The 50,318-nt window shown below is 63.2% G+C and carries 46 protein-coding genes (1 of these 46 cut by a window edge); 29 read left to right on the top strand and 17 right to left on the bottom strand.

From position 1 onward, the window contains the following. Positions 1-76, top strand: partial view of a hypothetical protein gene (locus ACIPZF_RS12885; protein WP_400799597.1) — the final stretch only. It extends 233 nt beyond the left edge of the window; 76 of the gene's 309 nt are visible here — the last part of the coding sequence; the start codon falls outside the window, past its left edge; it ends in the stop codon at positions 74-76. 11 nt (positions 77-87) lie between these two features. After that, entirely contained in the window at positions 88-561 is a 474-nt protein-coding gene (gene greB / locus ACIPZF_RS12890; RefSeq protein ID WP_400799599.1) for a transcription elongation factor GreB, read from the top strand. 20 nt (positions 562-581) lie between these two features. On the opposite strand, the gene ACIPZF_RS12895 is transcribed toward greB, so the two are convergent. Then, on the bottom strand, positions 582-3,089 hold the full coding sequence (locus tag ACIPZF_RS12895) for an ABC transporter permease (RefSeq protein ID WP_400799601.1): 2,508 nt from the start codon (positions 3,087-3,089) through the stop codon (positions 582-584). Further along, the gene (locus ACIPZF_RS12900; protein WP_400799603.1) at positions 3,090-3,773 is read right to left on the bottom strand and encodes an ABC transporter ATP-binding protein; all 684 of its coding nucleotides are present in this window, start codon (positions 3,771-3,773) and stop codon (positions 3,090-3,092) included. Between the two features lie 10 nt (positions 3,774-3,783). Between ACIPZF_RS12900 and ACIPZF_RS12905 the strand changes: the two genes are divergently transcribed. From ACIPZF_RS12905 to ACIPZF_RS12915, 3 genes are all read left to right on the top strand, one after another. Beyond that, positions 3,784-4,389, top strand: a complete 606-nt coding sequence (locus tag ACIPZF_RS12905; protein ID WP_400799606.1) for an arylesterase — start codon at positions 3,784-3,786, stop codon at positions 4,387-4,389. Between the two features lie 58 nt (positions 4,390-4,447). Beyond that, positions 4,448-4,729 carry a hypothetical protein gene (locus ACIPZF_RS12910; protein WP_400799608.1) on the top strand — a complete coding sequence of 94 codons (282 nt, stop codon included), beginning with the start codon at positions 4,448-4,450 and terminating at the stop codon, positions 4,727-4,729. A gap of 131 nt (positions 4,730-4,860) precedes the next feature. Further along, on the top strand, positions 4,861-5,838 hold the full coding sequence (locus tag ACIPZF_RS12915; RefSeq protein WP_400799611.1) for a L,D-transpeptidase family protein: 978 nt from the start codon (positions 4,861-4,863) through the stop codon (positions 5,836-5,838). A gap of 135 nt (positions 5,839-5,973) precedes the next feature. Here the strand turns inward: ACIPZF_RS12915 and oprI are convergent, their stop codons facing one another. Next, the gene (gene oprI, locus ACIPZF_RS12920) at positions 5,974-6,225 is read right to left on the bottom strand and encodes an outer membrane lipoprotei OprI (protein ID WP_003259780.1); all 252 of its coding nucleotides are present in this window, start codon (positions 6,223-6,225) and stop codon (positions 5,974-5,976) included. A 508-nt stretch (positions 6,226-6,733) separates the two neighbouring features. Here oprI and ACIPZF_RS12925 point away from each other — a divergent pair. Continuing rightward, a complete protein-coding gene (locus ACIPZF_RS12925; protein ID WP_008095521.1) occupies positions 6,734-7,015 on the top strand; it encodes a GNAT family N-acetyltransferase in 282 nt (93 codons plus the stop codon). Between the two features lie 68 nt (positions 7,016-7,083). Here the strand turns inward: ACIPZF_RS12925 and ACIPZF_RS12930 are convergent, their stop codons facing one another. Then, complete coding sequence (locus ACIPZF_RS12930; RefSeq protein WP_400799614.1) at positions 7,084-8,160, bottom strand: 3-deoxy-7-phosphoheptulonate synthase; 1,077 nt, start codon at positions 8,158-8,160, stop codon at positions 7,084-7,086. Positions 8,161-8,473: 313 nt separating this feature from the next. Here ACIPZF_RS12930 and ACIPZF_RS12935 point away from each other — a divergent pair, with 313 nt between their 5' ends. From ACIPZF_RS12935 to cysB, 3 genes are all read left to right on the top strand, one after another. Further along, positions 8,474-9,421, top strand: a complete 948-nt coding sequence (locus ACIPZF_RS12935; RefSeq protein ID WP_400799617.1) for a putative 2-dehydropantoate 2-reductase — start codon at positions 8,474-8,476, stop codon at positions 9,419-9,421. Between the two features lie 104 nt (positions 9,422-9,525). Further along, on the top strand, positions 9,526-10,023 hold the full coding sequence (locus tag ACIPZF_RS12940) for a universal stress protein (RefSeq protein ID WP_400799620.1): 498 nt from the start codon (positions 9,526-9,528) through the stop codon (positions 10,021-10,023). A 129-nt stretch (positions 10,024-10,152) separates the two neighbouring features. Beyond that, complete coding sequence (cysB, locus tag ACIPZF_RS12945; RefSeq protein ID WP_400799623.1) at positions 10,153-11,127, top strand: HTH-type transcriptional regulator CysB; 975 nt, start codon at positions 10,153-10,155, stop codon at positions 11,125-11,127. 54 nt (positions 11,128-11,181) lie between these two features. Here cysB and ACIPZF_RS12950 read toward each other — a convergent pair whose 3' ends face one another. The 5 genes from ACIPZF_RS12950 to ACIPZF_RS12970 form a co-directional block, all read right to left on the bottom strand. Continuing rightward, positions 11,182-11,916, bottom strand: a complete 735-nt coding sequence (locus tag ACIPZF_RS12950) for a phosphoadenylyl-sulfate reductase (RefSeq protein WP_400799626.1) — start codon at positions 11,914-11,916, stop codon at positions 11,182-11,184. Positions 11,917-11,997: 81 nt separating this feature from the next. Next, entirely contained in the window at positions 11,998-13,341 is a 1,344-nt protein-coding gene (gene pabB, locus ACIPZF_RS12955) for an aminodeoxychorismate synthase component I (protein ID WP_400799629.1), read from the bottom strand. Positions 13,342-13,553: 212 nt separating this feature from the next. After that, positions 13,554-14,534 (bottom strand): alpha-L-glutamate ligase-like protein, encoded by a 981-nt coding sequence (locus ACIPZF_RS12960; protein WP_400799631.1) that lies wholly within the window; start codon positions 14,532-14,534, stop codon positions 13,554-13,556. Further along, positions 14,534-16,069 (bottom strand): inactive transglutaminase family protein, encoded by a 1,536-nt coding sequence (locus ACIPZF_RS12965; protein ID WP_400799634.1) that lies wholly within the window; start codon positions 16,067-16,069, stop codon positions 14,534-14,536. The genes ACIPZF_RS12960 and ACIPZF_RS12965 overlap by 1 nt, the downstream gene beginning before the upstream one ends. Before the next feature lie 5 nt (positions 16,070-16,074). Further along, positions 16,075-16,611: an ATP-dependent zinc protease gene (locus tag ACIPZF_RS12970; protein WP_400799636.1), complete on the bottom strand. Its 537-nt coding sequence runs from the start codon at positions 16,609-16,611 to the stop codon at positions 16,075-16,077. Positions 16,612-16,904: 293 nt separating this feature from the next. On the opposite strand from ACIPZF_RS12970, the gene ACIPZF_RS12975 reads away from it, so the two are divergent. The 6 genes from ACIPZF_RS12975 to prpD all read left to right on the top strand — a co-directional run bounded on the left by ACIPZF_RS12975 (position 16,905) and on the right by prpD (position 25,364). Next, complete coding sequence (locus tag ACIPZF_RS12975; RefSeq protein ID WP_400799639.1) at positions 16,905-17,621, top strand: GntR family transcriptional regulator; 717 nt, start codon at positions 16,905-16,907, stop codon at positions 17,619-17,621. After that, entirely contained in the window at positions 17,618-18,508 is an 891-nt protein-coding gene (gene prpB / locus ACIPZF_RS12980) for a methylisocitrate lyase (protein ID WP_400799642.1), read from the top strand. The genes ACIPZF_RS12975 and prpB overlap by 4 nt, the downstream gene beginning before the upstream one ends. Positions 18,509-18,663: 155 nt before the next feature. Next, positions 18,664-19,791 carry a 2-methylcitrate synthase gene (prpC, locus tag ACIPZF_RS12985; protein ID WP_400799644.1) on the top strand — a complete coding sequence of 376 codons (1,128 nt, stop codon included), beginning with the start codon at positions 18,664-18,666 and terminating at the stop codon, positions 19,789-19,791. A 156-nt stretch (positions 19,792-19,947) separates the two neighbouring features. Further along, positions 19,948-22,536: a Fe/S-dependent 2-methylisocitrate dehydratase AcnD gene (acnD, locus tag ACIPZF_RS12990; RefSeq protein ID WP_400799647.1), complete on the top strand. Its 2,589-nt coding sequence runs from the start codon at positions 19,948-19,950 to the stop codon at positions 22,534-22,536. A gap of 11 nt (positions 22,537-22,547) precedes the next feature. After that, a complete protein-coding gene (prpF, locus tag ACIPZF_RS12995; RefSeq protein ID WP_400799649.1) occupies positions 22,548-23,738 on the top strand; it encodes a 2-methylaconitate cis-trans isomerase PrpF in 1,191 nt (396 codons plus the stop codon). Between the two features lie 141 nt (positions 23,739-23,879). Then, positions 23,880-25,364, top strand: coding sequence for a 2-methylcitrate dehydratase (gene prpD, locus ACIPZF_RS13000; RefSeq protein WP_400799651.1), 1,485 nt, complete (start codon positions 23,880-23,882; stop codon positions 25,362-25,364). Positions 25,365-25,423: 59 nt separating this feature from the next. On the opposite strand, the gene fabB is transcribed toward prpD, so the two are convergent. The 5 genes from fabB to ACIPZF_RS13025 all read right to left on the bottom strand — a co-directional run bounded on the left by fabB (position 25,424) and on the right by ACIPZF_RS13025 (position 32,335). Then, a complete protein-coding gene (gene fabB / locus ACIPZF_RS13005; protein WP_400799653.1) occupies positions 25,424-26,641 on the bottom strand; it encodes a beta-ketoacyl-ACP synthase I in 1,218 nt (405 codons plus the stop codon). 11 nt (positions 26,642-26,652) lie between these two features. Beyond that, positions 26,653-27,168: a 3-hydroxyacyl-[acyl-carrier-protein] dehydratase FabA gene (fabA, locus tag ACIPZF_RS13010; RefSeq protein WP_012315334.1), complete on the bottom strand. Its 516-nt coding sequence runs from the start codon at positions 27,166-27,168 to the stop codon at positions 26,653-26,655. Between the two features lie 201 nt (positions 27,169-27,369). Next, entirely contained in the window at positions 27,370-29,301 is a 1,932-nt protein-coding gene (locus ACIPZF_RS13015; protein WP_400799655.1) for an ATP-binding protein, read from the bottom strand. After that, entirely contained in the window at positions 29,298-30,188 is an 891-nt protein-coding gene (locus tag ACIPZF_RS13020) for an ABC transporter substrate-binding protein (RefSeq protein ID WP_400799657.1), read from the bottom strand. Before ACIPZF_RS13020 ends, ACIPZF_RS13015 begins: the two co-directional genes overlap by 4 nt. Further along, complete coding sequence (locus ACIPZF_RS13025; RefSeq protein ID WP_400799659.1) at positions 30,188-32,335, bottom strand: TonB-dependent receptor plug domain-containing protein; 2,148 nt, start codon at positions 32,333-32,335, stop codon at positions 30,188-30,190. The genes ACIPZF_RS13020 and ACIPZF_RS13025 overlap by 1 nt, the downstream gene beginning before the upstream one ends. Positions 32,336-32,450: 115 nt before the next feature. On the opposite strand from ACIPZF_RS13025, the gene ACIPZF_RS13030 reads away from it, so the two are divergent. The 14 genes from ACIPZF_RS13030 (at position 32,451) to ACIPZF_RS13095 (ending at position 46,614) form a co-directional block, all read left to right on the top strand. Continuing rightward, positions 32,451-33,476 (top strand): NAD(P)H-dependent glycerol-3-phosphate dehydrogenase, encoded by a 1,026-nt coding sequence (locus tag ACIPZF_RS13030; RefSeq protein ID WP_400799662.1) that lies wholly within the window; start codon positions 32,451-32,453, stop codon positions 33,474-33,476. A gap of 24 nt (positions 33,477-33,500) precedes the next feature. Continuing rightward, positions 33,501-33,848 (top strand): DUF4389 domain-containing protein, encoded by a 348-nt coding sequence (locus ACIPZF_RS13035; protein ID WP_400799664.1) that lies wholly within the window; start codon positions 33,501-33,503, stop codon positions 33,846-33,848. Continuing rightward, complete coding sequence (gene sixA / locus ACIPZF_RS13040; protein WP_400799667.1) at positions 33,845-34,303, top strand: phosphohistidine phosphatase SixA; 459 nt, start codon at positions 33,845-33,847, stop codon at positions 34,301-34,303. The genes ACIPZF_RS13035 and sixA overlap by 4 nt, the downstream gene beginning before the upstream one ends. A gap of 100 nt (positions 34,304-34,403) precedes the next feature. Further along, positions 34,404-34,790, top strand: coding sequence for a hypothetical protein (locus tag ACIPZF_RS13045; RefSeq protein ID WP_400799669.1), 387 nt, complete (start codon positions 34,404-34,406; stop codon positions 34,788-34,790). A gap of 92 nt (positions 34,791-34,882) precedes the next feature. Continuing rightward, positions 34,883-35,671, top strand: coding sequence for an alpha/beta fold hydrolase (locus tag ACIPZF_RS13050; RefSeq protein ID WP_400799670.1), 789 nt, complete (start codon positions 34,883-34,885; stop codon positions 35,669-35,671). Further along, a complete protein-coding gene (locus ACIPZF_RS13055; protein ID WP_400799672.1) occupies positions 35,668-36,522 on the top strand; it encodes an alpha/beta hydrolase in 855 nt (284 codons plus the stop codon). Before ACIPZF_RS13050 ends, ACIPZF_RS13055 begins: the two co-directional genes overlap by 4 nt. A gap of 108 nt (positions 36,523-36,630) precedes the next feature. Beyond that, a complete protein-coding gene (locus ACIPZF_RS13060; RefSeq protein WP_400799674.1) occupies positions 36,631-37,425 on the top strand; it encodes a DUF4892 domain-containing protein in 795 nt (264 codons plus the stop codon). A gap of 12 nt (positions 37,426-37,437) precedes the next feature. Further along, positions 37,438-38,484: an AI-2E family transporter gene (locus ACIPZF_RS13065; protein WP_400799676.1), complete on the top strand. Its 1,047-nt coding sequence runs from the start codon at positions 37,438-37,440 to the stop codon at positions 38,482-38,484. 212 nt (positions 38,485-38,696) lie between these two features. Continuing rightward, entirely contained in the window at positions 38,697-38,786 is a 90-nt protein-coding gene (gene kdpF / locus ACIPZF_RS13070; RefSeq protein ID WP_033696222.1) for a K(+)-transporting ATPase subunit F, read from the top strand. 9 nt (positions 38,787-38,795) lie between these two features. Then, positions 38,796-40,490 (top strand): potassium-transporting ATPase subunit KdpA, encoded by a 1,695-nt coding sequence (kdpA, locus tag ACIPZF_RS13075; RefSeq protein ID WP_400799678.1) that lies wholly within the window; start codon positions 38,796-38,798, stop codon positions 40,488-40,490. A 9-nt stretch (positions 40,491-40,499) separates the two neighbouring features. Further along, complete coding sequence (kdpB, locus tag ACIPZF_RS13080) at positions 40,500-42,554, top strand: potassium-transporting ATPase subunit KdpB (RefSeq protein WP_400799681.1); 2,055 nt, start codon at positions 40,500-40,502, stop codon at positions 42,552-42,554. 10 nt (positions 42,555-42,564) lie between these two features. Beyond that, entirely contained in the window at positions 42,565-43,110 is a 546-nt protein-coding gene (gene kdpC / locus ACIPZF_RS13085; protein ID WP_400799684.1) for a potassium-transporting ATPase subunit KdpC, read from the top strand. Positions 43,111-43,267: 157 nt separating this feature from the next. Then, positions 43,268-45,922, top strand: a complete 2,655-nt coding sequence (locus tag ACIPZF_RS13090) for a DUF4118 domain-containing protein (protein WP_400799686.1) — start codon at positions 43,268-43,270, stop codon at positions 45,920-45,922. Then, entirely contained in the window at positions 45,919-46,614 is a 696-nt protein-coding gene (locus ACIPZF_RS13095; RefSeq protein WP_400799689.1) for a response regulator, read from the top strand. The genes ACIPZF_RS13090 and ACIPZF_RS13095 overlap by 4 nt, the downstream gene beginning before the upstream one ends. Positions 46,615-46,618: 4 nt before the next feature. Here ACIPZF_RS13095 and ACIPZF_RS13100 read toward each other — a convergent pair whose 3' ends face one another. From ACIPZF_RS13100 to ACIPZF_RS13110, 3 genes are all read right to left on the bottom strand, one after another. Then, on the bottom strand, positions 46,619-47,221 hold the full coding sequence (locus ACIPZF_RS13100) for a DUF6708 domain-containing protein (RefSeq protein ID WP_400799692.1): 603 nt from the start codon (positions 47,219-47,221) through the stop codon (positions 46,619-46,621). Positions 47,222-47,523: 302 nt separating this feature from the next. Continuing rightward, positions 47,524-48,291, bottom strand: a complete 768-nt coding sequence (locus ACIPZF_RS13105; RefSeq protein ID WP_400799695.1) for a DUF6708 domain-containing protein — start codon at positions 48,289-48,291, stop codon at positions 47,524-47,526. Further along, positions 48,288-50,318, bottom strand: a 2,031-nt coding sequence (locus ACIPZF_RS13110) for a T6SS effector BTH_I2691 family protein (RefSeq protein ID WP_400799698.1), incomplete at its 5' end; no start/stop codon positions are given. The genes ACIPZF_RS13110 and ACIPZF_RS13105, both read right to left, overlap by 4 nt.

Here is a 50,318-nt window from a genome sequence, read left to right on the forward strand (position 1 = left end):
CGCCCTGCACGATGCTGCCGAAGTGATTGGCCACCTCACCCGAATCGCGCGCCAGGGGCTGATTACCCGTCGCTGAGGAGCGCGCCGTTGAGCACCAACATCATCACGACTGAAGGCCATGACGCGCTCAAGAAAGAGCTCGACCATCTGTGGCGGGTGTATCGCCCGGAAATTACCCAGAAGGTAACGTGGGCTGCTTCGCTGGGGGATCGCAGTGAGAATGCCGACTATCAGTACAACAAGAAGCTGCTGCGCGAGATCGACCGCCGGGTCCGCTACCTGCGCAAGCGCCTCGAAGATGTAAAGGTGGTGGCCTATTCGCCGCAGCAGGAGGGCAAAGTGTTCTTCGGTGCCTGGGTCGAGATCGAGAATGATGACGGCGAAACCCTGAAGTTTCGCATCGTCGGCTACGACGAGATCTACGGGCGCAACGACTATATCTCGATCGATTCGCCCATGGCGCGGGCCCTGCTCAAGAAGGAGGAGGGTGATGAAGTGATGGTGCAAACACCAACAGGCGCGGCGACCTGGTACGTGAACAGCATCACTTATCCGCAGTAAGCGGTGCTGCCCATTGCGCGTTAACCCTCCCGCAGCACTGCCAACGGGCTGGCATTGAGCGCCCGCCGCGTTCCCAGCACACCGGCCCCGCCGACCAGTAGCGCGCCCACCAGTGGCAGCATCAGCAGCCAGGGGTGCGGACTCCACTGCAGGTCGAACGCGTAGCGATACAGCACCAGGGTTATCAGTTCACAGCCCAGTGCGGCCAGGGCGCCACTGGCCGCGCCCAGCAGGCCGAACTCGATACGCCGCGCTTTCACCAACAGCGGTCGCGCAGCGCCGAGCGCACGCAGCAAGGCACCTTGACGGATGCGCTCATCCAGCGTTGCCTGCAGGCCTGCGAACAACACCGCCAGCCCTGCTGCCAGGACAAACAACAGGACGTACTCGACCGCCAGGGTGACCTGGGCGAGGATGCTGCGCAGCTGTTCCAGCAAGGCATCCACCTGCAGAATGGTCACCGCCGGGAACGCCCGCGACAGGGCTACGACATCCAGGTCGTGACCCGGCGCCAGGTAGAAGCTGGTCAGGTAGGTGGTTGGCAAACCCTGAAGCGTGCCAGGTTGGAAAATCATGTAGAAGTTCGGCTGAAAGCTGTCCCAGTGCACGCTGCGCAGGCTGCTGACCCGCGCCTGGCGTTGCTCGCCGCCGATGTCGAAGGTGAGCAGGTCGCCCAGTTGTACCTTCAGGCTGGTGGCCAGTTCGGCCTCGACTGAAACGCCGGGTATTTCATCGCCGGTCGGTAGCGTCTGCCACCAGCTCCCTGCTGTCAGGGCATTGCCTGATGGCAATTCGGCGGCCCAGGTCAGGCTGAGGTCGCGTTGTACCGCACGTTCGCCTGCGGAGTCCTTGCTGACGAGCTGTTGCACGGGTTGCTCGTTGATTTGGATCAGCCGGCCGGGCGTCACCGGATACAGGGGGGCCGAGGCTGCGTTCACTTCGCGCAGGCGCTGTGCGAACGGTTCGCGATCGTCGGGCAGAATATTCAGGGCAAAATGGTTCGGCGCGTCCTTGGGCAACTGGGCCTGCCAATTGTCCAGCAGTTCCGCGCGCAGCAAGGCGACCAGCGCCATGGCCAGCAGGATCAGGCCAAAGGCCAGGGCTTGGCCGGCGGCCGCCATGGGGTGACGAAGCAGCTGGCCAAGGCCGAGACGCCAGGTGAGCGGTGCGCCTGCCAGTAATCGCCGCAGGCTGCGTAATCCAAGGAGCAGCAGGCCACCCAGTACCAGCGCGGCGATCAGCCCGCCGCCGAGCAAGGCGAAGGTCAGTAGCAGGTCCAGGCTCAGCCGCCACATGATCAGGCCCAGTGCGAGCAGGGCGGCGCCGTACACCAGCCAGCTGCTTGGCGGCACTGGCAGCAAGTCGCGACGCAGCACGCGCAACGGCGGTACCTGACCGAGTGCGGCGAGCGGGGGGAGGGCGAAACCAGCCAGGGCGACCAGGCCCGTGGCAATGCCGGCCACTGCCGGCCAGATTCCGCCCGGGGGCACCACGCTGGGCAGCAGGCCATGCAGCAGGCGGAACAGGCCCAGTTGCGCCAGCCAGCCGAGCAAGGCGCCTGCCACCGCGGCAACCAGGCCAAGCATGGCCAGTTGCAGGCAGTACAGGCCCAGGGCCTGGTGACGCGACAGGCCCAGGCAGCGTAGCAGGGCACTGGCGTCCAGGCGGCGTGCGGCATAGCGGCTGGCCGACATGGCGACGGCGACGCCTGCCAGCAGCACCGCCACCAGGCTGGCCATGTTCAGATAACGCTCGGCCTTGCCCAGCGCGCCGCCAATCTGCCGATTGCCATCGCGGGTGTCGAGCAAGCGCTGATTGGCTGCAAGATTCTTTTCCAACCCTTCACGGTACTGCGCCAGTGCTTGTGCCTCACCGCGCCACAGGTCGCGATAGCTGACGCGGCTGCCAGGCTGGATGACACCGGTGGCCTCCAGGTCGGCCAGGTTCATCATCACCCGTGGGGTCAGGCTGTAGAAGTTGTTGGCCCGGTCTGGCTCGTATGTCAGCACGCGGCTCATGCGCAGGGTCTTCATGCCTACGTCGATGCTGTCACCGATGCTCAGGCCGAGCGCTGCCAACAGGCGTGGCTCGACCCAGGCCTCGCCCGGCGCGGGGCCGCCACCCGATGTCTCCTCGGCATACGGCGCCGCCGCACTGCGCACCTGGCCGCGTAGCGGATAGGCGCTGTCGGCGGCCTTGATGCTCGATAGCTGAATACCTGCATCGCCACCGACCACGCTGGTGAATTCGACGACCTGGGCGTGGCGCAACCCTAGCTCCTTGCCCGCACTGATCTGTTCGTCGCGCGCGGGCGCACTGCCGCGCAGTACCAGGTCGGCGCCGAGGAACTCAGTGGCGCGCAGTTGCATGGCGCCATTGAGACGTGCGCCGAAGTAGCCGATTGCGGTGCTGGCAGCGACGGCCACCAGCAGGGCGAAGAACAGCACGCGCACTTCACTGGCGCGGATGTCGCGCAGCAGCTGGCGCAAGGCCAGGCCGCACAGGCGAGAAAGCGGCATGCGGGTCATCTAGGCCTCCACCGGCGCCACCAGGTGGCCGGCCTCCAGGCGTATCAGGCGCCGGCAACGGCGGGCCAGGCGCTCGTCATGGGTGACCAGCACCAGTGTGGTGCCGCGCTCCTTGTTCAGCTCGAACAAAAGGTCGCTGATGCGTTCGCCTGTGTGGCTGTCGAGGTTGCCGGTAGGTTCGTCGGCAAACAGCACCGCTGGTTGGGCGGCGAACGCCCGGGCGATCGCCACCCGTTGCTGTTCGCCTCCGGACAACTGGCGCGGCGTGTGGCTCAGGCGTTTGCCAAGGCCAACCCGCTCGAGCAAGGTATGGGCCTGTTCGCGCGCATCGCGGCGGCCATCCAGCTCCAGTGGCAGCATCACGTTTTCCAGGGCGTTCAAGCTGTCGAGCAACTGGAACGACTGGAACACGAAGCCGACGTGCTCGGCACGCACCCTGGCGCGCTGGTCCTCGTCCAACGGGCCCAGGTCGTGCCCGGCGAGAATCACCTTGCCTGCGCTGGGCCGGTCAAGGCCGGCCAGCAGCCCTAGCAGCGTCGATTTGCCCGAACCGGAGGCGCCGACGATGGCCAGGCTGTCGCCCTGGGCGAGATCGAGGGAGAGTGCGTGCAGGATGGTCAGGTCACCTTCCGCACTGGGGACCACTTTGCTAAGGTGCTGCGCAACGAGAATGCTGGGGCCCATGGAGAATCCAATGCGAGTGTGGTGGTTGAGTGCCGGTCTGGCCCTGTATTGCCTGGCCCAGAGCGCGGCGGCGGGAACACTGCTGGTCGTTGGCGATAGTATCAGCGCCGGTTTTGGCCTGGATAGCCGCCAAGGGTGGGTCTCTCTGTTGCAGACCCGGCTCAAGGACGAAGGTTTCGATGACAGGGTGGTCAATGCGTCGATCAGCGGCGACACCAGCGCAGGTGGCCAGGCGCGGCTGCCGGCGCTGCTTGCGGCGCATAAGCCTAGCCTGGTGGTGCTGGAGCTGGGCGGCAATGATGGGCTGCGTGGACAGCCGCCAGAGCAATTGCAACAAAATCTTGCTTCGATGATCGAGCGATCACGCCAGTCGGGGGCCAAGGTGCTGCTGCTGGGGATGCGTCTGCCACCGAATTATGGTGTGCGCTATACCAGCGCGTTCGCCAAGGTGTATGAACAGTTGGCCGTGGACAAGCAAGTGGCACTGGTGCCGTTTTTCCTGGAAGGCGTCGGAGGTGTTCCGGAGATGATGCAGGCCGATGGCATCCATCCGGCGCAGGGCGCCCAGCAGCGGTTGCTGGAAAATGCCTGGCCGGCGATAAAACCCTTGCTTTGATGCTTTAAACGGGGCCGGCTTTCGGCTAATGTTGCGCCCCCCGTTTCGAGAGCCCCCGATGCCGCGCCCTGCCTGGTCCCTGTATGCCTACCAATTGATCGAGCCCGATGAGCAGCTCGACCTGTTCGCGTGCCAGGAAATCCGCGTCCACCTGGTGGCCCGTCAACTGGAGTTGGGCGTCCCGGTCGACCGTACGCTGTGCGGTGGCCTGTTGCCGGCGCAGCCTCGCTGGTCCGGTGTGCAACGCGCTATCTATCGTGATGGCCGCCTGTGCGACCTTTGTCGGGCGATTCTCGATGCCCAACGTCGCGGCATCCGCCCGGTCTGGCCTGAGCTGTGACCGGGCCTTGGGCCTAGGAACTCCAGGCGCCTTTCATCATCTGAAACGTATGTAGGCCGCCGATCCCTCCCGCTTGGCTTGGGGCGGGTGTACAATCGTTGCTCTTGCCCACCTTTCGAAGGATTTACCGGATGTTGCCGCGCTTTCCCGCCGTCACCCGTTGCCTGACCCTGGCCGGCCTGCTGGTCGCTGGCCCCGCCGTCGCCCTCGAGCTGCCGTTGCCGCCGCCCGGTGAAGATGTCGTTGGCCAGGTGCAGGTGATCAAGGCCAAGTACGAGGACACCTTTGCCGACATCGGCACCGCCAATGACCTCGGGTACCTGGAAATGATCGCTGCCAATCCGGGTGTCGACCCTTGGCTACCGGGCGCCGGTACCGAGATCATCCTGCCGACCCGCTACGTGCTGCCACCCGGGCCGCGTGAAGGCATCGTCATCAACCTTGCCGAGTACCGCTTGTACTACTTCCCGAAAGGGCAGAACGTGGTGCACACCTTCCCGCTGGGCATCGGTCGTGAAGGCTGGGGCTCGCCCATCGCCAACACCAAGATCACCGCCAAGACGCCGAACCCGACCTGGACGCCGCCGGCCTCCATCCGTGCCGAACACGCCGCCGATGGCGACATCCTGCCCACCGTGGTGCCGGCTGGTCCGGACAATCCGCTGGGGCCGTTCAAGTTCACCCTGGGTGTGCCGGGTTACCTGATTCACGGGTCGAACAAGAAGTTCGGCATTGGCATGCGCACCAGCCATGGTTGCTTCCGCATGCTCAACAACAATGTGCTGGAGCTGTCGAAGATGGTCCCGGTGGGTACGCCGGTGCGCATCATCAATGAGCCGTACAAGTTCGGTATCAGTGCTGGCAAGGTATATCTCGAAGCGCATACGCCCCTGGATGACAATGGCAACCCGTCGGTTGTCGACAAGCACACCGCGGTCATCAACGCGCTGCTCAAGCGTGAGGACCTGGCCAACAACCTGCGCATGAACTGGGATATGGTGCGTGACGTGGTTGCCGCCGAGGATGGCATGCCAGTGGAGATTGCCGTACCGGTCGACAATCAGGGTAGTGCCCCCATGGTATCGAGCATCCCGCCAGAATTGCAGTAAGCCTTCTGTTGTTTCGAAGCCTGCTCCAGGTCAGCACCTGGCGCAGGCTTCTTCATTTGCGCCAAATGCTTTTGTCGCGGCAACAAAAAAGCCGACCCACAAGTGGATCGGCTTCTCAACAATCCGTGAGGATTATTACTTGCGGCTGGCTTTGTCCAGCATACGCAGAGCGCGCTCGTTGGCTTCGTCAGCGGTCTGCTGAGCCTTCTGAGCGGCTGCCAGTGCGTCGTCAGCCTTACGGTAGGCTTCGTCAGCACGAGCTTGAGCGCGAGCTGCTGCGTCTTCAGTCGCAGTCAGACGAGCTTCGGTTTCTTTGGATACGCTGCTGCAACCGGTAGCCAGAACTGCGGCCAGAGCCAGAGCAGAGAATTTCAGAACGTTGTTCATCGTGTTCCCCTTCAAGGACTTTCTATTAAAGAGCCATCTCTCAGGAAAAGAGAAACTGGCCGGCGTACATAGTACCCATTACTTGTAGTAAGTAAACTGACTGAGCGCAAGAACTGCAAAAAAATTGTCGCGATCAGGGGCGTCCGACAAGATCTGTAGGGGAATTGTGAAAAACCTCAGTGAGTGCTCGCAAGCGATTGTAGTACGGATACTTTTTGTTGAACTAACGGTGACTTTAACTGTCATTCAGCGTCTTAAGCCGAAGAACATCCGGCTGTTGTTGCGGGGCAGGCAGGGAACGAAATTCACGCTGAGTCCCGCTTTTTTTAACCGCTACCACCTTGAGCAATCCTGCCTGGCGCGCCTACTATTTGTGATGCCTGGCCCGGCAGAACCATTGCAATCGGCCCGCGGTCCAAGGGGCAAGAGGTGGCGTAGAGGTTCCTCCGCCGGATAAACCACCATCGGTTAAGGTAAAGGTCTGCCCAAAGGCCTGCGAGGAGTAGTGATGAGTGAAGCGCTGACCATCCACCATGACCAGGCCGGTCATCAGTTCGAGACCAACGTGGACGGTCATCGTGCCTACCTGACGTACATGGACTTGGGCAAGCAGACGCTGGACATCTATCGCACCTTCGTGCCAAACGCTCTGCGTGGCCGCGGGATCGCCGCAGCGCTGACCGAAAAGGCCTTGGAGTATGCCGACCAGATGGGCTACACAGTGATTCCTTCCTGCTCTTATGTGGAGCGTTACATGGAGCGCCAGCAGCGTCATTCGAGCAAGGCTTGAATACGTTTGGGGGCTGAACATAACAAAACGCCGGGCATTGCCCGGCGTTTTTTTGTGCAGCGCGAAGTTTAGCCGCGCTGACGCTTGGGCAGTACGTCCTTGAGCTTGGCGTGCATGCTGCGCAGGGTCTTCTCGGTAGCGGCCCAGTCGATGCAGGCGTCAGTGACCGAAACGCCGTACTGCAGTTCGTCGAGGTTTTTCGGGATCGACTGAGCGCCCCAGTTCAAGTGGCTTTCGACCATCAGGCCGATGATCGACTGGTTGCCTTCGAGAATCTGGTTGGCGACGTTCTCCATCACCAGTGGTTGCAGGGCCGGGTCCTTGTTGGAGTTGGCGTGGCTGCAGTCGACCATGATATTGGCTTTGATCTTGGCCTTGGTCAGATCCTGTTCGCACAGGGCGACGCTGACCGAATCGTAGTTCGGCTTGCCATTGCCGCCGCGCAGCACCACGTGGCCGTACGGGTTGCCCTTGGTGGTGACGATCGACACACCGCCTTCCTGGTTGATGCCGAGGAAGCGGTGCGGCTTGGACACCGATTGCAAAGCGTTGATGGCCACGGTCAAGCCGCCATCGGTGCCATTCTTGAAGCCGACCGCGGAGGACAGGCCGGAGGCCATTTCCCGGTGGGTCTGGGATTCGGTGGTACGCGCTCCGATCGCCGACCAGCTGATCAGGTCCTGAAGGTATTGCGGGGAGATCGGGTCCAGTGCTTCGGTGGCGGTCGGCAGGCCCTTTTCGGCCAGGTCCAGCAGCAGTTGGCGACCGATGTGCAGGCCGTCCTGGATCTTGAACGAGTCATCCAGGTAAGGGTCGTTGATCAGGCCTTTCCAGCCGACGGTGGTGCGTGGCTTCTCGAAGTACACGCGCATCACCAGATACAGGGTGTCGGACACTTCCTCGGCCAGCACTTTGAGGCGCTCGGCGTATTCGTGGGCAGCCTTGATGTCATGTATCGAGCAAGGGCCGACCACGACGAACAGGCGATGGTCCTTGCCGTCGAGAATATTGCGCACCACTTCGCGGCCGGCAGTCACGGTCTGCAGGGCTTTGGCGCTGAGGGGGATTTCCTTCTTGAGCTGATCGGGGGTGATCAAGGTCTCGTTGGAGGCAACGTTAAGGTCGTCGATCGGTAAATCAGCCATCGTGTTACTCGTCAGGTCACGGTGCCGGCCGCCAGCAATCCCCGTGCGGCCCAGCAGCAGAATGTTCGCAGCGGGGAGCCGAACCTTAGCGCGTTACTGGGGTTGCGACAATGGGCACCGCAGTCTTAAGTCCTGTGCCAGGGCGGATAACGATGGCCTGACAGACCATGGCACGCTTGCAACAAATGTAGGAGCGGATTCATCCGCGATGCGCCGCGCGGGCGGCGCTCGATTTGCGCAACGCTCGAGAAACCAAGACAAGCACCAACAGGCCAGTGTAAAAAAGCGCACCGACATTTTTCAGGAGAGCAGCATGGACCCTCGCAAACCGCGCATCGGTATCATCGGCAGTGGTGCCATTGGAGGCTTCTATGGGCTGATGCTGGCGCGTGCCGGGTTCGATGTGCATTTTCTACTGCGCAGCGAATACGCGGTGATCCGCGAGCGGGGCTTGAAGCTGGAGAGCGCAGTGCACGGCACTTTGCAGATGCCGGTGCAGGCGTATTCGAGCGCCGCCGACATGCCGCCTTGTGATTGGCTGCTGGTCGGAGCCAAAGCCACCAGCAATGCTGAACTGGCGCCGCTGATCGTCCAGGCGGCAGCGCCTGATGCCAAGGTGGTGCTGTTGCAGAATGGCCTGGGCGTGGAAGATCAATTGCGGCCGGCATTGCCCGGCAGCCTTCATTTGCTCGGCGGCCTGTGCTTCATCTGCGTCAACCGCCAGAGCCCTGGTGTGATCCGCCACCAGGCGCTGGGCGCGGTCAACCTGGGTTATCACAGCGGACCTGCCAGCGATGGCGGTGCTGCGATTGTCGAGGAGGGCGCTGCACTGTTCCGCGCCGCAGGTGTCGATTCGCAGGCCATGGACAACCTCGGTCAGGCGCGCTGGCAAAAGCTGGTGTGGAACGTGCCCTACAACGGCCTTTCAGTGTTACTCAATGCCAGCACCACGCCATTGATGGCCGACGCCGACACCCGGGAGTTGATCCAGGCGCTGATGGCTGAAGTGGTCCAGGGCGCTGCGGCCTGTGGCCACGCGCTGCCCACCGGTTATGCCGAACACCTGTTCCGCGTCACCGAGCAGATGCCCGACTACTGGCCAAGCATGTACCACGATCACGCCGAGCAGCGCCCGCTGGAGCTGCAGGCCATTTATGCCGAACCCTTGGCCCGGGCGCGCGCGGCGGGTTGCAGCCTGCCGCGCATGCAGATGCTCTACCAGGCCCTGGCCTTCATCGACCGCGCCAATCGCGCTGGCTGAAACCTCTGCAGCCCGCGGCAGCAGTGTGCCAGACGGCCAAGCGAGGCTGTCGCGCACTGCTAAGCTGAAGCTTGCTCTGCCCCAACGGCAGTCGAGGAGGTCGAATGATCCGCTCCATGCTGTACGCCACCGACCTCGGTGTCTACGCCCCTTTCGTCATGCAACATGCGCTGGCCCTGGCGAGGACTTTCGACGCAGAGCTGTACGTCATTCATGCGGTGGAGCCCATGGGGCAGTTCGCCGAGTCCTTGTTGCAAAGCTACCTCGACGAACAGACGCTGGATGAGTTGCACAGCGAGGGCGTCAATACAGTGATGGCCAACATCGAGCAGCGGGTGCTGGAGAACTTTCGCGAGGAACTGGGCGAGGACGCGGACCTTGCAGTGATCAAGGCGGTGCGGGTGCGCCAGGGTGATCCGGCCCAGGTGATCCTGGAGCAGGCGCAGCGGTTGAGTGTCGATTTGCTGATATTCGGCAGCCACAGTGCCGGTGCCGGGGTGGATGTGCCGATTGGCCGAACTGCCGTTCGACTGCTGCAGCTGTCGCCAGTGCCGGTGTACATGGTGCCGCTCTCGCAGCACCTTGGTCGTAGGAAAACGTGAAGCTGGCAATGGGCTGTAACTGAGCGGCGTGTAACAAAATAGTTCTAGTTTTATTTCGTTAACCACTAATATAGTTATATCTCGTCGCTGCCTGCTGCCGCTGACTTACCGCTGATTCGAGGGAAACCTATGAAGCTTCAACAACTGCGCTACATCTGGGAAGTGGCGCACCACGACCTCAACGTCTCCGCGACGGCGCAGAGCCTGTATACCTCTCAGCCGGGGATCAGCAAGCAGATCCGCCTGCTCGAAGATGAACTGGGTGTTGAAGTCTTTGCCCGCAGCGGCAAGCACCTGACCCGCGTCACCCCGGCGGGTGAGCGCATCATCAATACCGCCGGGGAAATCCTGCGCAAGGTCGAGAGCATCAAGCAGATCGCCCAGGAATTCTCCAATGAGAAGAAGGGCACGCTGTCCATCGCCACCACCCACACCCAGGCGCGCTATGCGCTGCCGCCGGTGATCAGCAGCTTCATCAAGCAGTACCCGGAAGTGGCCTTGCACATGCATCAGGGTTCGCCCATGCAGATCGCCGAAATGGCTGCCGATGGTACCGTCGACTTCGCCATCGCCACCGAGGCTCTGGAGCTGTTTGGCGATCTGATCATGATGCCGTGCTACAAGTGGAATCGCTGCGTGGTGGTGCCGCAGGGGCACCCGCTGGCCAAGCTGCCGAAGTTGACGTTGGAGGCGGTCGCCGAATACCCGATCGTCACTTACGTGTTTGGTTTCACCGGCCGTTCCAAGCTGGATGAAGCCTTCAACCACCGCGGCCTGACGCCGAAGGTGGTGTTCACCGCCGCCGACGCCGACGTGATCAAGACTTACGTGCGCCTGGGCCTGGGTGTGGGCATCGTGGCCGGAATGGCGGTCGATGCCAAGCTCGACAGCGACCTGGTGGCCCTGGATGCCAGCGAGCTGTTCGAGGCCAGCATCACCAAGATCGGCTTCCGCCGTGGCACCTTCCTGCGTGGTTTCATGTGCGACTTCATCGAGAAATTCGCGCCACACCTGACCCGTGAAGTGATGGCAAAAGCCATCCAGTGCCACAACAAGCAGGAGCTCGAAGAGCTGTTCGCAGGCGTCGAGCTGCCGGTGCACTGAGTGCGGCAGGCATGAAAAAACCGGCCTTCGGGCCGGTTTTTGTTTGCCTGCGAATCAGGCCTTGCTGATCAGGTTGCCAGCATGCAGCCCGCATTCCTTCTGGGTCGACTCTTCCCACCACCAGCGGCCTTCGCGCTCGTGCTGGTTCGGCAGCACCGGGCGGGTGCACGGCTCGCAGCCGATGCTGATGAAGCCGCGCTCGTGAAGGCTGTTGAACGGCAGTTCGAGCATGCGGATGTAGCCCCAGACTTCCGCGCTGGTCATCTGTGCCAGCGGGTTGAACTTGTACAGAGGACGCTCGGGGGTGGAGAAGGCGCTATCGAGTTCCAGTGCTGCCACTTGGCTGCGGGTGCCTGGGCTCTGGTCGCGACGCTGGCCGGTGGCCCAGGCGCTGACGGTGGCCAGCTTGCGCCGCAGCGGCTCGATCTTGCGGATGCCGCAGCACTCGCCGTGGCCGTCCTTGTAGAAGCTGAACAGGCCCTTTTCCTTGACGAACGGGTCGAGCTTGGCGCGGTCTGGGCTGAGAATTTCGATCGGCAGGTTGTACTGCTCGCGGACCTGGTCGATGAAGCGATAGGTCTCGGGGTGCAGGCGGCCGGTGTCGAGGCTGAATACCTTGACCTGCTTGTTCAGTTTCCAGGCCATGTCGACCAGCACCACGTCCTCGGCGCCACTGAAGGAAATCCACAGGTCGTCGCCGAAGTGCTCGAAGGCGAGCTTGAGGATGTCCTGCGGGGACTTGCTGGCGTAGGTCGCGGCCAGGGCGGCGACGTCGAAGGGTTGGCTCATCAGGCGGTTTCCATCTTGGCTGTGGCGCTGTGCGCTCGTAATGAGGTGATGGTAACAAAAAATGGCGGGGTAGACGCCGTCTCAGAGGCGCTGCAGCGTTTCCATCAACACCCGCACCTTGGCAATCGACTCCTCAAATTCCGACTCCCAGTCGGAGTCCGCCACCACCGCGCCGCCGCCCCAGCAACTGGCCTGGCCATCCTTGATCAGCAGGCTGCGGATGGCGATGGAGCTGTCCATTTCGCCACGTACGTCGATGTACAGCAGCGAGCCGCAATACAGGGCGCGGCGGCTGGGCTCCAGTTCGTCGATGATCTGCATGGCGCGGATCTTCGGCGCGCCGGTGATCGAGCCGCCCGGGAAACTGTCGCCAATCAGGTCCAAGGCGTCCTTGTCACTGGCCAGTTGGCCGGTGATGCTGCTGACCAGATGGTGGACGTTGGGATAGCTTTCCAGGCTGAACAGCTCGGGCACTTTGACCGAGCCGATCTGGCAGGTGCGGCCCAGGTCGTTGCGCAGCAGGTCGACGATCATCAGGTTTTCCGAGCGGTCCTTGGCGCTGTGGCGCAGTTCCTCGGCATTGCGCGCGTCGATGGCCGGGTCGGCCGAGCGCGGGCGCGTGCCCTTGATCGGGCGGGTTTCTACCTGGCCTTGGCTAACGCGCACGAAGCGTTCAGGCGAGAAGCTCAGCAGGGCGCTGCCATCGGCCAGTTGCTGGTAGCCGGAGAACGGTGTCGGGCAGGCTTCGCGCAGGGCCTGGTAGGCACGCCAGGGATCGCCCTGGCAGGGCGCGCGGAAGCGTTGCGTGAGGTTGATCTGGTAGCAGTCGCCGGCCTGGATATAACGCTGCACCTGGTCGAACGCGGCTTGGTACTGCTCGGGCCGCAGGTCGCCTTGCATCGCGGCGAGCAGCTTGAAATCGCCACTTGCCGAGCCGTCCGGGGCTTCGAACAGGGCGATCAGCCGTGCGCGCTCAGCGGTTTCCAGGCTGGGGTGAAAGACCAGCTGGCTGGTGCGTAGCTGATGGTCGGTCACCAGCGCCCAGGCATACAACCCAAGCTGGGCATCGGGCAGGCCGAGGTCGTCGACGGCCAGGTTGGGCAGGTGCTCCAGGCGCCGACCGAAGTCGTAGCTCAGGTAGCCGATCAGGCCGCCGGCGAACGGCAGCTCGATGCCATCAGGCAATTGCGCAGAGCCCAGTTGCTTCAAGCCGTCACGCAGGCGCTGCAGGAATGCTCGACCCTGTTCGTCGGGCTGGACTTGCAGCTGTTGCAGCGGCCATGCGCTGAGCAAGTCGAAGCGGCCACGCTCGGCTGCGGGGCGGGCGCTGTCGAGCAGGATCGCACCGGGCGCCTGGCGCAGGCGGGCGAAGTAGGTGGCGGGGTCGGGCTGGTAGGGCAGGGTGTGAAGCGTACAGGTCGGCATCAGTGTGGACGGCGATATAAAAGCGAGGGGGCGATTGTAGACCCGTGTAGGAAATGCGACTAGCGCTGGGCGCGACATTAAACGCTTTGGGGCCGCCGTGCGGCCCTTCGCGGGCAAGCCCGCTCCCACAGGTACTGCACCGACCTCAATGTTTGTACGATACATGTGGGAGCGGGCTTGCCCGCGAAGGGCTGCACGGCAGCCCCAAACTATCAACGTGGATGCACGTGGCCGAAGAGGCTCTGGGCCACCTTCACACGCTGCTCAGCATCCTCGGTCACGCCATCCTTGGCCAGCGCCTCGATGTGCGCCTCGATCGCGTGGGTGCGCTGGGTCAGCCCGGTGTCGTTGGCGATCTGAATGTTCAGGCCGGGGCGGGCATTGAGTTCAAGAATCAATGGCCCCTTGTCCTGGTCCAGCACCATGTCGACGCCGATATAGCCCAGGCCGCACAGCTCATAGCAGCCGGCCGCAAGCTTCATGAAGCCGTCCCAGTTCGGCAGTTGCACGCCGTCCACCGCATTGGTGGTGTCCGGGTGCTTGCTGATGATGTTGTTCAGCCAGGTGCCGCGCAGGGTTACGCCAGTGGCCAGGTCCACACCCACGCCGATGGCGCCCTGGTGCAGGTTGGCCTTGCCGCCGGACTGGCGGGTCGGCAGGCGCAGCATGGCCATCACCGGGTAGCCCATCAGCACGATGATGCGGATGTCCGGCACGCCTTCGTAGCTGATGCTCTTGAAGATCTGGTCGGGCGTGACCCGGTATTCGATCAGTGCGCGATCGCGGTGCCCGCCCAGCGAATACAGGCCGGTGAGGATGCTCGAAACCTGATGCTCGATTTCCTCGTGGCTGATGATCTTGCCGGAAACCGTGCGATAGCGGTCTTCGAAGCGGTCGGCGATGACCAGGATGCCGTCACCGCCGGCGCCCTGGGCCGGCTTGATGACGAAGTCGTTGCGCCCGCCGATGATCTCGTGAAGCTTTTCGATCTGCTTCTCGGTCTCGATGATGCCGTACATCTCCGGCACGTGAATGCCGGCGGCGAGCGCGCGCTCCTTGGTGATGATCTTGTCGTCGACGATCGGGTACAGGTTGCGCTTGTTGTACTTCAGCACATAGTCCGCGTTGCGCCGATTGATCCCCATGATGCCCCGGGCTTCCAGGGCTTTCCACGTCTTGATCAGGCCAAACATCAGGCGTCAGCCTTCTTCAGGAATGCCTTGAAGCGCACCAGTTCGGTCAGGCGGTAGCCGCGGTAGCGACCCATCGCCAGCATGAAGCCGACCAGAATCAGCAGCACAGCAGGGAAGGTGAAGACGAAGTACACCAGCTCCGGCACCATCATCAGCAGGTGCGCCAGCGACGCGGCGAACAAGGTGCCGATCGCTACTTTCATGGCATGGCCACCGCCACGCTCTTCCCAGGTGATGGAAAGACGCTCGATGGTCATGGTCAGGATCACCATCGGGAACAGCGCCACCGACAGGCCGCGCTCCAGGCCCAGCTTGTGGCTGAACAGGCTGATGGCGGCAATCAGCACCACCACGAAGGTCAGTACCACCGACAGGCGCGGCAGCATCTGCAGCTTCAGGTGCTCCAGGTACGAGCGTAGCGACAGGCCCAGCGCGGTGATCACCGTGAACAGCACGATGCCGAAGCCCAGCTGGGTTTCGCGGAAGGCCAGGGCGATCAGTACCGGGGTGAAGGTACCCAGGGTCTGGATGCCGATCAGGTTGCGCAGCACCAGGATCACCAGCACGCCGATCGGGATCATCACCATGATCATGAAGGTCTGTTGGGTCTGCAGGGGCAGGCCGTACAGCGAATATTCGAGGAAGTCGGCGTCGGTGTTCTCGTCGGTCAGCTTGGCCAGGCGGATGGCGTTCATCTCGCTGTTGTTCATGCTGAAGGTGACGTTGGCTTTCTTGCCGCCATCGACGGTGATCAGGTTGTCATCACCGGTCCACCACAGCAGGCGGTCGTTTGGCAGGCCCTGCTCGCCGGTGTCCGGGTTGAAGTACAGCCAGTCGTTGCCATTGAAGCTGCGCAGCCACAGCTCCGGCGTTTGCGGGGTGTCGGCCACCAGGCGGATGGTGTGGACTTTTTCCATTGGGACGTGGGCGATCGACAGCAGCAGGTCGATGACCTGGGCTTTCTTCATCGACGAGGTGTCGCCGGCCAGCAGCAGCTTGACGTTGTCGTCATTGAGGTTGTTGACCCGCTTGATGGTCTCGCTGACGAAGGTCTCGACGTCTGCCGAATGCTGGCGAATAGGTGCCATCAGAGCTTCGGCGGCGATCTTCTCGGGGCCTTCGACCGCCAGGCTGTCACGGAAGGTCGGGCCTTTGATCGCAGTCTTTTCATTGCTGTAGCGCTTGGTCAGCACCAGGCGGTAGTACAGCGTCTGGTTGCCGCTGGCGCGACGGGCCGACCAGGTCACCTTGCGGTTGCCGTCGGCGCGGTTGACGCTGACCCCATAGTTATTGGAGATGAAGCTCTCGTTGAGGCTGACGAAGTCGCGGTTCAGCGGCGGTACGAACATCTGGACCTTGACCGGGTCCTTGGTGCTGGCGACGAACTCGACCTTGGCGTCGATGTTCCACAGGTCGTCGGTTTCATCCTCGGTCACCGGGATGCCGAGGGCGAAGATCTGATAAGCGGTGACCGCCACGCCCAGCAACACCAGGACGGTGATCAGGACTTTCAGATGGAGGGTAAGAGAGCGCATCGGGATTACTCTGCTTTGGGAGCGTCGGTGGCACAGGCAGGTTTGCCGGCCGCGTATTTAAGGCTTGGGTCGACCAGCGCGTCGAAGTGCTTGAGCGCCTCGGAACCGATCAGCAGCGGGAACTGGAACGCGCTGCGGTCGGTGAGGTTGACTTCGATGGTGCGCAGGGCCTGGCCCATGCAGATTTCGAGTTCGATGACCGGGCGGGCGGTGTAGGCCTTGCCCGATTCGGCATCATAGTCGCCTGCGCGACGCTTGATCTTGCTGACCCGCGCCAGCGGGCGTTCGATCGGGTGCGAATGGGCGGCGTCGATAGCCAGGTAGAAGCGCACCCAGCTTTCGCCATTGCGCTTGAAACGCTTGATATCGCGGGCGCTGAGCGAGGCGGTCTTGGCGCCGGTGTCGAGTTTGGCGGCCAGTTCAAGGTCGAGGTCGCCAAGCTGGGCGTATTCATTGAGACCGTACACGGTCTTGCCCGCCGCCTGGCCAAGGGCCGGCAGCAGGGTGAGGCAAAGCAGCAATAAAACGGGTGTAAGTCTCATAGTCCTGGCGCGGTGCTGTGCAAGGTTCGGGGCAAGGCGACTGGCAGGTACTGCGCAAGCTTCCTCGGTTTTCTGTCAACAACATGAAGCGATGACAGATACGCTATCCATACTCCGTTGGAGGCGCGGCATTCTATCACGCCGATGTCTTGACGCCAGCGCATCGCGATCAGACAGCGTGTCGGCCGGGTAAGTTCGTTCTTAGACGATTGTCGACAATGTTCATTTTGTCTTTGACTGGAATGCCTTGATTCGCTAGTTTCTGTACAAGTGATTAGCAAGGTGTCGACAATATGCTGAATATCAGCACGCCCACCCCAGCGGTGTCAGATGACACTGAAACATTGTCCGAGCATGTCTTCCGCCGCATCCAGGCGGCGATCGTCAAGGGTGAAATCGCCCCCGGCAGCAAGATCTCTGAGCCTGAGCTGGCCCGCACCTACGGCATCAGCCGTGGCCCGTTGCGCGAGGCCATCCATCGACTGGAGGGGCAGCGCCTGCTGGTGCGGGTGCCGCATGTCGGCGCGCGGGTGGTGTCGCTCAACCATGCCGAGCTGATCGAACTGTACGAAATTCGCGAATCCCTGGAAGGCATGGCCTGCCGCCTGGCCGCCGAGCGCATGAGCCAAGGCGACATCGATGAGCTGCGCCGGGTGCTCGACACCCATGAGCGCGACGCTGCATTCCAGGCCGGGCTGGGCTATTACCAGCAGGAAGGCGACTACGACTTCCATTACCGAATCATCCAGGGCAGCGGCAACCAGACCCTGGTCAAGATGCTCTGCGGTGAGCTGTATCAACTGGTGCGCATGTACCGCATCCAGTTCTCCGCCACGCCCAATCGCCCACGCCAGGCGTTTGCCGAGCACCACCGCATTCTCGATGCCATCGCCGAGCGTGACGGCGAGCTGGCCGAACTCCTGATGCGCCGCCACATCGGCGCGTCCAAGCGCAACATCGAGCGTCACTACCTGGACGCCAACAACAATAGCCTTCGAGGTGAGAAATGACTGTCAAGAGCACCCCTGGTCAGCGCTTTCGCGACGCCGTTGCCGCCGAACATCCCCTTCAGGTAGTCGGTGCGATCAACGCCAACCATGCGCTGCTGGCCAAGCGCGCCGGCTTCAAAGCCATCTATCTGTCCGGTGGTGGTGTCGCCGCGGGCTCTCTGGGCCTGCCGGACCTGGGCATTACTGGCCTGGATGACGTGCTGACCGACGTGCGCCGCATCACCGACGTCTGCGACCTGCCGCTGCTGGTGGATGTCGACACCGGCTTTGGCGCCTCGGCCTTCAACGTGGCGCGTACCGTGCGTTCGATGAGCAAGTTCGGTGCCGCCGCCATTCACATCGAAGACCAGGTCGGCGCCAAGCGCTGCGGGCACCGGCCGAACAAGGAGATCGTCTCGCAGCAGGAGATGGTCGACCGCATCAAGGCCGCTGTGGATGCCCGCCTTGATGACAGCTTCGTGATCATGGCGCGCACCGATGCCCTGGCGGTGGAGGGCCTGAACGCTGCCCTGGACCGCGCCGCCGCCTGCATCGAGGCCGGTGCCGACATGATTTTCCCGGAAGCCATTACCGAATTGCAGATGTACAAGACCTTCGCCGACCGGGTCAGGGCGCCGATCCTGGCCAACATCACCGAGTTCGGCGCCACGCCGCTGTACACCACCGAAGAGCTCGCGGCGGTCGACGTGTCACTGGTGCTGTACCCGCTGTCGGCCTTCCGCGCCATGAACAAGGCGGCCGAAAATGTCTACACCGCGCTGCGTCGTGACGGTACGCAGAAGAACGTGATCGACACCATGCAGACCCGCATGGAGCTCTACGATGCCATCGGTTATCACGCGTTCGAGCAGAGCCTCGACGCGCTGTTTGCGCAGAAGAAAGGGTAAGTGATGGTACCTGTGCCGGCCTCTTCGCGGGGCAAGCCCGCTCCCACAGGTACAGTGCAGCGTGGGAGCGGGCTTGCCCCGCGAAGAGGCCAGCACAGGCACCCCAGAATTAGCCAGATAGCTTTCCATAACAAATTCAAGAAAGGAGAAACACCATGGCCGAAGCAAAAGTACTCAGTGGCGCTGGCCTGCGTGGCCAGGTGGCCGGCCAGACCGCACTGTCGACCGTTGGCCAGGCCGGTGCCGGCCTGACCTACCGAGGCTATGACGTGCGCGACCTGGCGGCCGACGCCGAATTCGAAGAAGTGGCCTACCTGCTGCTGTATGGCGAGCTGCCGAGCAAAACCGAGCTGGCCGACTACAAGCGCAAGCTCAAGGGCCTGCGCGACCTGCCGCAGGCGCTGAAAGAAGTGCTGGAGCGCATCCCGCGCGACGCCCACCCGATGGATGTGATGCGCACCGGCTGTTCGGTGCTCGGCACCCTGGAGCCGGAGTTGACCTTCGAGGCCCAGCGCGACAAGACCGACCGCCTGCTGGCGCTGTTCCCGGCGGTGATGTGCTACTGGTACCGCTACTCCCACCATGGCGTGCGTATCGACTGCAGCACTGACGAAGACACCCTGGGTGGCCATTTCCTGCACCTGCTGCACGGCAAAAAGCCGAGCGAGCTGCACGTCAAGGTGATGAACGTATCCTTGATCCTGTACGCCGAGCACGAATTCAACGCCTCGACGTTCACCGCCCGGGTGTGCGCCTCGACCCTGTCCGACCTGTATTCCTGCGTCACTGCCGCCATCGGCTCGCTGCGCGGGCCGCTGCACGGTGGTGCCAACGAGGCGGCCATGGAGCTGATCGAGCGCTTCCAGAGTCCGCAGGAAGCCACTGCCGAGCTGCTGCGCATGCTCGAACGCAAGGACAAGATCATGGGCTTTGGCCATGCCATCTACAAAGAGTCCGACCCGCGCAACGAGGTGATCAAAGGCTGGGCCAAGCAACTGGCGGACGAAGTGGGTGACAAGGTGCTGTACCCGGTTTCCGAAGCCATCGACAAGACCATGTGGGAGCAAAAGCGCCTGTTCCCCAATGCCGATTTCTACCATGCCTCGGCGTACCACTTCATGGGCATCCCGACCAAGCTGTTCACCCCGATCTTCGTCTGCTCGCGCCTGACCGGCTGGGCCGCCCATGTGTTCGAACAGCGCGCCAACAACCGCATCATCCGCCCAAGCGCCGAGTATGTCGGCGTCGAACAGCGCCAGTTCGTGCCGATTGCACAGCGCTGAAACAATTAAAGAGAGGCCGCCTGTTTCCCTGTGGGAGCGGGCTTGTCCCGCGAATGCGTCGGGCCAGGCAGCCGATGTGAAGCTGCTGACGCATTCGCGGGGCAAGCCCGCTCCCACAAGGACGGCTCACTTCCGATTACCGTGACCGAGCCCATTATGAACACTGCATACCGCAAGAACCTGCCAGGCACCGCCCTGGACTATTTCGATGCCCGCGCCGCGGTCGAGGCCATCAAGCCCGGCGCTTACGACAGCCTGCCGTACACCTCCCGCGTGCTCGCCGAAAACCTGGTGCGCCGCTGCGACCCGGCCACCCTGGACGCCTCGCTCGGCCAGCTGATCGAGCGCAAGCGCGACCTCGACTTCCCCTGGTTCCCGGCCCGCGTGGTGTGCCACGACATTCTCGGTCAGACTGCCCTGGTCGACCTCGCCGGCCTGCGCGACGCCATCGCCGACAAAGGCGGTGACCCGGCCGCAGTCAACCCCGTGGTGCCGGTACAGTTGATCGTCGACCACTCGCTGGCCGTCGAGTGCGGTGGGTTCGACCCCCAGGCGTTCGACAAGAACCGCGCCATCGAAGACCGTCGCAACGAGGACCGCTTCCATTTCATCAACTGGACCAAGAAGGCGTTCAAGAACGTCGACGTGATTCAGCCCGGCAACGGCATCATGCACCAGATCAACCTGGAGAAGATGTCGCCAGTGGTCCACAGCGACCGTGGCGTCGCCTACCCTGACACCTGCGTCGGCACCGACAGCCACACCCCGCATGTCGACGCCCTGGGTGTGATCGCCATCGGCGTCGGCGGCCTGGAGGCCGAGAACGTCATGCTCGGCCGCGCCTCGTGGATGCGCCTGCCGGAGATCGTCGGCGTCGAGTTGGCTGGCAAACTGGCACCGAATATTACTGCCACCGACCTGGTACTGGCCCTGACCGAGTTCCTGCGCAAGCAGAAGGTGGTGGGCGCCTATCTGGAGTTCTACGGGGATGGTGCCCGTGCGCTGACCCTCGGCGATCGCGCGACCATCTCCAACATGGCGCCGGAATACGGCGCGACCGCCGCGATGTTCGCCATCGACCAGCAGACCATCGACTACCTCAAACTGACCGGCCGCGAAGAGCGGCAGGTGCAGCTGGTGGAAACCTACGCCAAGGTCACCGGCCTGTGGGCTGACGCCTTGGGCAAGGCCGAGTATGAGCGCGTGCTGCATTTCGACCTGTCGAGCGTGGTGCGCAACATGGCCGGCCCGTCCAACCCGCATGCCCGCGTGGCCACCACCGACCTGGCAGCCAAGGGCATCGCCGGGGCCTGGGACGAGGTGCCCGGGCAGATGCCGGATGGCGCGGTGATCATCGCTGCCATCACCAGTTGCACCAACACCAGCAACCCGCGCAACGTGATCGCCGCCGGCCTCTTGGCGCGCAACGCCAACCGGCTGGGCCTGGCGCGCAAACCCTGGGTCAAGTCGTCGCTGGCGCCGGGCTCCAAAGCCGTGCAGCTGTACCTGGAAGAAGCCGGGCTGGAGAAGGAACTGGAACGACTGGGCTTCGGCATCGTCGCCTTCGCCTGCACCACCTGCAATGGCATGTCTGGTGCGCTGGACCCAGTGATCCAGCAGGAAATCATCGACCGCGACCTGTACGCCACCGCCGTGCTGTCGGGCAACCGCAACTTCGACGGGCGCATCCACCCGTACGCCAAGCAGGCGTTTCTCGCCTCGCCGCCGCTGGTAGTGGCCTATGCCATCGCCGGCACCATCCGCTTCGACATCGAGAAAGATGTGCTGGGCGTGGTCGATGGCAAGGAAATCCGCCTCAAGGATATCTGGCCCAGCGACGAAGAAATCGACGCGGTGGTGCGCGCAGCGGTCAAGCCGGAGCAGTTCCGCAAGGTCTACATCCCGATGTTCGCCATCGAAGAGGACCGGGGGCCAAAAGTCGCACCGCTGTACGACTGGCGCCCGATGAGCACCTACATTCGTCGGCCGCCATACTGGGAAGGCGCCTTGGCCGGCGAGCGCACCTTGCGCGGCATGCGCCCGCTGGCGGTGCTGCCGGACAACATCACCACCGACCACCTGTCGCCCTCCAACGCCATCATGCTGGACAGTGCGGCAGGCGAGTACCTGGCGAAAATGGGCTTGCCGGAGGAGGACTTCAACTCCTACGCCACCCACCGCGGCGACCACCTGACCGCGCAGCGCGCCACCTTTGCCAACCCCAAGCTGTTCAACGAAATGGTGCGCAAGGACGACGGCAGCGTGAAGCAGGGCTCGCTGGCGCGCATCGAGCCGGAAGGCCAGGTGACGCGCATGTGGGAAGCCATCGAAACCTACATGCAGCGCAAGCAACCGCTGATCATCGTTGCCGGTGCCGACTACGGCCAGGGCTCGTCGCGCGACTGGGCGGCCAAGGGCGTGCGCCTGGCCGGTGTCGAGGCGATCGTGGCCGAAGGCTTCGAGCGCATTCACCGCACCAATCTGGTGGGCATGGGCGTGTTGCCGCTGGAGTTCAAGCCGGGCACCGATCGCAAGACCCTGGGCCTGGATGGCAGCGAGACTTACGACGTGCTGGGCGAGCGCAAGCCGCGTGCGACCCTGACGCTGGTGGTCACCCGGCGCAACGGTGAGCGGGTCGAGGTGCCGGTGACTTGCCGCCTGGATACGGCTGAAGAAGTGTCGATTTACGAGGCGGGCGGGGTGCTGCAGCGCTTTGCCCAAGACTTCCTCGAAGCCACCGCTTGATGGAGCAGACCATGGCACATGCAGCACAAGTCAGAATTCCCGCCACGTATATGCGTGGCGGTACCAGCAAAGGCGTGTTTTTCCGTTTGCAGGATTTGCCGCCGGCGGCTCGGGTGCCTGGCCCGGTCCGCGACGCCTTGCTGCTGCGGGTGATCGGCAGCCCCGACCCCTATGCCAAGCAGATCGACGGCATGGGCGGCGCGACGTCGAGCACCAGCAAGACGGTGATCCTGTCGCCCGGCAGCAAGCCCGATCACGATGTCGACTATCTGTTTGGCCAGGTCGCCATCGACAAGGCCTTCGTCGACTGGAGCGGCAACTGCGGCAACCTGTCCGCTGCCGTCGGCTCGTTCGCCATCAGCAGCGGCCTGGTCGAGCCTTCGCGTATTCCGCGCAACGGCGTGGCCACTGTGCGCATCTGGCAGGCCAATATCGGCAAGACTATCATCGCCCATGTGCCGATCACCGAGGGCGAGGTTCAGGAGACGGGCGACTTCGAGCTCGATGGGGTGACATTCCCCGCCGCTGAAGTGCAGCTCGAGTTTCTCGATCCGGCCGCCGATGAGGATGGCGGGGGCGGGGCGATGTTCCCCACCGGCAATCTGGTGGACGACCTGGAGGTGCCCGGTATCGGCACATTCAAGGCCACGTTGATCAATGCGGGTATCCCGACCATTTTCGTCAATGCCGCCGATATCGGCTACACCGGCAGCGAGCTGCAGGACGCCATCAACGGCGATGCCCAGGCGCTGGCGCGATTCGAGACCATTCGCGCCTACGGCGCCGTGCGCATGGGCCTGATCGAGCATGTCGACCAGGCTGCCGGGCGTCAGCACACGCCGAAGGTGGCCTTCGTTGCGCCGCCGAGCACCTACACTGCGTCCAGTGGCAAGGCGGTCGCGGCGGCCGACATCGACCTGCTGGTGCGTGCATTGTCCATGGGCAAGCTGCACCACGCGATGATGGGTACCGCTGCGGTGGCCATCGGTACCGCTGCCGCCATTCCGGGCACCCTGGTCAACCTCGCCGCAGGCGGGGGTGAGCGCAGTGCCGTGCGTTTCGGCCATCCATCTGGCACCTTGCGGGTTGGGGCTGAGGCCATCCAGACAAATGGCCAATGGACGGTAACCAAGGCAATCATGAGCCGCAGTGCTCGCGTGCTGATGGAAGGCTGGGTGAGGGTGCCTGGCGATAGCTTCTGATGCACCACCGGCGCTGGGCTTTCGTTGACGGGGCCGCGTTGCGGCCCTTCGCGGGGCAAGCCCGCTCCCACAGTCGATAACTGTGAGAGCGGGCTTGCCCCGCGAAGGGCTGCAAAGCAGCCCCATGCACAGGAGCTGACTATGAGCGCCAACGTGGACCTGAACGAGCGCCCCGACTACGACGGGGTGCTGCAAACCCTCGCCGACTATGTCCTCACCTACCGGGTCGAGTCACCGGAGGCTTTTGACACCGCGCGCAATTGCCTGATGGATACCCTAGGCTGTGGCCTCCTGGCCCTGCGCTTCCCTGAATGCACCAAGCACCTCGGCCCACTGGTGGAGGGCACCGTGGTGCCCAATGGTGCCCGCGTACCCGGCACCAGCTACCGCCTCGATCCGGTCAAGGCGGCCTGGGACATCGGCTGCACGGTACGTTGGCTGGATTACAACGACACCTGGCTGGCCGCCGAGTGGGCCCACCCCTCGGATAACCTGGGCGGCATTCTGGCGGTGGCTGATCACCTGTCGCAAAAGCAGGTGGCCAGAGGTGAAGCCCCCTTGCTGATGCGCGAAGTGCTCGAGGCCATGATCATGGCGCACGAGATTCAAGGTGTGCTGGCACTGGAAAACTCCTTCAACCGTGTTGGGCTCGATCACGTGATATTGGTCAAGGTCGCCTCCACGGCGGTCTGTGCCAAGCTGATGGGCGCCAATCGCGAACAACTGCTCTCGGCCTTGTCCCATGCCTTCGTCGATGGCCAGGCGCTGCGAACCTATCGCCATGCGCCGAACGCCGGCTCGCGCAAGTCCTGGGCTGCCGGCGATGCGTCCAGCCGAGGTGTGCGCCTGGCCGATATTGCGCTGCGTGGCGAGATGGGTGTGCCCGGCGTGCTGACCGCGCCGCAGTGGGGCTTTTACGACGTTTCGTTCAGCCATACCAACAAGGACCTGGCGCTCAAACCCTCCGCCCAGCAGGCGCTCAGCCTGGCGCAGCCTTTGGCCAGCTACGTGATGGAGAACGTACTGTTCAAGGTCAGCTTCCCGGCCGAATTTCATGCCCAGACGGCCTGCGAGGCGGCGGTGACCCTGCACCCGCAGGTGCGCAACCGCCTGCATGAAGTCGACCGTATCGTCATCACTACCCAGGAATCGGCAATCCGCATCATCTCCAAGGTAGGCCCCCTGGCCAATGCCGCCGACCGTGATCATTGCCTGCAGTACATGGTGGCGGTGCCGCTGATTTTCGGCCATTTGGTGGCCGAGCATTACGAAGATGCCTTTCATGCGGCCCATCCGAGCATCGATCGCCTGCGCGAGAAGATGGAGGTGGTCGAGGATCCGCGCTTCACGCGCGAATACCTGGAGGCGGACAAGCGCTCGATCGCCAATGGCCTGCAGGTGTTCTTCAAGGATGGCAGCGCCACCGAGCAGGTGGTGGTGGAGTATCCGGTCGGGCACCGACGTCGGCGCGGGGAGGGGATTGCGTTACTTGAGGCGAAGTTCAGGGACAACCTGGCAACGCGGTTTTCGCGCCAGCGCTGCAGGGAAATTTTTGAGCTGTGCCAAGATCAGCAGCGGCTTGAGCGCACGGCGGTGCACCGATTCGTGGACTTGTTCGTGATTTAAGTCATGCCAAAAAAAACGCCCCGAACCAGTCGGGGCGTTTTCAGTGTCGCTGCAGGGCCTTACTTGCCTTCCCAGCGCTTGAGCACCAGGGTGGCGTTGGTGCCGCCAAAGCCGAAGCTGTTGCTCATCACGGTGGTGAGCTTGGCGTCTTCGGTCTTGCGCACGATCGGCAGGTCCGCAACTTCCGGATCCAGCTCGTCGATGTTGGCGGAGCCGGCGATGAAGTCGTTTTCCATCATCAGCAGGCAGTAGATCGCCTCGTGCACGCCAGCGGCGCCCAGCGAGTGGCCCGACAGGCTCTTGGTCGAGCTGATCTTCGGTGCGTTGGCGCCGAACACTTCGCGCACACCTTTCATTTCCGCAACGTCACCGACCGGGGTCGAGGTGCCGTGGGTGTTCAGGTAGTCGATTGGCGTATCGACGGTGGACAGCGCCTGCTGCATGCAGCGGATGGCGCCTTCGCCGCTTGGGGCGACCATGTCGTAGCCGTCGGACGTCGCGCCGTAGCCGACGATTTCGGCGTAGATCTTGGCGCCACGGGCCAGGGCGTGTTCCAGTTCCTCGACCACCACCATGCCGCCGCCGCCGGCGATGACGAAGCCATCACGGTCGGCGTCATAGGCGCGCGAGGCCAGTTCCGGGGTTTCGTTGCGCTTGGTCGACAGGGCGCCCATGGCATCGAACAGGAACGACTGGCTCCAGTGCTCTTCTTCACCGCCACCGGCGAAGACGATGTCCTGCTTGCCCCACTGGATCTGCTCCAGCGCGGTGCCGATGCAGTGCGCGGAGGTGGCGCAGGCCGACGAGATCGAGTAGTTGATGCCCTTGATCTTGAACGGGGTGGCCAGGCACGCCGACACGGTGCTGCCCATGGTACGGGTGACGCGGTACGGGCCGACGCGCTTGACGCCTTTCTCGCGCAGGGTGTCCAGCGCTTCCATCTGGTTCAGGGTCGAGGCGCCGCCGGAGCCAGCCACCAGGCCGGTACGCGGGTTGGAAACCTGCTCTTCGCTCAGGCCGGCGTCCTTGATCGCGTCCTGCATCGCCAGGTAGGCGTAGGCCGCAGCGTGGCCAACGAAGCGGTAGACCTTGCGGTCGATCAGTTCTTCGAGGTTGAGGTCGATGGAGCCGGAAACCTGGCTACGCAGCCCCTGTTCCTTGTATTCCGGGTTGTAACGGATACCCGGACGGCTGTTGCGCAGGTTTTCGGTGACGGTAGCTTTGTCATTGCCCAGGCACGATACGATGCCCAGACCAGTGATAACGACGCGGCGCATGCGAATAACCCTTAGAAATTGTCAGTGGAGGTGAACACGCCGACCCGCAAGGCTTCGGCCGTGTAGATCTCGCGGCCGTCAACGCTGACCGAGCCATCGGCGATGGCCATGTTCAGCTTGCCCTTGAGGACGCGCTTGATGTGAATGTTGTAGGTGACTTTCTTGGCGGTAGGCAATACCTGGCCGAAGAATTTCACTTCGCCCGAACCCAGGGCGCGGCCACGGCCTGGCAGACCTTGCCAGCCGAGGAAGAAGCCCACCAGCTGCCACATGGCGTCGAGGCCCAGGCAGCCCGGCATCACCGGGTCGCCTTCGAAGTGGCAGGCGAAGAACCACAGGTCCGGGGTGATATCCAGCTCGGCGACCAATTCACCTTTGCCGTACTTGCCGCCTTCTTCGCTGATATGGGTGATGCGATCGACCATCAGCATGTTCGGCGCGGGCAGTTGCGCATTACCTGGGCCGAACAGCTCACCGCGACTGCAGCGCAGCAGGTCTTCCCGAGTAAAGGCGTGTTGTTTGGTCATGCGAGCTCCTCAATAACCCCCTGTGGCAGGGGATGAATCTTCCCGGCCAACCCGGCATCTCTCCGGGTGGCAGCCTACAGGTAGACTATTGCGTTGTGGTGAAAGTCACAGCGCACCTGGCGAAAGAAGTACAGGTGTGCACTGAAACGTCTATTTTCAGGTCCGAAGAAGGACCTGTCCAGTCTTTAAGACTGCCGCACTTTAGCATTTATCGCCAGTCGCGGCTGTCCGGCCAGGTAGCCAGCGCTGCAATACCCGCTGCAAGTCGGTGCGGCGGAAGGGTTTGCTCAGGTAATCGTTCATGCCGGCGGCCAGGCAGCGCTCTCGGTCGCCCTGCAGGGCATTGGCGGTCAAGGCGATGATCGGTAGCTGGCCGCCGTTGGGCAGCAGGCGGATGCGCCGCGTGGCTTCATAGCCATCCACCTGTGGCAGGCGGCAGTCCATCAGAATGGCGGCAAAGTAATGATGGCTGACTTGATCCACCGCCTGGATGCCATCATGGGCCACACTGACCTCCAGCCCCAGGCTGCGCAGCATGGCTTCGATGACGCTTTGATTGACCGGGTTGTCCTCGACCAGCAGGATGCGTTCACCTTCCGCCAGGGGGGCTTGGGTCGGCGGGTTGCCGGCTATTTGCGCCGGTACGCTGCTGGCCAGTGCCAGTGGCATCTCCAGAGTGAAGGTCGAGCCCAACCCTTCGCGGCTTTCGCCACGCAACTTGCCGCCCATGCGTTCTGCCAGGGTGCGCGCAATGGACAAGCCCAGGCCGGTACCCCCGTAGCGCCGCGAGATCGAGCTGTCGGCCTGTTGGAAGGCGACGAACATCATTTCCAGGCGCTCGCTGTCGATGCCGATGCCGGTGTCGCGCACGCTGCAGGTAAACCACAGCGTCTGGCGGTCGAGGACCTGCCAGCGGGCCTCGACCTGGACCTGGCCGCGTTCGGTGAACTTCAAGGCATTGCCAATCAGGTTGAGCAGGATCTGGCGAATGCGTGTCGGGTCGCCGACCACGTGCGCCTGCTGGCTGGCGGCTGGCAGTTGCACGTGCAGTTCCAGGCCACGCTGCTGCGCGCTGTGCTGGAACGACTGGACGCTGCTGGCGATCAGCTCGCCGAGGTTGAAGTCGATGTGTTCCAGCTGCAGGGTGGTGCGTTCGATGCGCGAGAAATCAAGAATGTCGTTGATCACCTTGAGCAAGTGCCCGGTGGACTCGCTGGCCACTGCCGTGTACTCGGCCTGTTCGCTGGTCAGCGGGGTGGTTTCCAGTAATTGCAGCATGCCCAGCACGCCATTCATGGGTGTGCGCAGCTCATGGCTCATCATCGCCAGAAATTCCGATTTGGCGCCGTTGGCCTGCTCGGCCTCCTCGCGGGCCTGGATCAACTGGGCCATGGCTTGCTTCTGTTCGGCACTGGCCTGTTCCAGGGCGCTGGCGAGGTTGTTGATATGGCGTGCCAGGTGCCCCAGTTCGCTGTCATCGACCACCGGCAACGGTGCATTGTATTCGCCCTGCTGGATGGCCTTGACCGCGTGGCCCATGTCGCTGATCGGCTTGGCCAGGCTCAGCGCCAGGCGGCGGGCGAGGAGGAAGGTGAACAGCAGGGCGAACAGGGCCAGGATGCCGGCCTTGATCACGATTTCCTGCTGGCGCTGGCTGAAGGCGTCGTCCGACATGCCGACGATCACGCGCCCGAGGTAGTCGTCGCCAATCGATGGTGGCGGGGCCTTGCCCTGCTGCAGAAAGTCGCTGTCCAGACGGATCTGCTGCAGGCGAATGGGCGCCTGGAATACCTCGACGCGCTGTGCACGGTTGGCACTCTCGCCGGGTTGCTCGACATACACCAGAATATGGTTGCGGCTGTCCTGTACCTCCAGGAACCGTACATGGGGGATGCTCAATGTGGCACGCATCAGGCCTTCGAGCACCTCATTGTTGCCCGAGATCACCCCATATTCGGAGGCCGGGGCCAATTGGTTGGCGATCAATTGCCCGGTGTGGTTGAGCTCCTGGCGCAAGTCCTGGATGCGTACGAAGGTGAAAAAGCTGATCAGCAGCAGGGTCAGCAACAGCGCGGGGCCAAGGCTGATGATCTGCGTGCGGGTGTGGATGTCCCAACTCAGGCGTTTTCTCATGGGGTGGGTTCTCCTTCGGCCAAGGCCTTGGCGACGGCGTTCGGATCGATAGCTTCAAGGCCCAGGGCGCGTGCCACCTGCTGGTTGCCGCTGACCCCGAAGCGCGCGGGGTACAGGCTGCGCGGCCAGCTCGCCGGTGGCTGGTCAAGCAGTTGGTCGAGCACCGCCAGCCAGTCGTCCTGGTCGCTGTAGGTGCTGGCCAGGGCGCCGGCGCGAACGAAGCCGGCGTTGGGACCGATCAGTGCCATCTGCCGGCCATAGCTGCTGAGCAGCAGGTTTTTCGCCGTCTTGGAGTTGTACAGGTCGGGATCATCCAGGCCCAGCAGCACATCGCTGTTTCCCAGCACGTGTTGCAGAGGACGGCTGTCGCGCTGGTCCGGCCAGTCCTGGGCAATGACTTCAAGCCCCAGCGGGCGAGCCGCCTGGCGCAGCTCATCGAGCAGGAAGTGGCTGTTTTCGCCATACAGCACACCGATGCGCTGGGCCTGTGGCAGCAGATAGCGGGCCAGACGCAGTTGCCGGGCCAGCGGCGGGTCGCTCCACAGCAGGGTCAGGTAGGCCGGGCGCGACTTTCCCAGGCGTTGCTCGGCCTGTACGCGGCTGATGCGCATGGCCAGCGCTGGCGGCCCATTGGTTTCGCTCAGGCGCCACTCCAGCGCGGCGCCGTCCAGCAGCACCAGGCGTACGCTCGCTTTGAGCTGGCCGGGGCGGGGCAGTTCGCTGACGGCCTGAAACCGTACCTGGTCGTGACCTCGACGGCTTTCCAGGGCCGTGACGAAGCTGCGAATGCCTGGCTGGTCTTCGCCGCTGACCAGCAGGATCTCGCTGGCGGACAGCGATCCCAATGGGCAGAGGCAGAACAGCAGCAGGCGCAGCAGTCGGGCCATCAGAACTCCAGCTCCGCGCTCACGCTCAGGCGATGTCGGCTGTCGTAACGGTTCTGGGCGGCTGTGATGGGCTCGTCGTCCAGGCGCTGCTGCCATAACGCGGCCAGTTCCAGGTTTCTACCCTGGATACGGAAGCGTTTGGCCAGACGCAGGTCGAGGCGTTCGAAACGGTACTGGTTGAGCGCACTGTCGCCATAGTAGAACAGCGCACTGGACCATCCCTCGCCCCATTCGCGCATCCAGCCCGCCGAGCCGCTGTTGCGCGCCGTGTTGGTACTGTCGGCACGGTTGCTGGCCCAGGCATCGACGTAGGCGTAGGTGAAACGCAGGCGGTCACGCCGGGTCGGACGCCAATCCAGCTGCACCTCACTGCCGCTGAACCGAGCCTTGTTCGCGTTACTGGCAATATACTGGTTGTTTTTCAAGGGTTCGCTGATCATTCCGGTGATCTCATCGTAGAACAGCTTCACATCCATGTTCAGGTCGAAGTCGCTGAACTGGCCGTTATAGCCCACTTCGCGCGAGCGCATGCGCTCCTGGTCGAGATCGCCCGGTCCGCGGGTCTTGACGAAATATTCGGCGTTTCGTTGGCCGAATGCAGGAGGGGTCAGGTTCTTGACCGTATAGCTCCAGTTGACGTTGTTCTCGAACATGTCCGGCGAGCGCACCGCTTCGGAATACACGGCGCGCAAACCGTGGCGGGGGGTGATCAGGTAGTTCACCGCCATGCGCGGGGTCAGCGAGCTGCCGGACAGTTGCGAGTCTTCGAACATCGCACCCCCCTGCACGATCCAGTGTTCGTCGGCGCGCCACTCCAGCTGGCCGAACAGGCGCCAGGTCTGGTCGTCGAGGCTGCCGTCGAAGTAGGTCTGCGAGTCGGCGCGATCGTAGCGGTAGTTCATGCCGCTGAGCAGACGCAGGCTGTCGGTCAGGCTCAGGGTGTCCTGGATCTCCAGGTCGTAGCGGGTTTCCCGGGTGCTCTGGTCGACGTCGCCGCAGACCACGCTGCTGCCGCCCTGGGAGTTCCACTGCTGCTTGATCGCATCGACCAGCGCCTGTTCTTTGGGGTTGCTGCTGCTGGGCGGATTGTTGGCCCCGCGCGCGACCTGCTCGGCAAAGTTAGGGTTCATCTGCCACAGCTGGGTCAATTCAGGGCTGAACGACAGCGCCGCGTCACAGGCGCGCCACACCTGCTGGCGGTCGAAGTGCTGGGCCGAGCCCTGCACATAAAGGCTGTGCTCCGGGTTGAAATCGATGTTCCAGCGCACCGAGCCTGCGTAATCCTTGGCATTGACGTCGGCATTGTCGCCACTTGTGGTCACGAAGGGGAATACGGGCTGGTAGGTGTAGGGCCGCTGGTTGCTACCTTCCTTGGCCGCCAGCTGCCATTCCAGGGTCTGGTTCAGCGCCAGGGTGTGGCTGACGCTGAGATTGAAGCGGTTCAGACGACGGCTGTCGCGGTAGTCCTGGCCGTACTGATTCTCATCGAAGCCGTCATCCTTCTGGCCCGACACCGACAGGCGCAGGTCACCCCCCTCCCAGCCGAGGCCGTGGCTGAGGTAGTAGTCATCGATGCCGTCCTGGCCACGGGTCAGCTTCATGCGCGTGCCATGGCTGTCTGCCGGGTTGCGGGTGAGGATGTTGACCACCGCCATCAGCGCGTTGGCGCCATAGCTGACGGTGTTCGGGCCGCGGAACACCTCGATGCGCTCGATATCCTCCAGCGCCACCGGAATGTCGCTCCAGTCCACCGTCGCCAGGCCCGCGCGGTACACCGAGCGGCCGTCGATCAGCACCTGCATGCGCCGCGCCTCGTTGACGTTGGTGCCGTGGTAGTTGACGGTCGGCTGATTGCCAGCGCCGTAACCGATCATCATGCCTGGCACCAGGCGCAGCAGCTCGGGGATATCGCGTGCGCCGCTGGCGCGGATCAGCGCGCTGTCGAGCACGGTCATGCTGCCTGGCACGGCCGCCGGGGATTGTTTCAGCCGGGTGGCGGTCAGAACCTGCGGCAGGTCGGTGTTGTCGATGAACAGGTCGTCGGCCAGGGCCGGGCCACCGAGTAGTGCGGTCAATAGCAGCAGACGAGGGTAGGGGGGCGTGCCAGGGAACACGATACGGCCTTGTATCAGAGTTGAGACAGGCATGTTAACTGACCGCGAAGGTTTTGCCAGTGATCTGCGGCACGGACACTGGTTCTGTCGCAAGCGCGCCGTATAATGGCCCGGTCGCCACTTAACTTATGGCTTTAACGGATTGATTATGACTGAACAGCAACCTGTTGCAGTTCTGGGCGGCGGCAGCTTCGGCACCGCCGTGGCCAACTTGCTGGCGCAGAACGGGGTGCCGGTACGCCAGTGGATGCGCGACCCCGAGCAGGCCGAGGCGATGCGTGTCAATCGCGAGAACCCGCGCTACCTCAAGGGCATCCGCCTGCATGACGGTGTCGAGCCGGTCAATGACTTGCTGGCCACCTTGCAGTCCAGCGACCTGGTGTTTGTCGCATTGCCGTCCAGCGCGCTGCGCAGCGTGCTGGCCCCACATGCCGACCTGCTGAGCGGCAAATGCCTGGTCAGCCTGACCAAGGGCATCGAAGCGCAAAGCTTCAAGCTGATGAGCCAGATTCTCGAAGAGATCGCGCCCGAGGCGCGCATTGGTGTGCTGTCCGGACCCAATCTGGCCCGCGAGATTGCCGAACATGCGCTGACCGCCACCGTGGTCGCCAGCGAAGATGAAGACCTTTGCCAGCGTGTGCAGGCCGTTTTGCACGGCAGCACCTTCCGGGTCTATGCCAGTAGCGACCGCTTCGGCGTCGAGCTGGGTGGGGCGCTGAAGAACGTCTATGCGATCATCGCCGGTATGGCCGTGGCACTGGGCATGGGCGAGAACACCAAGAGCATGCTGATCACCCGCGCGCTGGCCGAAATGACTCGCTTTGCCGTGAGCCAGGGCGCCAACCCGATGACGTTCCTCGGCCTGGCCGGTGTCGGCGACCTGATCGTCACCTGCTCCTCGCCGAAAAGCCGAAATTACCAGGTCGGCCACGCTCTGGGCCAGGGCCTGAGCCTGGAGCAGGCGGTCAACCGCCTGGGCGAGGTGGCCGAAGGGGTCAATACCCTCAAGGTGCTCAAGGCCAAGGCCGAAGAAGTGCAGGTCTACATGCCACTGGTGGCCGGCCTGCATGCCATCTTGTTCGAAGGGCGTACGCTGAACCAGGTGATCGAGCGCCTGATGCGCGCTGAGCCCAAGACTGACGTCGACTTCATTTCCACCAGCGGTTTCAACTGAGCCGCACCGAGCAAGGAGCGATACATGAACGATACCCCCGAGCACGCCCAGCGTGAGTCGATCATCCTGCGGGTGCTGTGGATGCTGGTGTTCCTGGTGGTCTGGCAGCTGGCCGAGCTGCTGCTCGGCGGCCTGGTGCTGGTGCAGCTTGTCTACCGCCTGATCTACGGCGCACCGAGCGCCAGCCTGATGAATTTCGGCGACAGCCTTAGTCAGTACCTGGCACAGATCGGTCGCTTTGGCACGTTCCACACCGACACCAAACCGTGGCCGTTCGCCGACTGGCCGGCACCGCGTGCCCCGGAAGGCGAAGCGCCGCATGCCCTGGCCCCGGCGCCGCACCCGGTACGTGACGAGGAGCCCAAGCTGTGAAGCTGTGGGTGTTGCGCCATGGTGAGGCGGAGCCACGCGCCAATACCGACGCCGAACGACGCCTGACGGCCCATGGACGCGAACAGGTGCTGCACAGTGCGGCGCATCTGCTCGGTCAGCCATTGCAGGCTATCATCGCCAGCCCTTATGTACGCGCTCAGCAAACGGCGGCACTGGTGCATGACACCTTGGGCTTTTCTGAGACGGTGCGCACCGTTCCCTGGCTGACGCCCGAAAGTAATGTGCAGCAGGTAATCGGTGAAATCGAGCGGCTTGGGCTGGAGCATGTGCTGTTGGTGAGCCACCAGCCGCTGGTGGGTTCGTTGGTCGGCATGCTGGAGCATGGGCATGTCCAGCAGCCCGCACCGATGAGCACTGCCAGCCTGGCGGAACTGCAAGGGGGTTGGCCCCTGGCGGGGATGATGAGTCTGCTTTGTTTGCATCATGCGCCTTGAGTGATTGGCAACTGGCATTTTTGTCGGTTGTCGGCCCTTTGGTTCCATTGCTAGCGTTGCACCGTAATGACAAGCGGATGAACCTGGCAGGGAGTGTCGAATGATTGGGCTTATACCGGAGTTGCTACGCTCGCTGGACCTGCAGCCAGCGCTGGATAAAGTGCAGGGTGGTGAGGTGCTGGATTACGCCCAGTACAGCGTATTGCGCGACTCTGTCGACGCCAAGTTTCATTATCTGCTGGGTAACATCCGCCATCTGAACCGGCGGAACACTCCAAGCTATCAGCATGTAGAGGACGAGTTGCGTAACCTGCAGGATGCCTGCCTGCGCGTTTCCCACCTCTTGCAGACCAGTTGCCTGGCGCTGCGTAGACTGGAGCTCGATTATCATGACCAGCGCTTGGCGCGTGAGGCGCTGGAAGGTCAGCAGGCCTACATGCAGGCCTGTTTGCGCCGCTCGCTGGCCAGTTTCGATAAGCAGGCATGACCTGATCGCCCTTGCCCATGACCTATCCGGACGTTGCCGCGCGGACTGTCAGCGCTGACAATGGGCCATCATCCCCCTCCGGACCCGGCGCCATGTCGCAGCAGATCTTCTTCGCCCATGCCAACGGCTTCCCGTCTGCCACCTACGGCAAGCTGTTCGCTGCCCTGGCGCCGGACTACCAGGTGCAGCACCTGCCCCAGCACGCTCACGACCCGCGCTTTCCGGTGAACGAAAATTGGCAGAATCTGGTCGATGAACTTCTTCACCACCTGGCCCAGCAGGATGCGCCAGTGTGGGGCGTCGGCCACTCCCTGGGTGGCGTCCTGCATCTGCATGCCGCCTTGCGTTGCCCCGAGTACTACTTAGGCGTGGTCATGCTCGACTCACCGGTGCTGACCCGTGCCGATCAATGGCTGCTGCGCACCGCCAAGCGTTTCGGCTTCATCGACCGCATCACCCCGGCAGGGCGTACCCTGGGCCGGCGCGAAGCCTTCGCCGACCGCGAGAGTGCGCGCGACTACTTCGCCAGTAAAAGCCTGTTCCGGCATTTTGATCCCGACTGCCTGCAGGCTTATGTAGAACACGGCCTGGAAGACGCCGAGCAGGGCCTGCGCCTGCGCTTCGACCCGGCCACCGAAATCAGTATTTACCGCAGCATCCCGCATGCCAGCCCTGCGCCGGCACGCCAGCTTCAGGTGCCATTGGCCATGGTGCGCGGTGACCGCAGCAATGTGATCCGTCGCCATCACACCCTGGCCGTGCGTGGCATGCCCAGGGGCGAATACCACAGCGTGCCGGGTGGGCACATGTTCCCGCTGGAGCGGCCCACCGACACTGCCAGCCTGATCAAGGGCCTGTTCGACCGCTGGAGCCAGGCATGAGCGCGCACGTCGAGGAGATTCGCCTGAGCCTGGGTCATATCGAGCTGGCTGCCCATTTGTTCGGCCCCGAGGACGGGCTGCCGGTGGTAGCCCTGCACGGCTGGCTGGACAATGCCAACAGCTTCGCCCGCCTGGCGCCGCAATTGAAAGGCCTGCGCATCGTCGCCCTCGACCTGGCTGGGCACGGTTACTCGGACCATCGCCCTGCGGGCGCCAGTTACGCACTGGCCGACTATGCCCACGATGTGCTTCGGGTTGCCGGGCAGCTGGGTTGGCAGCGGTTCGCGTTGTTGGGGCATTCGTTGGGGGCGATCATTTCCGTGCAACTGGCCAGCGCTTTGCCAGATAGAGTCAGCCACCTGGTACTGATCGACGGGGTGATTCCTCCGACCGGCGCCGAGGAAGATGCCGGTGAACGCTTGGGGGTGGCGCTACAGGCGCAGTTGCGCCTGGATGGCAAGCGCAAGACAGTCTACAAAACTCTGGAAGAAGGCGTGCAGGCGCGCATGAAGGGCATGGTCGCGGTCAGCCGTGACGCCGCCGAGCTCCTCGCCCAGCGCGGGCTGATGCCAGTGCCCGGCGGCTACAGTTGGCGCAGCGACAGCCGCCTGACCCTGCCATCACCGGTGCGCCTTTCCCAAGCCCAGGCCATGGCCTACGTGCGCCGGGTGAGTTGCCCGGCCTGCCTGGTGGTGGCGGCCGATGGCATGCTGGCGCGGCACACCGAACTGCTGCAGCAACTAACCTTCCAGCAGACGGTACTGCCTGGCGGCCATCACTTGCACCTGAACGATGAGCAGGGCGCGGCCCTTGTCGCAGACTGTATCAATAGCTTCTTTGCCTTTGCTTGACTTGGACTGGACAAGTGTCGAGGCTTGGCGGGTTGAAAGGGAGACAACCATGCAATTGCCAGACATCCTGGAGCTTCACTTCGGCGCCGATCGCCGCCTGGGCCGCCGATGAGCGCGCCCGTTTCCATCCGCACTGCCGTTAGTGCCTGCCTGCTGCTCGCCAGCCCGTTGCTGTGGGCCGGCAGCCTGCCGGTACCTGTGGACGCCAAGGTGGTGGATCAGCGCCCGGCGGTCGAGCAGGAGCGCATCTACCCCATGGGCCCGCTGCGCAAGATCAGCGGCCGTCTGCGCGTCGATGACAAGGTCGAGAGCCGCGGTCAGGTCAGCTCCGTCACCTATGAACTGCCGGTCGAGCGTACGGCACGCGAGGCGTTCACCAGTGCGAGGGAAGATTTGCAGCGTGAAGGCGGTTATCCGCTGTTCTGGTGCCAGGGCCGCGATTGCGGCGAGGCCAGCCTGTGGGCCAACGATGTGTTCGCCAATGCCCGTCTCAACGGCGGTGACGAGCAACAGGCCTTCATCCTCCTGCGCCGCTCCGCCGAAGAGGCCGATACCCTGGTGGCGCTCTACAGCGTGACGCGCGGCAACCGCCGTGCTTATCTGCATGTCGAAGAGTTCGTCGCCGGCAGCCCGCTGGGCGAGCTGCTGCCCACCGCCGCCACGGTCCTGCGCGAAATGCGCGACACCGGCAAGCTCGACTACCCTGATTTGAACACCCCGCAGCCGGCATGGGTCACCTTGCTTAGCCGCAGCCTGAACCTGGACAGCACCCTGCGTGCCAGCCTCAGCGGCAAAGAAGCCGAGGCCTGGCGCGAGCAATTGGTCAAGGCAGGGGTACGCAGCAACCGGCTCGAAGTCGGCACCGCCGCTACCGATGGCCTGCACCTGGAACTGATCCGTTGAATGAGCGCCACCATGGCCAACAATGATCGCCTGCTGATCCAGATCATCCTGCTGACCTTGCTCGGCGCTGCCCTGTGGGTAATGGCGCCGTTCATTTCGGCGCTGCTGTGGGGGGCGATTCTGGCCTTCGCCAGCTGGCCGCTGATGCGCCTGCTGACACGTGTGCTGGGCGGGCGCGAAACGCTGGCTGCGAGCCTGCTGACTACCGCATGGATCCTGATCGTGGCGTTGCCGCTGGTGTGGCTGGGCTTCAACCTGGCGGACCATATCCGCGACGCCACGGCCTTCGTGCGCGATGTGCAGGTGGACGGGCTGCCCGATGCGCCGGATTGGCTGGGTGGGATTCCCCTTGTCGGTGAGCGCCTGGTGAGCTGGTGGCAGTCGCTCGACCAGCAGGGCGCCGCACTGATCGCTTCGGCCAAGCCTTACTTCGGCCAGGTGGGCAACTGGCTGCTGGCGCGCAGTGCGCAGATTGGCAGCGGCGTGCTGGAACTCACCCTGAGCTTGATCTTCGTATTCTTCTTCTACCGCGACGGCCCGCGTCTGTCAGCGTTCGTGCTGCGTTTGCTCAACCGGTTGGTGGGTGACCGTGCCGAGTATTACCTGGATCTGGTTGCGGGCACCGTGCAACGGGTGGTCAATGGCGTGATCGGTACTGCCGCTGCGCAGGCCCTGCTGGCCCTCATCGGCTTCCTGATTGCTGGCGTCCCTGGTGCGATCGTGTTGGGCCTGGTGACCTTCATGCTCAGCCTGATCCCCATGGGGCCGCCGCTGGCATGGATTCCTGCGACTGCCTGGCTGGTGTGGCAAGGCGAGTATGGCATGGCGGTTTTCCTGGGTATCTGGGGCACCTTCGTCATCAGTGGCGTGGACAACGTGCTCAAGCCTTACCTGATCAGCCGGGGAGGTAACTTGCCGCTGGTGATCGTGCTGCTTGGGGTGTTTGGCGGGTTGATTGCATTTGGCTTCATTGGCCTGTTTATCGGGCCGACCTTGCTGGCTGTCGGTTACAGCTTGCTGTTGGACTGGAGCCGCAACTCGGCGCCGGTTCAGCGGTAAGCTTGTGCCGGCCTCATCGCGGATGAATCCGCTCCTACACGGATCCCCGTAGGAGCGGATTCATCCGCGATGAGGCCGGCACAAACAACCCAAAACCTTGATCTTTACGCATTCTTTATTCCCACCCCCACCCCCCGATCTCGCCCCTTTACACCCCTCCCTCGGACAATCCCCTCAAAGCGGTCCAAACCGCACAACGGGGAGTTTCACTCATGTACATGCTCGACGGTCTGTCACTGCTTCTGGCAGTGGCCTTGGCGGTTTACCTGCTGGTCGCGCTGCTGCGCGCCGATCGCAGCTAGGGAGCGGCCATGCACAGTTACGATTACTTATTGCTGTTGGCCTTCATTGCCATCGTGCTGCTGCCGGCACCCTGGCTCGGGCGCTTCTACTACAAGGTCATGGAAGGCCAGCGTACCTGGCTGACCCCCGTGCTCGGGCCGGTAGAGCAGGGCTGCTACCGGCTGGCCGGCGTGCGCGCCGAGCAGGAGCAGAACTGGAAGCAGTACACCCTGGCCCTGCTGGCCTTCAACCTGGCCGGCTTCCTGCTGCTATTCAGCGTGCTCCTGCTGCAAGGCTACCTGCCGCTCAACCCGCAGCACCTGCCCGGCCAGGAATGGTCGCTGGCGTTCAACACGGCGGTCAGCTTCGTCACCAACACCAACTGGCAGGCCTACAGCGGTGAAGCTTCGGTCAGCTACCTGAGCCAGATGCTCGGCCTGACCGTGCAGAACTTCGTCAGCGCCGCCACCGGCCTGGCCGTGCTGGTCGCGCTGTGCCGCGGTATTGCCCGCCGCTCGACCTCCAGCCTCGGCAACTTCTGGGTCGACATGACCCGCGCCACCCTCTACGGCCTGCTGCCGCTGTGCCTGCTGCTGGCGCTGCTGCTGGTGTGGCAGGGCGTGCCGCAGACCTTTGCCGACTACGCCCATGCCGTGACCCTGCAAGGCACTGACCAGACCATCCCGCTGGGGCCAGCCGCCAGCCAGATCGCCATCAAGCAGCTGGGCACCAACGGCGGTGGCTTCTTCGGCGTCAACTCCGCGCACCCGTTCGAGAACCCCACGGCCTGGAGCAACCTGTTCGAGGTCGCCTCGATCATTCTCATCCCGGTCGCTCTGGTGTTTACCTTCGGCCACTACGTCAAGGACCTGCGCCAGAGTCGCGCAATCCTGGCCTGCATGCTCGGCCTGTTCCTGATCGGCGGCGCCACCGCGCTGTGGTCGGAGCACCAGCCCAACCCGGCACTTGAAAGTGCGCAGGTACAGCAAAGCGCACCGATGGAGGGCAAGGAAAGCCGCTTCGGCATCACCGGCTCGGTGCTGTGGACAGTGACCACCACTGCCGCGTCCAACGGCTCGGTCAACGCCATGCACGACAGCCTCAACCCGCTGACCGGCATGGTCGCCATGGTCAACATGATGGTCGGCGAGGTGATCTTCGGCGGCGTCGGTGCGGGGCTCTACGGCATGCTGCTGTTTGTGCTCATCGCCGTGTTCCTGGCGGGCTTGATGATCGGCCGCACGCCGGAATACCTCGGCAAGAAACTGCAGGCGCGGGAAGTGCAGCTGCTGGTGGCCACCCTGCTGGTAATGCCGGTTGGCGTGCTGGTGCTCGGCGCCATCGCCGCCAGCCTGCCAGGCCCTGCTGGCGCAGTCACCAACCCGGGCGCACATGGTTTCAGCCAGCTGCTGTACGCCTACACCTCCGGCACCGCCAACAATGGATCGGCGTTCGCCGGATTCGGCGCCAACACGGTGTACCACAACGTAATGATCGGCCTGGCCATGCTGATCGGGCGCTTCGGCTACATCCTGCCGATCCTGGCCCTGGCCGGCAGCCTGGCGGCGAAGAAAAGCGCGCCGCAGGGGCTGAACAGCTTCCCCACCCACGGCCCGCTGTTCACCGGCCTGTTGCTGGTCACCATTTTGCTGGTGGGCGGCCTGACCTTCCTGCCGACCCTGGCCCTTGGGCCAATCGCCGAACACCTGAGCCTGGGTTTCTGAGGACCGACCATGAATATGCCCATTCCTGAAGTGAACGCCTCGCGCAGCGCCAAGGACCAGACCCGCTTCGCCGCGCTGTGGCGCCCGGCGCTGGTGCAAGCGTTCGTCAAGCTCGACCCGCGTCAGCTCAAACGCTCGCCGGTGATGCTGGTGGTCGCCCTGACCGCCGTGCTGACCACGCTGCTGTGCTTCGCCCCCGGCAGTGGGGTGAGCACGGGCGTTGCCGTGCAGATCGCTCTGTGGCTGTGGTTCACCGTGCTCTTCGCCAACTTTGCCGAAGCGCTGGCCGAAGGTCGCGGCAAGGCCCGCGCCGACAGCCTCAAGGCCGGTAGCCAGGGCCTGACGGCCCAGCGCCGCAAGCGTGATGGCAGCTTCGAAACCGTTACCGCCACCCAGCTGCGCAAGGACGACGTGGTGCGGGTCGTGGCTGGCGAAATGATCCCCGGTGACGGCGAAGTGCTCGAAGGCATCGCCGCCGTCAACGAAGCGGCCATTACCGGTGAGTCCGCACCGGTGATCCGCGAATCCGGCGGTGACCGCTCGGCCGTCACCGGCAACACGCGGCTGGTCTCCGACTGGTTGCTGATCCGCATCACCAGCAACCCCGGTGAGTCGACCCTGGACCGCATGATCGCCCTGGTCGAAGGCGCCAAGCGGCAGAAGCCCCCCAACGAGATCGCGCTGGATATCCTGCTGATCGGCCTGACCCTGATCTTCCTGATCGTGGTAGTGACGCTGCAGCCGTTCGCCCACTTCGCCGGTGGCAGCCTGCCGCTGATCTTCCTCGCCGCCTTGCTGGTGACGTTGATCCCGACCACCATCGGTGGGTTGCTCTCGGCCATCGGCATCGCCGGTATGGACCGCCTGGTGCGCCTGAACGTGATCGCCCGCTCGGGCCGCGCGGTGGAAGCCGCCGGTGACGTGCACACGCTGATGCTCGACAAGACCGGCACCATCACCTTCGGCAACCGCCGTTGCAGCGCCCTGCACGCAGCTACCGGGGTCACCGCCAAGGAGCTGGGGGAGGGCGCCTTGCTTGCCTCGCTTGCCGACGACACTGCCGAAGGCAAGTCGATCGTCGAGTACCTGCGCCAATTGCACGACTTCGTCGAACCTGCAGCCGGGCAGTTCGAGGCTATTGCCTTCAGCGCCGAGACACGGCTGTCGGGCATCGACCTGCAGCAGCATCGCTACCGCAAGGGCGCGGTCGATGCGGTACTGGCCTTCGTCGGCATGCAACGCCTGGAGATGCCGGCCGCACTTGCCCGCGAAATCGAGCGCATCGCCCAGAGCGGGGGCACGCCGCTGCTGGTGTGCGTGGACAAGCGCCTGCTCGGCGTGATCCACCTCAAGGACGTGGTCAAACCCGGCATCCGCGAGCGTTTCGCCGAGCTGCGCAAACTGGGCATCCGCACGGTGATGGTGACCGGTGACAACCCGCTGACCGCTGCCGCCATCGCCGCCGAAGCCGGCGTGGATGATGTGCTGGCCGAAGCCACACCGGAGAAGAAGCTGGCGCGCATCCGCCAGGAGCAGAACGACGGGCGCCTGGTGGCCATGTGCGGTGACGGCGCCAACGACGCGCCGGCACTGGCCCAGGCCGACGTGGGCATGGCCATGAATGACGGCACCCAGGCAGCCCGCGAGGCGGCCAATATGGTGGACCTGGACAGCGACCCGACCAAGCTGCTGGACGTGGTGCAGGTCGGCAAGGAACTGTTGGTGACCCGGGGCGCGCTGACCACCTTCTCCATCGCCAACGACGTGGCCAAGTACTTCGCCATCCTGCCGGCGCTGTTCGCCGCCATCTACCCGCAGCTGGGTGTGCTCAACCTGATGCACCTGGCCAGCCCGCAGAGCGCGATCCTCTCGGCGATCGTGTTCAATGCGCTGATCATCATCGTGCTGATCCCGCTGGCGCTGCGCGGTGTGCGCGTGCAGGCGGCCAGTGCTGCCCACCTGCTGCGACGCAACCTGCTGATCTACGGCCTCGGCGGCATCATCGTGCCGTTCGCCGGGATCAAAGTGATCGACCTGCTGCTCAACGCCCTGCACCTGGTCTGAGGAGGCCACCATGAACACTTATCTACGTCCGGCGCTGAGCCTGATCCTGTTGATGACGGCGGTAACCGGTGCGCTGTATCCGCTTGCGGTGACCGGTATCGCCCAGGTGGCATTCCCTGAGCAGGCCAATGGCAGCCTGGTGCGCGACGAGCAGGGCCAGGTCCGAGGCTCGGCGCTGATCGCCCAGGATTTCCAGGGCGATGGCTGGTTCCATTCGCGGCCATCGGCGGGGGCCTATGCCACCGTGGCCAGTGGTGCCAGCAACCTGTCGCCAAGCAACCCGGCATTGGCTGAGCGGGTGGGGAGTGATGCCGCGAGGCTGTACCAGGCTGAGCAGGGGCCGGTGCCGCAAGCGTTGCTGACGACATCCGGCAGCGGCCTGGACCCGCATTTGCCACCGGAAGCGGTTGCTTACCAGATCCCCCGTGTGGCGGCGGCGCGCAAGGTGCCGGCCGAACGCTTGCAAGCCTTGCTGGAAGAGGCCACCCTCCACCCATTGATCGGCCCGCCCGTGGTCAATGTGCTGGAACTGAACCAGGCACTCGAGCACCTTTGACAGGGGCCGCGTTGCGGCCCTTCGCGGGCAAGCCCGCTCCCACATTAACTCCACAGGCTTGAACGTCGTGGTGATCATGTGGGAGCGAGCTTGCCCGCGAAGGCCTGCAAAGCAGGCCCGTTTTTCGCTGATCGCCGCAGATTCTGAAGGATGAAACATGAGTGACACCGCCCGCGCAGACGCGCTGTTGGCCAACCTGCCGCGTGAAGGGCGCGGCAGGCTCAAGGTATTCCTCGGCGCCGCCCCCGGCGTCGGCAAGACCTTCGCGATGCTCCAGGCCGCCCACGCCCAACAACGCCAGGGCGTTCAGGTAGTGGCAGGCGTGGTCGAAACCCACGGCCGCGCCGAAACCGAATCACTGCTTGGCGGCCTGCTTCAGCAACCGTTGCTGCGCAGCGAATACCGGGGCGTCACCCTGGAGGAAATGGACCTCGACGGCCTGCTCAAGGCCGCACCTTCCCTGGCCCTGGTCGACGAACTGGCCCACACCAACGCCCCCGGCAGCCGCCACGCCAAGCGTTGGCAAGACGTCCAGGAGCTGCTCGCGGCTGGCATCGACGTGTACACCACGGTCAATGTCCAGCACCTGGAAAGCCTCAACGACAAGGTCCGCGACATCACCGGTGTGCAGGTGCGCGAAACGCTGCCGGACTGGGTGCTGCAGGAAGCCTTCGAGCTGGTGCTGATCGACCTGCCACCGCGCGAGCTGCTCGAACGCCTGCGCGAAGGCAAGGTGTATGTGCCCGAGCAGGCGAGGGCCGCGATCGATGCCTACTTCTCCCAGACCAACCTCACCGCGCTGCGCGAACTGGCCATGCAGACTGCTGCCGCCCAGGTCGATGCCGACCTGGCCCACGGCTACCGCCAGCGTGGTCAAGAGGCGCCGGCCCTGCGCGGGCGTTTGCTGGTCGGCGTCGATGGCGATGACCAGGCCGAACGCCTGGTGCGCCATGCCTGTCGGGTCGCCCAGCGGCGGCATCTGCCCTGGAGCCTGGTGCACGTCGACAACGGCCGGCTGCGTGACGAAACTGCTCGACAGCGCCTGCAGGCCGCGCAGCAACTGGCCGAGCGTCTGGGCGGGGAAGTGGTGCTGCTGCGTGCCGGTGAAGTGGCGCGCACGCTGATCCAGCATGCCGGCGAACGCCGCGCCAGCCTGGTGCTGGTCGGGCAGTCGCGTGATCGCCTGCGTCGCCGCCTGTTCGGTGCAGGCGTGGCGGCGCGGCTGCTGCGTGAGAGTCACGGGCTGGAAATCAACGTGCTCGACCGCGATGCCCAGCCGGCCCCGGCGAGTGCCGCTGTGCAGCGCGTGTGGGTGTGGCGTCACTACCTGCTGGCACTGGTCGCCACCGCATTGGCGGCAGGCTTGTCCTGGGCCGTCTCCAGTGTGCTGGCGCTGCCCAACATCTCGCTGGTATTCCTCGCTGCCGTGTTGCTGGTTGCGGTGCGCAGCAGCCTGGGACCAGCCCTGGCGTGTGCTGCGCTGTCGTTTCTGACTTACGACTTCCTGTTCATCCCACCGAACTTCTCCTTCGCCATCCAGCGCGAAGAAGACGTGCTGACCCTGGTGTTCTTCCTGCTGATGGCTGCGCTCACCGGCAACCTCGCCGCGCGCCAGCGCCGCCAGTTGCAGGCGCTGCGCGAAACCCAGGCGCAGACCAACCAACTGCTCGACCTGTCGCGACGCCTGACCGTAGCGGCCGACCGTCAGGCCGTGTTCAACGCCGCCGGCCAGCACCTCGACGGCTGGCAGGACGTGCAAGTCTGCCTGCTCGAACGCAACGCCGAAGGCCTGTTGCAGGTGGCCAGCGGCGAAGCCCATGCCCTGAGCGACAACGAACGCGCCGCCGCCGAATGGGCCTGGCAACACGGCCAGGCCGCCGGACATGGCAGCGACACCCTGCCCAACGGGCGCTGGTGGTGGTGGCCATTGAACGTCGATGATCACCCGCTGGCCCTGCTGGGCGTGCGCCCACGCTCCGGCGACCCGCTCAGCGCCCAACGTCGGCGCCTGCTCATGGCCCTCGGCCAACCGCTGGCCCAGGCCCTGGCCCGCGCGCGGTTGGCCGAGCAATTGGAAGGTGCCCGCCTGCACGGCGAAACCGAGCAGTTGCGCAGCGCCTTGCTGGCTTCTGTTTCCCACGACCTGCGTACCCCGCTGACCGCCATGCGCGGCAGCATCGACAGCCTGCTGGCGCTGGGCGAAGCCATCCCCGTCGAAGACCGCCGCGAGCTGTTGGAAGGCACCCGCAACGAAGCCGAACGCCTCGACCGCTACATCCAAAATCTGCTGGACATGACCCGCCTGGGCCACGGCGGCCTCAAGCTCGCCCGCGACTGGGTCGCCCCCGCCGATATCGTCGGCAGCGCCCTCAACCGCCTGCGGGTGGTGCTGGCGCCGCTGCGTGTGCACACCGACGTGCCCGCTGAGTTGCCGCTGCTGTTCGTGCATGCGGCGCTGATCGAGCAGGCGCTGATCAACGTCCTGGAAAACGCCGCACGCTTTTCACCCCCGCAAGGCCGCCTGGACCTGCAAGTGTCGGTGGTCGATGAGCAATTGCGCTTCGCCGTCAGCGACCAGGGCCCCGGCATCCCCGTGGCCGAGCGCGAGAAGATCTTCGACATGTTCTACACCGCCGCCCGCGGCGATCGGGGCGGGCAGGGCACCGGCCTGGGGCTTGCCATCTGCCTGGGCATGATCGGTGCCCATGGCGGGCAGATCCTGGTCGGCGAAGGCATCGATGGCCACGGCACCTGCATCACACTATGCTTGCCGCTGCCCACTCAACCCGAAGCCGAAAGCGAAGCCCCATGAGCCAGTCCGCGACCCTCCTGGTCATCGATGACGAACCGCAGATCCGCAAGTTCCTGCGCATCAGCCTGACCTCCCAGGGCTACAAGGTGATCGAAGCCGCCACCGGCGGCGAAGGCCTGGCCCAAGCGGCTCTGGCCAAGCCCGACCTGGTGGTGCTCGACCTTGGCCTGCCCGACATGGACGGCCAGCAGGTGCTGCGCGAATTGCGTGAATGGAGCGCGGTACCGGTCATGGTGCTGTCGGTGCGCGCCAGTGAAGTGCAGAAGGTCGATGCCCTGGATGGTGGGGCCAACGATTACGTGACCAAGCCGTTTGGCATCCAGGAATTCCTCGCCCGCGTGCGCGCGCTGCTGCGCCAGGTGCCACAGGCTGGCGGCGGCGAAGTAGTGGCCAGTTTCGGGCCGTTGAGCGTGGACTTTGCCTTTCGCAAGGTGACCCTGAATGGTGAAGAGGTCGCGCTGACCCGCAAGGAGTATGCGCTGCTGGCACAGCTGGCCGGCCATCCGGGGCGGGTGATTACCCAGCAGCAGTTGCTCAAGGATATCTGGGGGCCGACGCATGTGGAGGACACCCACTATCTGAGGATCGTGGTGGGGCATTTGCGGCAGAAGCTGGGGGATGATCCGACGGCGCCTCGGTTCATCATTACCGAAGCGGGGGTGGGGTATAGGCTGGTGGCGCCTTCTCACTGACTGCTTATGGCGCTGTTCTTGATTCCTGGTCCATGTCCGCAGGCCAGGCGACTTTTGGGGCAAGGCGCAATGCGAATTCGCACCAGAGGACGTCGTTGTGGTCTTTGGGCGGCCCTAGCGGGGGGAGTGCGGATGGGCCTTTTTGCATGTAGGTGCACACGTAGGCCCAGAGATTTTCGTCAGCGCACATTGTGCTGAGGCGGAAGCGGTCGATGACATTGTTAGTGCCTGGCTCAATGATGGAGAGCATGACCCCCCATTTGAATATTACTCCGCCATTGAGTGCGCCGACTTGTGACCAGCGTTCGGCGCGTACTTGGGACCAGTCATAGCTTACAGGTACCACTTCCCATTTTTCGAAGGGGTTCCACCATCGATGTTGGAAGTTGTAGGCGTAGATTTTTTGGCGGGCGCGGTTGAAGCGGATAGGTTCATCTCTGGGTGGGGAAATGTCGACACGGAGAGCTAAAGCAATTCCCCATATGCAGAGGAATAATGTAATCGGGCCGATGAACAGAAAGAAGATATCGCTTTCATTGTAGCTGTCTAGAATCATTCCTGGTATAGGTAAGGCCAATAGGGTCATGGGTAATGAGAGAAATGACATAAGTCCTCTTGCTGATGTGGTGGGTCGCGATATCTCAAGATAAATAGTGTCTTGATGATTTGGCGTCTTATCGCCCAATAACGGTTCGTTGGCTGGAGCGTCATAAGGAGTGGGAAGGTCTTGGTTCCACCCGATGCAAGGAGGGTTTAATAGTGGGAGTGTCATACGATATCTCTTTGGAGGGCATCAATTCTGTCTTCAAGAATTGCTAGTGCTGGCGGTTTCTCACGCCATTGCGGCTACGTTTGTTGAGTTGAGTTGAGTTGAGTTGAGTTAAGTTTCGTGCCAATCGAAGTTCACGCTTACGGCGCTGTTCTTGACTCTTGGTCCATGTCCGCAGGCCAGGCGACTTCAGGGGCGAGACGCAATGCGACCTCGCACCAGAGAACGTCATTATGATCTTTCGGCGGCCCTGGCGGCGGGAGTGCGGATGGGCCTTTCTGCATGTAGGTGCATACGTAGGCCCAGAGGTATTCGTCTGCGCACATTGTGCTGAGGCGGAAGCGGTCGATGACGTTGTTAGTGCCTGGCTCAATGATGGAGAGCATGACTCCCCATTTGAATATCACCCCGCCATTGAGTGCGCCGACTTGTGACCAGTGTTCGGCGCGTACTTGGGACCAGTCATAGCTTACAGGCACCACTTCCCATTTTTCGAAGGGGTTCCACCATCGATGTTTGAAGTTGTAGGCGTAGATTTTCTGGCGGGCGCGGTTGAAGCGGATAGGTTCATCTCTGGGTGGGGAGATGTCGATACGGACAGCAAAAACAATAGTCCATATGCAAAGGGCTAGCATGAATGGCCCGATGACTAGAGATGTAAAGTCGTTTTCGTTATAACTATCCAGAATTAATTTTGGGATGAATAGGGTGTAGATGCTAATTGGCAGGGCAAGAAAGGACATAAGTCCTCTTGCTGAGGTGATGGGTCGCGATATTTCAAGATAAATAGTGTCTTGGTGGTTTGGCGTCTTGCTGCCTAATGACGCTTCGATGGCTGGAGCGTCAATAGGAGTGGGAAGGTCTCGTTTCCAACCCACGCAAGGAGGATTTAGCAGTGGACGTGTCATGGAAGATAGTTCCTGGAGGCATTAATTTTGTCTTCAATTATCACAAGCTTTGCGATGGCCGAGGTGTCATGTTTGTCGGGCCAATAAGTGACTGTGAATACAAGGGCATTTATGTAGTGATCGTCCTTCAAAGGGTGCGAGTTGTAAATTGTGAGTGCGCCATTATTGGTGTCGTGACTTACTTCAGGCTTTTTTAGGTTGGGCTCCGCGAATGCTGAGGAAAACTCGCCTGTAGTCATAAGGTTCGCGGTTTGAGTGCTATCGCCAGAAAGGACTATTTGCTTACCACTTGAGCCTGGTTCGAAAAGGCTGAGGCTCCATCGGTACTGAGAATTTTCGCTGCTATAGCTGGGCAGGTATAGGTGGTAGTTGAGTACGAAGCGTGCGGGGATCGCAGTGCCGTCACTGATTATTATTCCGCCAGTTTCTGAAGTCGGAATGTGATGCGAGTTGTCAAGCTTGATGTCTATTGAGACGCTGGCGCTCACGCCGAGAACTGCTGCGTTGAGCGTCCCGATTGCGGCATCCAGCTCGCTAGGGGTGCTCCAGTGCCTGTACCGCTCAGGCAGCCCCCATTTACAATGGCGTGCCCAGAGTTCAGTTGAAGTAGATTCCTCACGCTTTGCCTGCGTTGCCAGAGCATATGCACTCAAACCTAAAACGATAGCAATTCCTAATGGCCCAAATAGTGTGCTTGTGAATATTGCGGCGTGAGCGCCAAAAAATGTAGATAATCCAGCTAATCCAGTTGCAATAATATATTCACGAGCAGAAGTCGAATCTCCGTTATCACTTACTCTGATCGCCGCATGCGCATACTGAAACGTATCCATCGCTCCCGAAAACGCGGCGAGCGCTCCGCCGAATTTGGCAAGGGCGCCTCCCAGTGAAAGGGTGGAAGATATTCCAGCGAAGGTTTTCTCGGGTCTAAGCAGCTGTACTGCAAACCCCGTTGCCTCGATACCTGCTCCTAACATCCCCAGTGTCGATGACCAAATCGCGGCCAGCGCCTCAGGATCATTTGGGGAGGTCTTTTGCAGCGCTCCGAAGTTCCTGCCCAAGCTATCCTGATGAAACCACATACTCCCCAACGCCAGCAGAAGCCCAGGGCCACTGGGACTGCCCGCGGCCTCGCGCATTCCACGAAACGCATCGCTCGCCACACTCCGCGCCGCTGTCGCACTCACCTTCAATCCTTCAACCGCCTGCGCGGCACCGCGCTGCAAGGTTTGCCCTCCCACCGCGACGCTGCGCACCAACTCACCCACGCCCCCAGCCGCCCCTTCGCGCATCTTCAGCAACCGCGCCTGCAGGCTTTCGGCACTCTCCAGCGTCCACACCATCACCTCGACCAACTGACTACGATTACCCGCCGCCGCGATGTGAATCGCCCCGCTGAGCACCATCGCCCGCACTTTGCGTCCGGCCGGTTTGCGGAATTGTTTGTCGAGTTGGCCGAGAAACGCGTCGGTGCGCTCCTGCATGGCTTCGTTGAGCAGGCTGAGGTACTCACCCACGGTGAGCGAGAGCCTGACTTGAGTCATGGGTTGCCCGGCATACAGCAGAAACGCGGCGCTGTGCACATGGCCGACCAGCTTGCGGGTCTGCGCGGACGCATGCTGGCCGAGGGCATTGCTGGCGCTGGCGGTCGCGGCGAGCAGTTGGCCGATGGCATCCTGCACCGGCTTGATCATCAACAGCTTGCCTTCCTCACTGGCGCTGATGGCCTTGACGGCGTCGTAGACCTTGCCCAGGTCATCGCCGGACAGGGCCTTGGCCAGTTGCTGCAGCAGGCTCTGATTTTTCGCCAGCAGGGCCTGATACAGCAGGCTGTTGCGGTCTTCGAGCAGCTGGTACCAGATGGATTGCGTTGCTCCTAGGGCTGTGTCGGTGGATGACAGCGACTCGGTTGGCCCGCCCGCCAGGCAGGCGGCCATCATGATGATGAAGTCTTCCACGGAAGCCGGGCTGGTGGCGCTGTAGTCGAAGTAAGCGACCCGCTGGAACGCCAAGCTGGCGTACTGGTC

The sequence above is a fragment of the Pseudomonas sp. NPDC089752 genome (genome assembly GCF_044748725.1).
Classification (GTDB): Bacteria; Pseudomonadota; Gammaproteobacteria; order Pseudomonadales; family Pseudomonadaceae; genus Aquipseudomonas.

Bases quoted from the DNA above. Each gene is read 5' to 3' on its own strand.
- ACIPZF_RS13105 (WP_400799695.1), bottom strand. From the start codon at position 48,291: ATGACACGTCCACTGCTAAATCCTCCTTGCGTGGGTTGGAAACGAGAC.
- ACIPZF_RS13060 (WP_400799674.1), top strand. From the start codon at position 36,631: ATGAGCGCGCCCGTTTCCATCCGCACTGCCGTTAGTGCCTGCCTGCTG.
- ACIPZF_RS12940 (WP_400799620.1), top strand. From the start codon at position 9,526: ATGATCCGCTCCATGCTGTACGCCACCGACCTCGGTGTCTACGCCCCT.
- acnD (WP_400799647.1), top strand. From the start codon at position 19,948: ATGAACACTGCATACCGCAAGAACCTGCCAGGCACCGCCCTGGACTAT.
- ACIPZF_RS12970 (WP_400799636.1), bottom strand. From the start codon at position 16,611: ATGAGACTTACACCCGTTTTATTGCTGCTTTGCCTCACCCTGCTGCCG.
- oprI (WP_003259780.1), bottom strand. From the start codon at position 6,225: ATGAACAACGTTCTGAAATTCTCTGCTCTGGCTCTGGCCGCAGTTCTG.
- prpC (WP_400799644.1), top strand. From the start codon at position 18,664: ATGGCCGAAGCAAAAGTACTCAGTGGCGCTGGCCTGCGTGGCCAGGTG.
- ACIPZF_RS13035 (WP_400799664.1), top strand. From the start codon at position 33,501: ATGAACGATACCCCCGAGCACGCCCAGCGTGAGTCGATCATCCTGCGG.
- ACIPZF_RS12965 (WP_400799634.1), bottom strand. From the start codon at position 16,069: ATGCGCTCTCTTACCCTCCATCTGAAAGTCCTGATCACCGTCCTGGTG.
- ACIPZF_RS13030 (WP_400799662.1), top strand. From the start codon at position 32,451: ATGACTGAACAGCAACCTGTTGCAGTTCTGGGCGGCGGCAGCTTCGGC.
- fabA (WP_012315334.1), bottom strand. From the start codon at position 27,168: ATGACCAAACAACACGCCTTTACTCGGGAAGACCTGCTGCGCTGCAGT.
- ACIPZF_RS13045 (WP_400799669.1), top strand. From the start codon at position 34,404: ATGATTGGGCTTATACCGGAGTTGCTACGCTCGCTGGACCTGCAGCCA.
- kdpF (WP_033696222.1), top strand. From the start codon at position 38,697: ATGTACATGCTCGACGGTCTGTCACTGCTTCTGGCAGTGGCCTTGGCG.
- ACIPZF_RS13015 (WP_400799655.1), bottom strand. From the start codon at position 29,301: ATGAGAAAACGCCTGAGTTGGGACATCCACACCCGCACGCAGATCATC.
- ACIPZF_RS12935 (WP_400799617.1), top strand. From the start codon at position 8,474: ATGGACCCTCGCAAACCGCGCATCGGTATCATCGGCAGTGGTGCCATT.
- ACIPZF_RS12915 (WP_400799611.1), top strand. From the start codon at position 4,861: ATGTTGCCGCGCTTTCCCGCCGTCACCCGTTGCCTGACCCTGGCCGGC.
- prpF (WP_400799649.1), top strand. From the start codon at position 22,548: ATGGCACATGCAGCACAAGTCAGAATTCCCGCCACGTATATGCGTGGC.
- ACIPZF_RS12975 (WP_400799639.1), top strand. From the start codon at position 16,905: ATGCTGAATATCAGCACGCCCACCCCAGCGGTGTCAGATGACACTGAA.
- pabB (WP_400799629.1), bottom strand. From the start codon at position 13,341: ATGCCGACCTGTACGCTTCACACCCTGCCCTACCAGCCCGACCCCGCC.
- ACIPZF_RS13020 (WP_400799657.1), bottom strand. From the start codon at position 30,188: ATGGCCCGACTGCTGCGCCTGCTGCTGTTCTGCCTCTGCCCATTGGGA.
- prpD (WP_400799651.1), top strand. From the start codon at position 23,880: ATGAGCGCCAACGTGGACCTGAACGAGCGCCCCGACTACGACGGGGTG.
- ACIPZF_RS13025 (WP_400799659.1), bottom strand. From the start codon at position 32,335: ATGCCTGTCTCAACTCTGATACAAGGCCGTATCGTGTTCCCTGGCACG.
- prpB (WP_400799642.1), top strand. From the start codon at position 17,618: ATGACTGTCAAGAGCACCCCTGGTCAGCGCTTTCGCGACGCCGTTGCC.
- ACIPZF_RS13065 (WP_400799676.1), top strand. From the start codon at position 37,438: ATGGCCAACAATGATCGCCTGCTGATCCAGATCATCCTGCTGACCTTG.
- ACIPZF_RS12895 (WP_400799601.1), bottom strand. From the start codon at position 3,089: ATGACCCGCATGCCGCTTTCTCGCCTGTGCGGCCTGGCCTTGCGCCAG.
- ACIPZF_RS12950 (WP_400799626.1), bottom strand. From the start codon at position 11,916: ATGAGCCAACCCTTCGACGTCGCCGCCCTGGCCGCGACCTACGCCAGC.
- kdpB (WP_400799681.1), top strand. From the start codon at position 40,500: ATGAATATGCCCATTCCTGAAGTGAACGCCTCGCGCAGCGCCAAGGAC.
- ACIPZF_RS12905 (WP_400799606.1), top strand. From the start codon at position 3,784: ATGCGAGTGTGGTGGTTGAGTGCCGGTCTGGCCCTGTATTGCCTGGCC.
- ACIPZF_RS12910 (WP_400799608.1), top strand. From the start codon at position 4,448: ATGCCGCGCCCTGCCTGGTCCCTGTATGCCTACCAATTGATCGAGCCC.
- ACIPZF_RS13055 (WP_400799672.1), top strand. From the start codon at position 35,668: ATGAGCGCGCACGTCGAGGAGATTCGCCTGAGCCTGGGTCATATCGAG.
- ACIPZF_RS12925 (WP_008095521.1), top strand. From the start codon at position 6,734: ATGAGTGAAGCGCTGACCATCCACCATGACCAGGCCGGTCATCAGTTC.
- fabB (WP_400799653.1), bottom strand. From the start codon at position 26,641: ATGCGCCGCGTCGTTATCACTGGTCTGGGCATCGTATCGTGCCTGGGC.
- ACIPZF_RS13100 (WP_400799692.1), bottom strand. From the start codon at position 47,221: ATGTCATTTCTCTCATTACCCATGACCCTATTGGCCTTACCTATACCA.
- ACIPZF_RS13050 (WP_400799670.1), top strand. From the start codon at position 34,883: ATGTCGCAGCAGATCTTCTTCGCCCATGCCAACGGCTTCCCGTCTGCC.
- ACIPZF_RS13090 (WP_400799686.1), top strand. From the start codon at position 43,268: ATGAGTGACACCGCCCGCGCAGACGCGCTGTTGGCCAACCTGCCGCGT.
- ACIPZF_RS13095 (WP_400799689.1), top strand. From the start codon at position 45,919: ATGAGCCAGTCCGCGACCCTCCTGGTCATCGATGACGAACCGCAGATC.
- kdpC (WP_400799684.1), top strand. From the start codon at position 42,565: ATGAACACTTATCTACGTCCGGCGCTGAGCCTGATCCTGTTGATGACG.
- cysB (WP_400799623.1), top strand. From the start codon at position 10,153: ATGAAGCTTCAACAACTGCGCTACATCTGGGAAGTGGCGCACCACGAC.
- ACIPZF_RS12900 (WP_400799603.1), bottom strand. From the start codon at position 3,773: ATGGGCCCCAGCATTCTCGTTGCGCAGCACCTTAGCAAAGTGGTCCCC.
- ACIPZF_RS12930 (WP_400799614.1), bottom strand. From the start codon at position 8,160: ATGGCTGATTTACCGATCGACGACCTTAACGTTGCCTCCAACGAGACC.
- ACIPZF_RS12960 (WP_400799631.1), bottom strand. From the start codon at position 14,534: ATGTTTGGCCTGATCAAGACGTGGAAAGCCCTGGAAGCCCGGGGCATC.
- kdpA (WP_400799678.1), top strand. From the start codon at position 38,796: ATGCACAGTTACGATTACTTATTGCTGTTGGCCTTCATTGCCATCGTG.